The sequence below is a fragment of the Rhizobium sp. 25PS6 genome, from assembly GCF_032464655.1.
Classification (GTDB): Bacteria; Pseudomonadota; Alphaproteobacteria; order Rhizobiales; family Rhizobiaceae; genus Rhizobium; species Rhizobium laguerreae.
Map to the genome: position 1 here is coordinate 57,672 of NZ_JAWDIV010000007.1, position 56,531 is coordinate 114,202.

Annotated in this window: 53 protein-coding genes and 6 pseudogenes (2 of these 59 cut by a window edge); 22 read left to right on the plus strand and 37 right to left on the minus strand. The window is 61.1% G+C overall.

Annotated elements, in window-relative coordinates; genetic code table 11:
• The 7 genes from RWK44_RS11960 to RWK44_RS11990 form a co-directional block, all read right to left on the minus strand.
• A protein-coding gene (locus RWK44_RS11960; RefSeq protein WP_003549481.1) for a FadR/GntR family transcriptional regulator crosses the window boundary here: on the minus strand, positions 1 to 61 show its start. The gene continues 704 nt to the left of window position 1, outside the view; the window shows 61 of its 765 coding nt (coding positions 1-61); the start codon lies at positions 59 to 61; its stop codon lies off the left edge, out of view.
• A 24-nt stretch (positions 62 to 85) separates the two neighbouring features.
• On the minus strand, positions 86 to 1,150 hold the full coding sequence (locus RWK44_RS11965) for a four-carbon acid sugar kinase family protein (RefSeq protein ID WP_168282886.1): 1,065 nt from the start codon (positions 1,148 to 1,150) through the stop codon (positions 86 to 88).
• Entirely contained in the window at positions 1,147 to 2,139 is a 993-nt protein-coding gene (locus RWK44_RS11970; protein WP_316028836.1) for an ABC transporter ATP-binding protein, read from the minus strand. Before RWK44_RS11970 ends, RWK44_RS11965 begins: the two co-directional genes overlap by 4 nt.
• Positions 2,139 to 3,146, minus strand: a complete 1,008-nt coding sequence (locus RWK44_RS11975) for an ABC transporter ATP-binding protein (RefSeq protein ID WP_077979708.1) — start codon at positions 3,144 to 3,146, stop codon at positions 2,139 to 2,141. The genes RWK44_RS11970 and RWK44_RS11975 overlap by 1 nt, the downstream gene beginning before the upstream one ends.
• Positions 3,143 to 4,099, minus strand: a complete 957-nt coding sequence (locus RWK44_RS11980; protein WP_316028837.1) for an ABC transporter permease — start codon at positions 4,097 to 4,099, stop codon at positions 3,143 to 3,145. Before RWK44_RS11980 ends, RWK44_RS11975 begins: the two co-directional genes overlap by 4 nt.
• 2 nt (positions 4,100 to 4,101) lie before the next feature.
• Entirely contained in the window at positions 4,102 to 5,058 is a 957-nt protein-coding gene (locus tag RWK44_RS11985; protein WP_168336187.1) for an ABC transporter permease, read from the minus strand.
• 129 nt (positions 5,059 to 5,187) lie between these two features.
• Positions 5,188 to 6,822 carry an ABC transporter substrate-binding protein gene (locus RWK44_RS11990; protein WP_131665615.1) on the minus strand — a complete coding sequence of 545 codons (1,635 nt, stop codon included), beginning with the start codon at positions 6,820 to 6,822 and terminating at the stop codon, positions 5,188 to 5,190.
• A 326-nt stretch (positions 6,823 to 7,148) separates the two neighbouring features.
• On the opposite strand from RWK44_RS11990, the gene RWK44_RS11995 reads away from it, so the two are divergent.
• The 6 genes from RWK44_RS11995 to RWK44_RS12020 all read left to right on the plus strand — a co-directional run bounded on the left by RWK44_RS11995 (position 7,149) and on the right by RWK44_RS12020 (position 12,597).
• Positions 7,149 to 8,054, plus strand: a complete 906-nt coding sequence (locus tag RWK44_RS11995; protein ID WP_131665614.1) for a dihydrodipicolinate synthase family protein — start codon at positions 7,149 to 7,151, stop codon at positions 8,052 to 8,054.
• An 11-nt stretch (positions 8,055 to 8,065) separates the two neighbouring features.
• Positions 8,066 to 9,253: a sialidase family protein gene (locus RWK44_RS12000; RefSeq protein ID WP_316028838.1), complete on the plus strand. Its 1,188-nt coding sequence runs from the start codon at positions 8,066 to 8,068 to the stop codon at positions 9,251 to 9,253.
• A 359-nt stretch (positions 9,254 to 9,612) separates the two neighbouring features.
• Complete coding sequence (locus tag RWK44_RS12005; protein ID WP_077979713.1) at positions 9,613 to 10,746, plus strand: iron-containing alcohol dehydrogenase; 1,134 nt, start codon at positions 9,613 to 9,615, stop codon at positions 10,744 to 10,746.
• A gap of 30 nt (positions 10,747 to 10,776) precedes the next feature.
• Positions 10,777 to 11,763 carry a 4-hydroxythreonine-4-phosphate dehydrogenase PdxA gene (gene pdxA / locus RWK44_RS12010; RefSeq protein ID WP_131665611.1) on the plus strand — a complete coding sequence of 329 codons (987 nt, stop codon included), beginning with the start codon at positions 10,777 to 10,779 and terminating at the stop codon, positions 11,761 to 11,763.
• Between the two features lie 172 nt (positions 11,764 to 11,935).
• Positions 11,936 to 12,190, plus strand: a complete 255-nt coding sequence (locus RWK44_RS12015; protein WP_011649626.1) for a type II toxin-antitoxin system Phd/YefM family antitoxin — start codon at positions 11,936 to 11,938, stop codon at positions 12,188 to 12,190.
• Positions 12,190 to 12,597: a type II toxin-antitoxin system VapC family toxin gene (locus RWK44_RS12020; RefSeq protein WP_077979715.1), complete on the plus strand. Its 408-nt coding sequence runs from the start codon at positions 12,190 to 12,192 to the stop codon at positions 12,595 to 12,597. The genes RWK44_RS12015 and RWK44_RS12020 overlap by 1 nt, the downstream gene beginning before the upstream one ends.
• A gap of 115 nt (positions 12,598 to 12,712) precedes the next feature.
• Here the strand turns inward: RWK44_RS12020 and RWK44_RS12025 are convergent, their stop codons facing one another.
• From RWK44_RS12025 to RWK44_RS12055, 7 genes are all read right to left on the minus strand, one after another.
• Positions 12,713 to 13,195 carry an RES family NAD+ phosphorylase gene (locus RWK44_RS12025; RefSeq protein WP_168282866.1) on the minus strand — a complete coding sequence of 161 codons (483 nt, stop codon included), beginning with the start codon at positions 13,193 to 13,195 and terminating at the stop codon, positions 12,713 to 12,715.
• On the minus strand, positions 13,192 to 13,623 hold the full coding sequence (locus RWK44_RS12030; protein WP_077979717.1) for an antitoxin Xre-like helix-turn-helix domain-containing protein: 432 nt from the start codon (positions 13,621 to 13,623) through the stop codon (positions 13,192 to 13,194). The genes RWK44_RS12025 and RWK44_RS12030 overlap by 4 nt, the downstream gene beginning before the upstream one ends.
• A gap of 134 nt (positions 13,624 to 13,757) precedes the next feature.
• Positions 13,758 to 14,528: an ABC transporter permease gene (locus tag RWK44_RS12035; protein ID WP_077979718.1), complete on the minus strand. Its 771-nt coding sequence runs from the start codon at positions 14,526 to 14,528 to the stop codon at positions 13,758 to 13,760.
• Positions 14,525 to 15,313, minus strand: a complete 789-nt coding sequence (locus tag RWK44_RS12040) for an ABC transporter ATP-binding protein (protein WP_316028839.1) — start codon at positions 15,311 to 15,313, stop codon at positions 14,525 to 14,527. Before RWK44_RS12040 ends, RWK44_RS12035 begins: the two co-directional genes overlap by 4 nt.
• 8 nt (positions 15,314 to 15,321) lie before the next feature.
• Positions 15,322 to 16,368 (minus strand): ABC transporter substrate-binding protein, encoded by a 1,047-nt coding sequence (locus tag RWK44_RS12045; protein ID WP_077979854.1) that lies wholly within the window; start codon positions 16,366 to 16,368, stop codon positions 15,322 to 15,324.
• A gap of 52 nt (positions 16,369 to 16,420) precedes the next feature.
• Positions 16,421 to 16,858 carry a VOC family protein gene (locus RWK44_RS12050; protein ID WP_003549520.1) on the minus strand — a complete coding sequence of 146 codons (438 nt, stop codon included), beginning with the start codon at positions 16,856 to 16,858 and terminating at the stop codon, positions 16,421 to 16,423.
• A 107-nt stretch (positions 16,859 to 16,965) separates the two neighbouring features.
• A complete protein-coding gene (locus RWK44_RS12055) occupies positions 16,966 to 17,829 on the minus strand; it encodes a helix-turn-helix transcriptional regulator (protein WP_316028840.1) in 864 nt (287 codons plus the stop codon).
• Between the two features lie 417 nt (positions 17,830 to 18,246).
• Between RWK44_RS12055 and RWK44_RS12060 the strand changes: the two genes are divergently transcribed.
• The 4 genes and pseudogenes from RWK44_RS12060 (at position 18,247) to RWK44_RS12075 (ending at position 22,887) form a co-directional block, all read left to right on the plus strand.
• Positions 18,247 to 19,260: a sugar ABC transporter substrate-binding protein gene (locus RWK44_RS12060; protein ID WP_316028841.1), complete on the plus strand. Its 1,014-nt coding sequence runs from the start codon at positions 18,247 to 18,249 to the stop codon at positions 19,258 to 19,260.
• Between the two features lie 64 nt (positions 19,261 to 19,324).
• Positions 19,325 to 20,874: pseudogene (locus tag RWK44_RS12065) on the plus strand (sugar ABC transporter ATP-binding protein).
• Complete coding sequence (locus RWK44_RS12070; protein ID WP_131665605.1) at positions 20,864 to 21,883, plus strand: ABC transporter permease; 1,020 nt, start codon at positions 20,864 to 20,866, stop codon at positions 21,881 to 21,883. The pseudogene RWK44_RS12065 and the gene RWK44_RS12070 overlap by 11 nt, the downstream one beginning before the upstream one ends.
• Positions 21,884 to 21,885: 2 nt before the next feature.
• Positions 21,886 to 22,887: an ABC transporter permease gene (locus RWK44_RS12075; protein ID WP_131665604.1), complete on the plus strand. Its 1,002-nt coding sequence runs from the start codon at positions 21,886 to 21,888 to the stop codon at positions 22,885 to 22,887.
• Positions 22,888 to 22,915: 28 nt separating this feature from the next.
• Here RWK44_RS12075 and glpK read toward each other — a convergent pair whose 3' ends face one another.
• From glpK to RWK44_RS12125, 10 genes are all read right to left on the minus strand, one after another.
• The gene (glpK, locus tag RWK44_RS12080; protein WP_131665603.1) at positions 22,916 to 24,418 is read right to left on the minus strand and encodes a glycerol kinase GlpK; all 1,503 of its coding nucleotides are present in this window, start codon (positions 24,416 to 24,418) and stop codon (positions 22,916 to 22,918) included.
• A 153-nt stretch (positions 24,419 to 24,571) separates the two neighbouring features.
• Positions 24,572 to 26,293, minus strand: a complete 1,722-nt coding sequence (locus RWK44_RS12085; RefSeq protein WP_027667043.1) for an ABC transporter substrate-binding protein — start codon at positions 26,291 to 26,293, stop codon at positions 24,572 to 24,574.
• 77 nt (positions 26,294 to 26,370) lie between these two features.
• Positions 26,371 to 26,652 (minus strand): DUF2160 domain-containing protein, encoded by a 282-nt coding sequence (locus RWK44_RS12090; RefSeq protein ID WP_168271143.1) that lies wholly within the window; start codon positions 26,650 to 26,652, stop codon positions 26,371 to 26,373.
• A gap of 13 nt (positions 26,653 to 26,665) precedes the next feature.
• Entirely contained in the window at positions 26,666 to 27,487 is an 822-nt protein-coding gene (locus tag RWK44_RS12095) for a carbohydrate ABC transporter permease (RefSeq protein WP_131629873.1), read from the minus strand.
• Positions 27,488 to 27,503: 16 nt separating this feature from the next.
• Positions 27,504 to 28,367 (minus strand): carbohydrate ABC transporter permease, encoded by an 864-nt coding sequence (locus RWK44_RS12100; RefSeq protein ID WP_020047583.1) that lies wholly within the window; start codon positions 28,365 to 28,367, stop codon positions 27,504 to 27,506.
• A gap of 3 nt (positions 28,368 to 28,370) precedes the next feature.
• Positions 28,371 to 29,441: an ABC transporter ATP-binding protein gene (locus RWK44_RS12105; protein ID WP_017957586.1), complete on the minus strand. Its 1,071-nt coding sequence runs from the start codon at positions 29,439 to 29,441 to the stop codon at positions 28,371 to 28,373.
• Between the two features lie 9 nt (positions 29,442 to 29,450).
• Entirely contained in the window at positions 29,451 to 30,548 is a 1,098-nt protein-coding gene (locus tag RWK44_RS12110; protein ID WP_222061907.1) for an ABC transporter ATP-binding protein, read from the minus strand.
• 40 nt (positions 30,549 to 30,588) lie between these two features.
• Positions 30,589 to 32,103, minus strand: a complete 1,515-nt coding sequence (glpD, locus tag RWK44_RS12115; RefSeq protein WP_168282858.1) for a glycerol-3-phosphate dehydrogenase — start codon at positions 32,101 to 32,103, stop codon at positions 30,589 to 30,591.
• Positions 32,104 to 32,223: 120 nt separating this feature from the next.
• Positions 32,224 to 32,997 (minus strand): DeoR/GlpR family DNA-binding transcription regulator, encoded by a 774-nt coding sequence (locus tag RWK44_RS12120; RefSeq protein WP_168282856.1) that lies wholly within the window; start codon positions 32,995 to 32,997, stop codon positions 32,224 to 32,226.
• A gap of 97 nt (positions 32,998 to 33,094) precedes the next feature.
• Positions 33,095 to 34,012: a DMT family transporter gene (locus RWK44_RS12125; protein ID WP_168282854.1), complete on the minus strand. Its 918-nt coding sequence runs from the start codon at positions 34,010 to 34,012 to the stop codon at positions 33,095 to 33,097.
• A 72-nt stretch (positions 34,013 to 34,084) separates the two neighbouring features.
• Between RWK44_RS12125 and RWK44_RS12130 the strand changes: the two genes are divergently transcribed.
• A complete protein-coding gene (locus RWK44_RS12130; RefSeq protein WP_168282852.1) occupies positions 34,085 to 35,014 on the plus strand; it encodes a LysR family transcriptional regulator in 930 nt (309 codons plus the stop codon).
• Positions 35,015 to 35,051: 37 nt separating this feature from the next.
• Here the strand turns inward: RWK44_RS12130 and RWK44_RS12135 are convergent.
• Positions 35,052 to 35,542 (minus strand): annotated as a pseudogene (locus RWK44_RS12135) (GNAT family N-acetyltransferase).
• Between the two features lie 77 nt (positions 35,543 to 35,619).
• Entirely contained in the window at positions 35,620 to 36,141 is a 522-nt protein-coding gene (locus tag RWK44_RS12140; RefSeq protein ID WP_168282850.1) for a DUF992 domain-containing protein, read from the minus strand.
• A 590-nt stretch (positions 36,142 to 36,731) separates the two neighbouring features.
• On the opposite strand from RWK44_RS12140, the gene RWK44_RS12145 reads away from it, so the two are divergent.
• Both RWK44_RS12145 and RWK44_RS12150 read left to right on the plus strand, forming a co-directional pair.
• On the plus strand, positions 36,732 to 36,980 hold the full coding sequence (locus RWK44_RS12145; RefSeq protein ID WP_168282849.1) for a hypothetical protein: 249 nt from the start codon (positions 36,732 to 36,734) through the stop codon (positions 36,978 to 36,980).
• Positions 36,981 to 37,000: 20 nt separating this feature from the next.
• Positions 37,001 to 37,360 (plus strand): EF-hand domain-containing protein, encoded by a 360-nt coding sequence (locus RWK44_RS12150; protein WP_168263095.1) that lies wholly within the window; start codon positions 37,001 to 37,003, stop codon positions 37,358 to 37,360.
• Positions 37,361 to 37,441: 81 nt separating this feature from the next.
• Here the strand turns inward: RWK44_RS12150 and RWK44_RS12155 are convergent, their stop codons facing one another.
• From RWK44_RS12155 to abc-f, 3 genes are all read right to left on the minus strand, one after another.
• Entirely contained in the window at positions 37,442 to 37,606 is a 165-nt protein-coding gene (locus RWK44_RS12155) for a DUF1328 domain-containing protein (RefSeq protein ID WP_017969338.1), read from the minus strand.
• A gap of 99 nt (positions 37,607 to 37,705) precedes the next feature.
• The gene (locus RWK44_RS12160; RefSeq protein WP_026264630.1) at positions 37,706 to 38,296 is read right to left on the minus strand and encodes a hypothetical protein; all 591 of its coding nucleotides are present in this window, start codon (positions 38,294 to 38,296) and stop codon (positions 37,706 to 37,708) included.
• A gap of 257 nt (positions 38,297 to 38,553) precedes the next feature.
• Positions 38,554 to 40,176 (minus strand): ribosomal protection-like ABC-F family protein, encoded by a 1,623-nt coding sequence (gene abc-f, locus RWK44_RS12165; protein WP_168282847.1) that lies wholly within the window; start codon positions 40,174 to 40,176, stop codon positions 38,554 to 38,556.
• Positions 40,177 to 40,380: 204 nt separating this feature from the next.
• Between abc-f and RWK44_RS12170 the strand changes: the two genes are divergently transcribed.
• Positions 40,381 to 40,710 (plus strand): DUF6665 family protein, encoded by a 330-nt coding sequence (locus RWK44_RS12170; RefSeq protein ID WP_168282845.1) that lies wholly within the window; start codon positions 40,381 to 40,383, stop codon positions 40,708 to 40,710.
• 104 nt (positions 40,711 to 40,814) lie between these two features.
• Entirely contained in the window at positions 40,815 to 41,684 is an 870-nt protein-coding gene (locus RWK44_RS12175; protein WP_168282843.1) for an aldose 1-epimerase family protein, read from the plus strand.
• A gap of 47 nt (positions 41,685 to 41,731) precedes the next feature.
• On the opposite strand, the pseudogene RWK44_RS12180 reads toward RWK44_RS12175, so the two are convergent.
• From RWK44_RS12180 to RWK44_RS12190, 3 genes and pseudogenes are all read right to left on the minus strand, one after another.
• Positions 41,732 to 42,775, minus strand: a pseudogene (locus RWK44_RS12180) (MFS transporter); the annotation flags it as partial.
• Between the two features lie 137 nt (positions 42,776 to 42,912).
• Entirely contained in the window at positions 42,913 to 44,100 is a 1,188-nt protein-coding gene (gene uxuA, locus RWK44_RS12185) for a mannonate dehydratase (protein WP_020047598.1), read from the minus strand.
• A 44-nt stretch (positions 44,101 to 44,144) separates the two neighbouring features.
• Positions 44,145 to 44,867: a GntR family transcriptional regulator gene (locus RWK44_RS12190; RefSeq protein WP_168282841.1), complete on the minus strand. Its 723-nt coding sequence runs from the start codon at positions 44,865 to 44,867 to the stop codon at positions 44,145 to 44,147.
• A gap of 272 nt (positions 44,868 to 45,139) precedes the next feature.
• Here RWK44_RS12190 and RWK44_RS12195 point away from each other — a divergent pair, with 272 nt between their 5' ends.
• The 3 genes from RWK44_RS12195 (at position 45,140) to RWK44_RS12205 (ending at position 47,457) form a co-directional block, all read left to right on the plus strand.
• Positions 45,140 to 45,544: a DUF2934 domain-containing protein gene (locus RWK44_RS12195; RefSeq protein WP_168282839.1), complete on the plus strand. Its 405-nt coding sequence runs from the start codon at positions 45,140 to 45,142 to the stop codon at positions 45,542 to 45,544.
• A gap of 53 nt (positions 45,545 to 45,597) precedes the next feature.
• Positions 45,598 to 45,849, plus strand: coding sequence for a hypothetical protein (locus RWK44_RS12200; RefSeq protein ID WP_025398493.1), 252 nt, complete (start codon positions 45,598 to 45,600; stop codon positions 45,847 to 45,849).
• 333 nt (positions 45,850 to 46,182) lie between these two features.
• Positions 46,183 to 47,457 carry an O-antigen ligase family protein gene (locus RWK44_RS12205; RefSeq protein WP_077979741.1) on the plus strand — a complete coding sequence of 425 codons (1,275 nt, stop codon included), beginning with the start codon at positions 46,183 to 46,185 and terminating at the stop codon, positions 47,455 to 47,457.
• 28 nt (positions 47,458 to 47,485) lie between these two features.
• On the opposite strand, the gene RWK44_RS12210 is transcribed toward RWK44_RS12205, so the two are convergent.
• Entirely contained in the window at positions 47,486 to 49,501 is a 2,016-nt protein-coding gene (locus tag RWK44_RS12210) for a polysaccharide biosynthesis protein (RefSeq protein ID WP_077979742.1), read from the minus strand.
• 124 nt (positions 49,502 to 49,625) lie between these two features.
• On the minus strand, positions 49,626 to 50,192 hold the full coding sequence (locus tag RWK44_RS12215) for a sugar transferase (protein ID WP_131665650.1): 567 nt from the start codon (positions 50,190 to 50,192) through the stop codon (positions 49,626 to 49,628).
• A gap of 280 nt (positions 50,193 to 50,472) precedes the next feature.
• Between RWK44_RS12215 and RWK44_RS12220 the strand changes: the two are divergent.
• Both RWK44_RS12220 and RWK44_RS12225 read left to right on the plus strand, forming a co-directional pair.
• Positions 50,473 to 50,912 (plus strand): annotated as a pseudogene (locus RWK44_RS12220) (tyrosine-type recombinase/integrase); the annotation flags it as partial.
• 2 nt (positions 50,913 to 50,914) lie between these two features.
• Positions 50,915 to 51,439 (plus strand): annotated as a pseudogene (locus tag RWK44_RS12225) (IS630 family transposase); the annotation flags it as partial.
• 288 nt (positions 51,440 to 51,727) lie between these two features.
• On the opposite strand, the gene RWK44_RS12230 reads toward RWK44_RS12225, so the two are convergent.
• On the minus strand, positions 51,728 to 53,257 hold the full coding sequence (locus RWK44_RS12230; protein WP_168282834.1) for a SulP family inorganic anion transporter: 1,530 nt from the start codon (positions 53,255 to 53,257) through the stop codon (positions 51,728 to 51,730).
• Between the two features lie 4 nt (positions 53,258 to 53,261).
• Positions 53,262 to 53,966 carry a carbonic anhydrase gene (locus RWK44_RS12235; protein ID WP_131665590.1) on the minus strand — a complete coding sequence of 235 codons (705 nt, stop codon included), beginning with the start codon at positions 53,964 to 53,966 and terminating at the stop codon, positions 53,262 to 53,264.
• A gap of 171 nt (positions 53,967 to 54,137) precedes the next feature.
• On the opposite strand from RWK44_RS12235, the pseudogene RWK44_RS12240 reads away from it, so the two are divergent.
• Positions 54,138 to 54,536: pseudogene (locus RWK44_RS12240) on the plus strand (IS66 family transposase); the annotation flags it as partial.
• 244 nt (positions 54,537 to 54,780) lie between these two features.
• On the opposite strand, the gene RWK44_RS12245 reads toward RWK44_RS12240, so the two are convergent.
• Positions 54,781 to 56,199: a S8 family serine peptidase gene (locus RWK44_RS12245; protein ID WP_260692921.1), complete on the minus strand. Its 1,419-nt coding sequence runs from the start codon at positions 56,197 to 56,199 to the stop codon at positions 54,781 to 54,783.
• Between the two features lie 119 nt (positions 56,200 to 56,318).
• Here RWK44_RS12245 and RWK44_RS12250 point away from each other — a divergent pair, with 119 nt between their 5' ends.
• A protein-coding gene (locus RWK44_RS12250; protein ID WP_316028842.1) for an RNA polymerase sigma factor crosses the window boundary here: on the plus strand, positions 56,319 to 56,531 show its 5' end (the start). 330 nt of this gene lie beyond the right edge of the window; 213 of the gene's 543 nt are visible here — the first part of the coding sequence; the start codon lies at positions 56,319 to 56,321; the stop codon falls past the right edge of the window.

Here is a 56,531-nt window from a genome sequence, read left to right on the forward strand (position 1 = left end):
GTTCGGGCTTGCCCGGCGGGCCGGCTTCCGCGTTCAAAGATTCGCCATTCACTTCAGCCACGTCATTCTCCCCGGCGGTATCTTACTATGCCGCCCGATTCCAAAGGACTAGTCTTAGCAAACTATCGGGCTTGCCGAAGCCCCCGGACTTCACGGCGCACCGAAAATGCCGTCCATCGGCTGCCGTGACATCGAACCACGGCACGCCGGCCTCGATTTCGCCCTGCGGCGCCAGCACCCTGACCCCGAGCGCCTGGAAAACGGCAAGCGCCGTATCGCCGCCGCCGACCATCAGCATGCCAGGCCTGGTATCATCGATAACCGATCTGACGCCCGCCGCAAAACGGCGGGCGACCAGTGCTGCATCGGCTGTCATATCTCCGGTGCAGCGCAGCAGCGCCGGCAGCGCCATGCCCTCCCCGACTTCGACCTGCCCCATCGGCGCGTCCACCACCATGCGCAGGACACCCGAGGCTTCGAGCCGCTCCATCTGGGTAGCGGTAATCGGATCGCGCGAGCCAAAGGCAAACAGGATGCGCCGGGTCGCTGCAAATTCCGGCACCGGCTGCCGCCCCATTTCGCCGAGCTGGCGGGCAAGCGCGGCCCCGAGGCCCCTTGCGCCGACCGCAAGTGTCGTCAGCCAGTCATGCCCCTCTGCGATCTGGTCGAGATCGCCATCGTCCTCGGCATCGGCAATCACCACGCCGTCCGCGCTGATTTCGAACAGCTCAGCGATCGGCAGCGGCTGGTTGATGCCGCGGCCGACGACACACCCTCGGTAGGTCAACCGCTCCTGATCGGGAATGGCGGGCGCTACTAGGATGGTCTTCCGATCGAATGCCTTCGCCAGCGCTAGGCTCTCGGCCGCGACATTGCCCTTGAGCCGGGAATCGATCTTCTTCATGACGACCGCGGGCTTCTCGCCACGAAACACCGCCGCCGCCGACCGTACTCTTTCGGCGGCTTCGCGCTCATCCAGCGCGCGGGAGGCGGTGTTGATGACGACAACGTCACAGCCGGTGGCGATCGCATCCTCTGCGGCCTCGACATCGACGGCGATCGAAACCGAAAGGCCGGCTTCGACGAAGGGCGTGCCCGTATCGAGCGCGCCCGTCAGATCATCGGCGACAATAACGGCCTTCAGCGTCATGCGGTCTGTCCGGTGTTGACGGCGTGACAGGCGACGAGATGGCCGGGCTTCGCCTCCTTCCACGCGGGAATGACCTTGCTGCAGACATCCATGGCAATCGGGCAGCGCGTATGGAAACGGCAGCCCGACGGCGGGTTCAGCGGGCTCGGCACATCGCCCTGCAGGATCTGGCGCTGTCGGGTGCGCTCATGTTCGGGATCGATCTCCGGAACAGCCGACAGCAGCGCCCTGGTATAGGGATGCAGCGGATTGTCGAAGAGTTTCTCGCGAGTGGCAAGCTCTGCGAGCCGCCCGAGATACATGACGCCGACACGGGTGCTGATATGGCGCACGACCGCGAGATCATGGGCGATGAAGAGATAGGTCAGCCCGTATTTTTCCTGCAGATCAAGCAGCAGGTTGATGATCTGCGCCTGGATCGACACGTCGAGCGCCGAGATCGCCTCGTCGCAAACAATGAATTTCGGCTGGCAGGCGAGCGCCCGGGCAATAACGACGCGCTGGCGCTGGCCGCCGGAAAGCTCGTGCGGGTAACGCTGGGCAAACCGCGTCGGCAGGCCTACATCAGTCAAAAGCGTCGCGACCCTGTCCTTTAGCTCGGCCTTGGTGCAGAGCTTGTGGAAAAGGATCGGCTCGCCGATCGCCTCGCCCACCGTCATGCGCGGATTGAGTGTCGAATAGGGATCCTGGAAGACGATCTGCAGGTCGCGGCGAAAGGGCCGCATCTGCTTCTCGTCGAGCGCCGCGAGATCCTGGCCCTTGTAGACGACCTTGCCGCTGGTCGCCTTGTAGAGGTTGAGAATGGTGAAACCGGTCGTCGACTTGCCGCAGCCGGATTCGCCGACCAGGCTCAACGTCTCGCCTTCCATGATGTCGAGATTGACATTGTCGAGGGCATAGACGGTTGCTGAGCGTTCGCCGAAGGCGCCGAGCTTGACGTGGAAATGCTTGACCAGATTTTCGATCTTGAGCAGTGGTTGAGCGCCCATCACGCGGCCTCCTGCATTCTCTGGACGACGAAACAGGCGGCGCGGTGGTTGGCGCTGCCGCTCAACGGTTCGAGCTGCGGCACCTTCTCGTGACAGATGTTCTCGGCAAGCGGGCAGCGCGGCGCAAATGGGCAACCCTTCGGCCGGCGGCCAGGCTCCGGCGGCGTACCGCCGATCGAGCTCAGCCGGCTTGCCGGCGGGTCCGAGAGCTTCGGGATCGAAGACAGCAGGCCGCGCGTATAGGGATGGCTCGGGCGGGCATAGAGCTCGTCGACCGGCGCATCCTCGACCACCGTGCCGGCATAAAGCACGGCGACGCGATCGACGAGGCCGGCGATCAGCGCCAGATCATGGGTGATCCAGACGACCGACATGCCGAGCTTGGTCCTGAGATCCTTCACCAGATCGACGATCTGGGCCTGAATAGTGACGTCCAGCGCCGTTGTCGGCTCGTCGGCAATCAAAAGCTTCGGATTGCAGGCAAGGCCGATCGCGATCATCACGCGCTGGCGCATGCCGCCGGAAAGTTCGTGCGGATAGGCCTGCAGGCGCTCTTCCGGGCCGGGAATGCCGACAAGGCGCAGAAGCTCGACGGCACGGGCGCGGGCCGCCGACTTCTTCATTCCGCGGTGATAGATCAGCGGCTCGCAGATCTGGGCACCGACGCGCATCACCGGATTGAGCGAAGTCATCGGATCCTGGAAGACGAAGCCGATATCGCCGCCGCGCACCTTGCGCAGTTCTCTATTCGACATCGTCTGCAGGTCGCGGCCGTCGAATGTCGCCGATCCCTTGGTGACTTTAATCTTGTTCGGCAGGAGCCGCATCAGGCTGAGCATCGTCAGGCTCTTGCCGCAGCCGGATTCGCCAACCACACCAAGCGTCTCACCCTTGTTGACATGCAGATCGATGCCATCGACGACCACGGCCGGGCCGTTGCGGCCATCGATCTCGACGGTGAGGTTCCTGACATCGAGCAGGCGGTCGGTGCTTTTCGTATCCATCATTTGCTGCCCCGCGGATTGAGCGCGTCGTTGAGGCCGTCGCCAAGGAAGCTGAAGGCAACCGAGGCAAGGCCGAGCACGGCCGCCGGAGCGGCGAGAAGATGCGGATAATGCTGCCAGACACGCAGGCCATCCGAGATCATGTTGCCCCAGCTGGGCGTTGGCGGATTGACCCCGACGCCAAGGAAGCTGAAGGCGCTTTCCAACACCATCGCCGTACCGAGACCGGCGCTGACCGAGACGATGAGGGGGCCCAGCGCATTCGGAATGACATAACGCTTGATGATGATCCAGTTCGACAGGCCGAGCGCCTGGGCCGCGGTGATATAGGGCCGGCTGCGGATCGACAGCACCTGAGCGCGGACGAGACGGGCGTAAGGCGGCCAGGAGATCAGCGCCATAGAGCCGAAGACGAGGATGAAATCCACCCACATGGTTTCGCGGTAGAAGGGATTGAGGGTCGCAAGGTAACGCGCCTCCATCCATTTGCTGATCGGCGATTTCAGCGAGGCGTTGATGACGACGACGAGCAGCAGGTTGGGAACCGACATCGTCACGTCGGTCAGCCACATGATGGCGCGATCGAACGGATTGCCGAAGAAACCGGCAACGGCACCGAGCACGAGACCGATCAGCACGGCGAAGACGGTGACGATGACGGCGACGAGGAAAGCGGTACGCGTGCCGAAGACCACACGGCTGAAGACGTCGCGGCCGAGATCGTCGGTTCCGAAGAGGTGGCTCATCGACGGCAGGACGTTGCGGGCGTTGAGATCCTGGCTGAGATAATCATAGGGGGTAAGATAAGGCCCGAAGATCGCCGTGACGGCGAGGATCACGACGATGACGAGGCCGAAGATGGCAAGCCTGTTGCGCTTCAGCCGATACCAGGCGTCGCGCCACAGACTGACCGGCTCTTCGTCGGCTTCGATGGTGGAAAGAGGGATGGCGGACATGGTCAGCGGCTCCTTCTTGAATCATTGGCGCGCGGATCGAGCAGCGGATAGAGCACATCCACCAGGAGGTTCGACACCATCACCAGGAACGATCCGATCAGCGTGATCGCCAGAATGACGGGATAATCGGAATTGATCAGCGCCTGCACCGTCAACCGGCCGAGGCCCGGCAGGCCGAAGACGAGTTCGACGAAGATCGCGCCGTTGACGATGGTGATCATGATCAGGCCGAGCTGCGTGACGACGGGAGTCAGCACCGGCCGCAGGATATGGCGCAATGCCACGATGATCTCGGGCACGCCCTTGGCGCGGGCGGTGCGAACGAAATCCTCCGACAATACCTCGATGACGGCAGCACGCGTCTGACGCACGATCAACGCGATCGGCTGGAAGGAAAGGACGGTGAGCGGCAGCAGGATGCGGACATCAAAGATGCCGCCCCAGCCATAGGGCACGCTCGCACCCGGCAGCAGCACGATGAGGCCGACCATCAGCAGTGGACCGGCGACATAGGCCGGGATCGCCCAGAGGAAGAGTGCGGAGCCCAGAATGGCATAGTCGATGCGCGAATTCTGGTTGAGCGCGGCGATCATGCCGAGCGGGATCGCGATGACGGCGGTCAGGATGATGGAACAGAGGGCAAGCTGGAAGGAGACGGGTGCGGCAGCCGAGACCATCGCCCAGACGGAGCGGCCCGATGTCAGCGAATTGCCGAACTGGCCGTGCAGCAGGTTCCAGATGTAAAGGCCGAACTGGACGATGAAGGGTTTGTTGAGGCCGGCACTTTCGCGAATGGCTTCGATGCGCTGCGGATTATAGGCGACGTCGCCAGGCGCGCGCAGGAAGATCAGCTTGATCGGATCGCCGGCGCCATAGAAGGCCAGCGCGTAAACCGCCAGCATCACCACCAGAACGGACGGAATCCAGATGGCAAATCGGGTTAGCACGTAGCGCAGCAAGGCCACCTCCCACCTGTTGTTCGATGCGTTCCCGCTTTTAGCTGCGATCGCATCTCTTGTTCTTGAAACTTGCGCGAAGGCCTTGCGGCCTCCGCGCGGTTTATCGCCGACAGGGACGGTTTCCACCGATCAACCGATGGAAATGTTCCAGGGTTCTACGACCTGCCAGTCAAGGTTCTTTTCCAGGCCCTTGACGTCCTTGGTGGCCCAGCGCGACATCGCCTGAGAATACCATGGAATGAAGGCCCAATCCTCGCGGAACGCCTTCTGGGCTTCCTGGGCGAGAGTGATGCGCTGCGGATCATCTGCAGCCTTGGTCGTGGCTTCGGCAAGGGCACTGTCGACCTTGTCGTTCTTGTAGCCGCCGAGCTTGTTCTGCGCGTTCGACGAGGTCGAGGCGATGCAGCCCGCCAGATAGGAGACGGCATCCGGTACGCGAGTGCCGACGTCGTCGCGGAAGATCTGGACCGAATTCTGATCCGGACCCGCATAGGAATCCTGCTGCGGCTTCATGTCGACGGCTGTGATACCGAGATTCTGACGCCACTGCTCGGCGATGAACTGGGCGGCGGCCTGAATGGCCGGCGCCGAAATGCCGACGAACAGGATCTTCGGCAGGCGCTCCGGACCGCCGTAGGTCGATTCCGCAAGCAGCTTCTTGGCAGCCTCCGGATCATAGGGATAGGGCTCGAAGCCGGAATTCTCCGCACCCGGGACCGCATTGAGGATCTGGTCCGCCTTCTTATGCGGCCCGTCGGGATAGGAAGCCTTGAACAGGCCATCGCGATCGACGGCCATGATCAGTGCCTGACGAACCTTGGGATCGTCCATCGGCGCACGAGAGATGTTGAACCAGAAGTGCTGGCTGGTCGGGATCAGCGGGCCGGCGGAAAATTCCTGGCCGAGATCCTGGATGATGGTCGAGGTGATCAGCTCGGTATGGGCGTTGAACTCGCCCGACTTGATCAGCGATGTCGCCGTGACATTGTCCTCGATCGAGGTGATATCGATACGGGCAAGCTTCGGCTTCGGCCCGAAGAAGTTCTCATTCGGCTCGAAAGAGAGTTTGCCGGCGTCGATGTCGATGCTCGTGAGTTTAAAGGGACCGGAGAAGACCGGCTTGCTCTCTGGCTTGTACCAGTCGATGATCTCCTCGCCGTCGCTGCCGCGAGACTGCGATGCCTTGGTGATCGGCGCGATGTGGTTTGCCAGGCGCATGAAGAAGATCGGGTCTGCGGCAGCCAGCGTCACGACGACCGTTCCCTCGTCGGGTGTCGCGACACCGGTCAACTCGTTGCCGGAGCCAGCGGCGATTTCGGCGTAACCCTTGACCCTGCTCAGCACCTGGTCGGCGCGCTGGTTCTTAGTGTTCGGCATCGAGGAGACTTCCCACGATCCCTTGACATCCGCCGAGGTGATCTTGCTGCCGTCGGAAAAGACGGCCTTCGGGTCGATCTTGAAGGTCCAGACTGTGTTGTCGGCCGATTCCCAGTTGGTGAAGACGTAGGGCTTGATATTGCCTTGGCTATCGAAATACATCGGCGATGCCCACCAGATCGAATTCCAGCGGAACGTCCTGCCGCCGCCGCGCAGCGGCGACCAATCCTGGTCGAAGGCCGGATTTGCGACCTTCAGGACCTGGCCTTCATCGGCCATAACGATGCGGGCATTCATTCCGAATACGGTGAGGCCGACGCCGGCTGCAAGGCCGAGCTTCAGCGCGTTACGACGTGATATATTGGTTTTATCCGATTGATCAGACATGGCATTCCTCCCAGAGTGAATTCGGCAGCGCTCTCCCTGCACCTGCCAGGCGCAGCACAATCCGTTCCGTATCGTTCTCTCGTTATTGTAAATATGTCAACAAAAAATCGCAATTTTCATTCGAACAAAATTTTCCACTGAAAATATATAAGTTATAACAAATAGATAACTTTTTGCGGCGACATCACGGCATTTTGTCTTCTTGACAAAAGCGCGGCAATATAAAAGTTCTTTGCACTCCATCGCGACAGACGGATGTCAATTGCAATGCGCAGCGCCCCGGTCGAACACGGATCGGCAAGGCAGGACGCGCCGAGGAGGGCGGAATGAGCCATCATAGGATTACCGGCGTTTTCAGCGCCTCCGCAACGCCGCTGACGGCAGACAACAGGCCGGATTTCGCCCTTTTCACCGATCATTGCCGGCAGTTGCTGGCCGAGGGGTGCCATGGCGTGGCGCTGCTCGGCACCACAGGCGAGGCCAATTCCTTCTCCGGCGCCGAGCGCCGCGGCATTCTGGAAGCAGCACTGAAGGCCGGCATTCCCGCCGACAGGCTTTTGCCGGGCACCGGCGTCGTCGCCATTCCCGAGACTGTGGAATTGACCCGGCACGCGCTGTCGCTTGGCGTCACCAAGGTGGTGATGCTGCCACCCTTCTACTACAAAGGCGTCTCCGACGACGGTCTCTTCGCCGCCTATTCGCAGGTGCTGGAGAAGGTCGCCGACACGCGCTTGCAGGTCATCCTCTATCATATTCCGCAGGTCTCAGGCGTTCCGCTATCCATTCCGCTGATCGGGCGGCTGATTGCGGCCTTCCCGGAAACGGTCGTCGGCATCAAGGAATCTGCTGGAGATTTCAACAACATGCAGGCGATCATCGCCGCCTATCCCGGCTTCTCGGTGCTGGCGGGCGCCGATCCGCTGCTGCTGCCGTTGCTGAAGGCGGGCGGTGCTGGCTGCATCACCGCCACCTCCAATCTCGTGGCGAATTCGCTGCGCACCGTCTACGACCATGTCCATGACGAGGCGCGCGCCGCCGATGTCGAGGCGGCGCAAGCGCGCATCAACGCCTATCGCACGCTTTCCAATTCCTACGTCCAGATCCCGACCATCAAGGCGATGGTGGGGCTGAAGACCGGCAATCCCGCCTGGAAGCGCACGCGCGCGCCGTTGATGCCGCTCGGCGATGCCGACTATGCCGCACTCGCCGAAAGCTATGCCAAGCTGCCCTGAGGAGATCCGTCATGAGTTTTACCGGCCTGCCTCCGGAAGCCGTTCCGGCCCTGATGACCGGGGCCATCGCCCCTCACCCCGCCCTCGAGGGTCGTGCGGACGCCTATCTGCCCTCCCCTTGCATCCAGAACCATGCCGCAAATCTCGCTTTTCTGCCCGACGGCACGCTAACCTGCGTCTGGTTCGGCGGCACGATGGAGGGCATGGGTGATATCTCGATTTACATGTCGCGGCTGGCGCCGGGCTCCGAGCGCTGGTCCGTGCCGGAAAAGATGAGCGACGATCCAGAGAAATCCGAACAGAACCCGTTGATTTTCAACGCTCCGGACGGAAAAGTATGGCTGCTCTATACCTCGCAGACCTCGGGCAATCAGGACGGCTCGGTTGTCAAATGCCGGATTTCAGGCGATGGCGGCCAGACCTTCGGCCCGGTTCGTATCCTCTGCGACAGCCCCGGCACATTCGTTCGCCAGCAGATCGTCGTCAACGGCAAAGGCGACTGGCTACTTCCGGTGTTCCGCTGCGTCGGCCTGAATGGCCGGCGCTGGAGCGGCGATGCCGATACGGCTGCTGTGCTGATGTCGCGTGATGGCGGCGCCAGCTGGGAAATGCGCGATATTCCAGACAGCATCGGCGCGGTGCACATGAACATTCTGCCGCTCGGCGGCGACGAGATGATCGCCTTCTACCGCAACCGTTTCGCCGAAAACATCCTGTCCAGCCGATCATCCGACGGCGGCGAGACATGGAGTGCGCCCGAGCCCGCCGAATTGCCGAACAACAACTCCTCGATCCAGGCAACGATCCTGAATGATGGAGCAATCGCAATGGTTTACAACCATTCGAACGCCGGCATGTCGGACGCACGGCGCCAGTCTCTCTATGACGAAATCGAGGGTGGCGAGGCTGGAGAGACAGCCGTCGTTGCCGATACCAGCGCAAGTAAGGCCGTCTGGGGTGTTCCGCGTGCGCCGCTGAGCCTTGCGATATCAAGGGATGGCGGCAAGAGCTTTCCGCGTCGCATCGATCTCGATACCGGTGACGGCTTCTGTCTCAGCAACAATTCGAAGGAGTCGCTGAACCGCGAATTCTCCTATCCCTCGATCGTCCAGGGCGGCGACGGCACGCTCCATATCGCCTACACCTACTACCGGCGCGCCATCAAATATGTGCGCCTCGCCCCGCAATTCCTGCCGTAAACAAAGCGGCAGCCGGAAAATTGTCATCCTGCATCCGCTCGCATGCGAAAGCATGCAGGATGACAACGGCTGCGTGTTGACTGACGAACGATTTGACAACAGGGTCGGATAATTCACCGTCGCCACAAAGAGATGGCCAGCCGGTGTCTGACATGTAGTTTTCATCATGACGGATTTCATAACACACTGATATCTTTATCGATACGCGCAGGACAACGCCGCCTTGAAGCGCGCGACCGAGCGCATATCAGATGATAAAAAATTCCGCTCGCTGGAATGTCGGCTTGACATTGATCTTACAACTTTACATTAAAGAGGGCAACGATAGTGCCGCAAGATCTTGCAGGGAGGACCGGTTCATGGCCAGCTTGGATTCGCCGATCACGATAGTTCGGCCGCATCTGATCGAATTCGGGGTCGGTACGGCGGGAAAGCTCGGCCAATGGGCTGCCGAAAAGGGCTATCGGCGCACGCTCGTCATCTCCGATGCGTTCAACGCCTCGCGCATCGACGTGCTGGATCTCAAAGGCGAGGTATCCGTCTTTGCCGAAGTGACGCCCGAGCCGGATACGGCCAATCTCGAAAAGGTCCTGGCGGCGGCAAACGCCGCCGATGCCGAGCTGATCGTCGGCTTCGGCGGCGGCAGCGCCATGGATCTGGCAAAACTTGCCGCAGTGCTTGCCGGTTCCGCCCAGACGCTGCAGGAGGTCGTCGGTCCGAACAAGGTGCATGGGCCGCGCAAGGTGGCGCTCGCCCAGGTGCCGACGACATCGGGCACCGGCAGCGAGGCCGGCATCCGTGCGCTCGTCACCGATCCGGCGACGATGGCAAAGCTTGCCGTCGAAAGCCTGCATATGCTGGCCGATATCGCCGTCATCGATCCTGCTTTGACCTTCAGCGTCCCTGCCCGCACGACGGCCGCCACCGGCGTCGATGCCATGGCCCATTGCGTCGAGGCCTTCACCAACCGCAAGGCCCATCCGATGGTCGACATCTATGCGATCGAGGGAACGCGCCTGGTCGGCAAATATCTCGCCCGTGCGGTCAGGGACGGCAATGACGCCGAGGCGCGCGCCGGCCTCTCGCTCGCCTCGCTTTATGGCGGTTTATGCCTCGGCCCAGTCAACACAGCTGGCGGCCATGCGCTTGCCTATCCCCTCGGCACGCGCTGGCATGTCGCCCATGGCGCGGCCAATGCGCTGATTTTTCCGCATGTTCTCGCCTTCAATACGCCGTCCGCGCCTGAGAAAACCAGGGCGGTGATGAAAGCGCTTGGGCGCGAAACCTCCGGGAACATCACCTCCGTCTTCGATGCGGCTTACGCTTTCTGCGCCGAACTCGGTATCGAGATGAAGCTTTCCGGTCTCGGCGTGCCGGAAAGCGATCTCGACGCCATGGCCGAAGACGCCTTTGCCATTCGCCGTCTGCTCGATAACAATCCGCGCGATCTCACGCGCGCCGACATTCGCTCGATTTATGCGGCCGCTTTCTAGGCCAAAAAGTTTTCAGAAGGAATTCGATCGATGGACAGGAATGCGAAAGTCGCGGTAACGCTCGGCGATCCGGCCGGCGTCGGCCCCGAGGTGATCGTCAAGGCCTTGGCAGCCCTTCCAAGAGAAGAGCGCCGCGATTTCGTCATCGTCGGCAATGTCGAAGCGCTGGAGCGCGCCGACCGCGTCAGCGGCACCGGACTGCGGTTCGGGCCTGCCGATGCACCTGATGACGACAGGATCGCCGTCGACGAAGTCGCGCTCGGCGCGGCCCTCCCCGAAATCGGCAAGGTCAGCCCCGTCGCCGGCGATGCCTCGGTGCGCTATATCACCCGCGCTGTCGATCTCGCCATGTCTGGTCAAGCCGATGTCATCGTGACCGCGCCGATCAACAAGGAAGCGATGAACCTCGCCGGCCATCACCATGACGGCCATACCGGGCTGCTCGCGCATCTCACCGGCTCGAAGAGCTCCTTCATGCTGCTTGCCTCCGAGCGGCTGAACACCATCCACGTCTCCACCCATATCTCGCTTAAGGGCGCGATCGAGCGCGCCAAGACCGAGCGGGTGCTCGCAACCATCGAAGCCGGCCATAGGCACTTCCTGCGGCTCGGCCGCAAGGCGCGCATCGCCGTCGCCGGCCTCAATCCCCATTGCGGCGAAAACGGCCTGTTCGGCACCGAAGACATGGAATTCCTGGCGCCCGCCGTCGAGCAGGCGCAGGCAAAGGGCATCGACGTCGTCGGCCCGATCTCGGCCGATACGGTGTTTGCCCGCGCCTATAACGGCGCTTTCGATCTGGTCATCGCTCAGTATCACGACCAGGGCCATATCCCGATCAAGCTCGTCGCCTTCGACACGGCGGTCAACGTCTCGCTCGGCCTGCCGATCGACCGCGTCTCGGTCGACCACGGCACCGCCTTCGACATTGCCGGCACCGGCAAAGCCAACCACGTCAACATGCTCTCGGCCATCGCCTATGCCAGGCTGATGGCCCGCTCGCCGCGGCGAGAGGGGTGATCGCGGCTTTCCAGAAGGACCGACAGGCGCCGATCGCCGACACAACGATGTCGAGCTTCGTTATGACACCTAATAGCAGAACCGGACTCTGTCGTTCAGGAACGTCCCGCCGTTGACGCACGAGCATTCCGCGCGCGTACATAGCTAGACAGTCTAGCCAGGAGCGGATTCGATGGAATGGCAACTGCAGGACGCCAAAAACCAATTTTCGAAGGTCGTGCAGAAGGCCCGACAAGAAGGGCCGCAGGTGGTGACCGTACGTGGCGAGCGCACGGCCGTCGTTCTGTCCGCCCGCGACTACGACGCCTTGCGCGCCGGTAGGCCGACGCTCGTCGACGACCTGCTCGGTGGCCCCGCCTGGGACGATGAGTTCGCCGATGCGGTCGAAGCACGCAACAAGACTCCGAGCCGCGACGTTGCGTTCTGATGTATCTGGTCGACACCAACATCGTCTCGGAGGCGCGACGCGGCACGCCGCAGGCGGTCTCCTGGCTGCGCTCCGTCGATCCGCTCAGCATCCACCTGAGCGCGCTGACGCTTGGCGAGATCATGCGCGGCATTGCCCTCAAACAGAAGTCGGATCCGAAGACCGCGGCGCATCTCACCGAGTGGCTGCGCAAGCTGCGTTATGATCATGGCGACCGGATCCTGCCGGTGACCGACGAGATCGCCGTCGAATGGGGCCGCATCGCCGCCATCCCGCCGCGTGGCGATATCGACGGGCTGATCGCCGCAACCGCAATCGTCCATGATCTGATTGTCGTCACTCGCAATGTCGGCGATTTCGACGACACCGGTGCAGCGGTGATAAATCCATGGGAGACGGACGCGTGAGCAGTCGAGGCAGCCACCTCCTCGTTTAAAATGGCCTCCTGTGCAGTGTGACCAAGCCCCATCTGTCCGGCGTTTTGATCTGCTCTGCGGAAACGTTGATTGCACCGCCAACCCATCACATGCCGAACAAACGGCGATCCCAGAAAACCGGTTGGTGAAGGCTTGTCGTGATCGACGGGAATTCCGGGTGGGCCGGATTGATCAGCACGTTGCGGTCGACGCGGGCGACGACGCTTGGCACCAGCAGGATGGCGCTGCGCTTTTCCTGGCGCCACCGCTCGCCGAAAGCCTTGCTGACGTTTGCCGGCATGCTGTCCCAGCCGGGCAGCGCGGGCTCGGAGAAGACCTCGTAGCTTAGCCCCCGCGGTAGGGTGATCGTGACATAGTGCTGGTTGGGCGGCAGCCGCCCGCTGCCATGGACGAGCTTTTCGAGCAGCGCCGTCGAATAGTGCTCGCTCGTATAGATGATCGGGCTGCCCGAAGTGTTCCACCGCCCCGGCGCGATGGTCGAGCCGGTGGCGTCGAAGATCGGATAGGTTCCATGGGGATCTCCGATGCGGATGGATGTCAGCGTTCGGTCGAGATGCTGTGCGCTCACGCAGCACTGCCGTATTTCAGGCTTCCGAGGATATCGAGCACGAGCTCGCCACCGATCTCGCTCTGGATGACCACGTCGATCGGCCGCCTGTCCTCCAGCATTGCATGCGGGCGAAACAGGAAATCACGTGCCTCGGTCTCGGTCTGCCAGACATCGAGTGCCGATCCCCAGACACGCGCGAGGCGGGCGAGTTTTATGCCCTCGTCGGAAGAGAGCCGATGCTTGGATTTGCGCCGCTCATAGGTGGCCTTCGGAACGAGCCTATATTTGAACTGGGTATCATCAGGCGCCAGAAGCAGCGCCATGCGATCAAGCGCCTTGACCGGCAAGCCTTCCTCGATGCTGGAGAGCAGGCCAAAGGCGGAACGCGACGCCGGTTCCCTGGCGGGCAGTCCGAGAACGTCGGCGATGACTGCAAATCCCGTCATGGCAAAGCTCCTTTTCACTTGAGGTTATATTTAGCCTCAAGTGAGCAAATGTTCAAGAGTGCCATTCAGACAACGCGGGAGGCCTTGTCATATCCTGGAAGCGTCAGCGTTTCGGTGCCCGCACTGAACGGCTTTCAGTTTCGCCCCAGCTGCAGCCGACGGAAAATCCGCTCGATCTGGGCAACAGCGGCAAAAAAGACGATGCCGGAGAAAGAGGCGAGCACGACGGCGGCAAAGAGCCTTTCCGCCTGATAGTTGAATGTCGACTGGATGATGACGGCCCCGAGCCCCTGGTTCGAACCGATCCACTCCCCGACGATCGCGCCGATCACACAGGTGGTTGCAGAAATGCGCAGCGACGCAAAAAGCAAGGGGGCAGATCGTGGCGCGCGCAGGCGCCAGAACGTCTCCCACCCGCTCGCCGAAAGCACATGCATCAGGTCAAGCTCGCTCGTCGTCGCCAGATTGAGGCCCCGGGCCGTATTCACCAGGGTTGGGAAGAAGCAGATGAGAGCGGCGATGATGACCTTTGGCAGCATACCGAGGCCGAAGATGAGGATGATGATCGGCGCAAGCGCCAGCACGGGGATGGTGTTGAAGAGCAGGACAACGGGAAAATAGGCGGCCTGGAACCGCGGATTATAGACAAAGGCAATTGCCATGATCACGGCGAGACTGTTGCCCAGGAGGAAGCCGAGGCCCGCCTCACCCCATGTCGGGATCGCATTCGACAGAAGGAAGCGCCATTCCGTTCCGAGCGTACGCAGGATCGCCAGCGGTGTTGGAACGATATAGCTGGGAATACCGAGCGCCGGCACCAGCCATTGCCAGGCGAGAAGCAGCGAGAGGGCGCCGATAACAGGAAGGCCGATTGCCTCGGTGAGGGATAGCCGACGATGCGTCATGCAGCCGAACTCCCCTGCTGCAGCAATTGGCGCAGATGGGCTGCGGTCTCCTGGACATCGAGGCTCTCGCGCCGACAGAGGCCACGCTCGTCCTTCAGCGGTGCAAGGTCGATCAGCGCCTGGACGCGGCCCGGATTGGCCGCCAGGACCAGCACGCGTCCGCCGAGATAGATCGCCTCGATGACGCTGTGGGTCACGAAAAGGATGGTCGTACCGGTCCGGCGCCAGACGTCCAAAAGCTCGTCGTTCAGTCGTTCGCGCGTGATCTCGTCGAGCGCACCGAAGGGCTCGTCCATGAGCAGGATATCCGGCTCGCATTGAAGCGCGCGCGCTATGGCGACGCGTTGGCGCTGGCCCCCTGACAGTTGGTGCGGGTACCGATCGGCCAGATGCGACAGGCCGACCAGTTCAATCCAATGGTCGGGCCGCGGATCGACCGATCGCGAGACGCTGTTCTTCCCCACCTGCAGCGGCAGCGCGACATTCTCCCTCACGGTCCGCCAGGGCAACAGCGTCGCGTCCTGAAAGACGAAGCCGACCTCGCGGCGCCGGCGCGCCTCCGACGCTGTTCTGCCGAGCACCGCCAGCTGCCCGTCAAGCGGCGGGAGAAGATCCGCCACCGCCCGCAGCAAGGTCGACTTGCCGCAGCCGGAAGGGCCGAGAATGGTCAAAAACTCGCCCCTGCCGACGCTGAGGTCGACGCCGGACAGAATGCGGGTCGTCTCGCCGGCGCCGGCATAACCGACAGCCAGATCCTTGGTTTCGATGGCCGCTGCTTCAGGCAAATCCGCTCTCACGCAATCTTCGGACGGTCGTCCGCCGTCATGTCGAGGATCCTGGTCGTATAGCAGTCCTCCAGCTTCGGCGCGCCGCTCTTGAACTGACCGATCTTGTCGTAGACGGAAATCTGCTCGGCAAGCGCGGCCGGATCGAAGCTGCCCCAACCATCCTTGCCGGTCGCTGCGTCGAAGCTCAGCGACAGGATGCGCGGCACCGTCTTCAGCTCTACGGCAAGGTCGAGCTGCGGATAGGCTTCCACCGTCAGTTTGACCGCCTCTTCAGGATGTTCATGCGTCCAGGCCCAGCCCTTGGCGACGGCACGCAGCACCTTTGCCAGTGTCTCGGCATGGCCGCTCACGGCATCGTCGGTGGCAAAATAGACATTGGCGTAGGAGGGCAGGCCCGTGTCCTTCATCATCAGATCGATGCGGTCGGGACCGATGATGGAAAGCGCCTGCGTGTTGGTGATCCACCCGGTGACTGCATCGACCTGGCCGGTCATCAGCGGCGTCATGTCGAAGCCGATATTGGTGATGGTCAGGCTCGATGGATCGATATCGTTCTTCAGCAGGATGGCATCGAGCACATAACGGGCTGTCGGCTGGATGCCGATGCGCTTGCCGACCATATCCTTGACGGTGCGGATCGGCGCCTTCGGCAGCGAATAGAAGGCGAAAGGCGCCATGCGGAAACCGCAGGCGAAGATCCTGATCGGCACGCCGGATGAACGGGCTAGAAGAAGCTGTGCCGAATCCGAGAACTGTCCGAGCTGCGCATCACCCGTGATCACGGGCGGCACCGTCGCCGAATTGGGACCGCCTGGGGAAAACTCGACGTCGAGACCCTCGGCCTGGAACAGTCCCCGCTTGACTGCGACGATATCGCCGATCTGTCCGTTGCTCATCAGCCAGTCATATTTGATGACGACCTTGGATGCGGCGGCTTTCGAGTGACGCGGCACGAACACGCTGATCCCTGCCGTCGCTGCAGCAAGGGCAAAGGCTCCGCCCTTCAGGACGGTACGCCTGCCGACCACGATTTGTTTGTCATCCCCGCTCATTTGCTTGCCTTTCCCCTTGTTGGATTGTTGGACGACCGGCCGATTGCGCTCGCTATTGCGGATCGATGTCACCGATCGGGCCGCCTGCGGACCACGCATAGATTTCCCAGAGATTGTCGTCAGGATCGGCGAAATAGACGCATCGCGCGTTCCAGACATAATCCTGCGGCGGCGCGTGGAAGAGCACGCCCGCAGCTTTCAGCTCCGCATAGGCAGCATCGACCTGCTCTGGCGAGGCGAGCTCGATGGCCGCGCAGGCCTTGTGCGCACCTGGAGGGGCACGGCGGCTTGAGACACCGGTATTCTCGGCAATATGCTCGATCTCCCACAGCGCCAATGTCACGCCCGCCCCTTTGAAATCGGCAAAGCCGGGAGCCCGGCGGCGAGGTTTGAAGCCAAGACGCTCGACATAGAAAGCCGATGCTTTGTCGATATCCTCGACCAGGAAGCAAATGTCGGTAATCGGATTGGTTTGGGCAAAAGCGGTCATATGGGCCTCCTGATGGGAAAAGCCTCGCAGACCGCAGCCTCAAGAGATTTCAAATTCGTGCGGTTGTCTTTCGCAAAGCTGCTGATCTGTCATCGGCAAGAGCCGGCTCAAAGACGGACCGAACGCTGGTATTCTTTCGGCGTCGCCCCGATCAGACGACGAAAGACGCTGGAGAAATGCGCCTGGCTGGAAAAGCCCGTGGCATAAGCGATGTTTGCAAGCGTCTCCTTGCCATCGGCGAGGTAAAGCCGTGCTCGTTCGATCCTGCGTTCGAGAACGAAGCGATGCGGCGCCATGCCGGCCGCCCGTTTGAATTCCCGGCTGAAGTGAAAGGGGCTCATATGGGCCACGCCGGCCAGCTCCTCGACACCCAGATCGGATTTGCCAAGCAGGTTCTCGATGTAATCGATCACACGCCGGAGATTGTCCGATGTCAGCGGACGGTCGCCGGCTTCAGGTTTGGCGCCCAGCAGTTTTACGACGCAGCAGGCGAGCGCCATCCCCAGATGCTGCATCAAAAGCAGGTCGGCGCGCCCGCTCTTCTCGGCGGCAAATGCGAGGGAGAGTGCGACCTGCAGCGTTGTCGGATCAGTCGTCGCGCTGAGCGCGTCACTATCCCAATGTTCGGGATCGAAGCGAGAGCCGCCGATGCCGCTGTAAAGCGCAGGTGACTGGAAGATCGAGATATAATCCGCCGCATCGCCATCGACTTCAAGGACGGTGGCGGCCGGTTGAAATCCCAGGGTGAACGGCGGCCTCTCAACTTTGCGGAATGCCCCGCTTCCAAGCCGATAGGCATATTTGCCGTGCGCCGTGCGGTTGATCGAAATTCTATGAAGGGAGCCCCTCGAAACCATTTGCCCCGCGGCGCTACGATAGGTCTCGACGATCATGTCGCGTTGAACAAAGGCCTTGTAGCCTCCGAGGGATGGCCGGCTTATTGAGAAAATCTGCGGGTCGATGTCGGGCATTGTTTCATTCTCCCTAGCAGGAGAGAGGCAAGTTGCGCGCCAAGTGGAGCGAAGCTTCGCGCTAGATATCAACGTCGCAGCATAAAACCCGACGGTGCCCAGAAAATCGTCATTTTACGCCTGCTGTCGCGCCACACGGCACCGCGGCCTAGCAGAGTTCGCCTTCGGCAAATTTGGTCGCATGCGCAAGAATTATGCAGTGCATGTTCTTCTTGATCGGTGGCCGTAGACCATCTGACCGCTCTGAAGACCGCCGAGGCATCCGAAATCATTCCCGGTTGGAGGAAACCGCGGCCAGGGATGAGCTTTCGCTCCATCCACTCTTTTCCCCGGAGATGGTTCTTTTGGAAATTCGTTCCTATCCACCGGCATTAATCCATTTAATCTATAGACATAATTAATTGGAGAGAAATTGCGATGAGTATCGAAAAGTCCGAGAACGGTCTCGGAAGACGAGATCTGCTGAAACTGTCTGCCGCAGCCGGGGTCGCCGTCGCCGGTGCTTCGCTCATCGGGCAGAAGCCGGCTTTTGCCGCCGGCGAAGAACTGTCGCTGAAAGGCAAGCGCATCGCCATCAGCGCAACCGGCACCGATCACTTCTTCGACCTGCAGGCCTATAATGCCCAGATCGAGGAGGTAAAGCGCCTCGGTGGCGAGCCGATCGCCGTCGATGCCGGACGCAATGATGGCAAGCTGGTCTCGCAGCTGCAGACGCTGATTGCCCAGAAGCCGGATGCGATCGTTCAAATCCTCGGTACGCTCAGTGTCATCGATCCCTGGCTGAAGAAGGCGCGCGATGCCGGAATCCCGGTTCTGACCGTCGACGTCGGTTCGACCAATTCGATCAACAACACCACCTCCGATAACTGGGGCATCGGCAAGGATCTGGCGCTGCAGCTCGTCTCCGATATCGGCGGCGAAGGCAATATCGTCGTTTTCAACGGCTTCTACGGCGTAACCCCCTGCGCGATCCGCTACGACCAGTTGGTCAATGTCGTCAAATATTTCCCGAAGGTGAAAATCCTCCAGCCGGAACTGCGCGACGTCATCCCGAACACCGTGCAGGACGCCTTCACGCAGATCACGGCCATCCTCAACAAATATCCCGAAAAGGGTTCGATCAAGGCGATCTGGTCGGCCTGGGACATTCCGCAGCTTGGTGCGACCCAGGCTTTGGCTGCCGCCGGACGCACGGAGATCCGCACCTACGGTGTCGATGGCAGCCCGGAAGTGCTGCAACTCATCGCCGATCCGAATTCGCCGGCCGACGCCGATGTCGCCCAGCAGCCGGCGGAAATTGGCCGCACCGCCATCCGCAACGTCGCCAAGCTGCTCGCCGGCCAGACCCTGCCGCGCGAGACCTATGTTCCGGCCCTGCTCGCCAACAAGACCAATGTCGGCGAAGTCACCAAGAAGCTCGGCATCGGCTGACACCGAACACGAGCGATCCTGCCATGCCGGATCGCTCGGAATCTGCCCACCCGGAGAGATCGACATGACGGCCATTTCGTTGAAGCAGCCGGTGACGGCACGCGACGACATCATTCGCTTTGAAGGCATCGTCAAGCATTTCGACGGCGCGCAGGCGCTTACCGGTGCGTCGCTGATCGTCAGGCGCGGCACCATCCACGGTCTCGTCGGCCAGAACGGCGCCGGCAAATCGACGCTGATCAAGCTGCTGGCCGGTCTTCATCAGCCCGATGGCGGCCGGATCGAGATCGAAGGGCAAACATTCGACAGACTGACGCCGCATCTAGCCGAAGAGCTCGGTATCCACTTCATTCACCAGGATCGGCTGCTGGTGCCGACCTTCACTGTCGGCGAAGCCCTGTTCCTTGGCCGGGAACCGCGGATATCGGGCACGCCGTTCCTCGATCGCCGACTGATGCAGCGCCGGGCATCTGACATTCTCAACGACTATTTCGGTATCCGGTTGCCGAACGCCGCCTTGATCGGCGAATTGTCGACGGCCGAAAAGCAGATCGTGCAAATCACCCGCGCCCTCCTCAATCAGCCGAAGGTGCTCGTCTTCGACGAGCCGACGACCGCATTGGTGCGCCGCGAGGCCGATATCCTTTTCCGGCTGATCCGCCGTCTGCGCGACGAGGGCGTCACCATCGTCTATATCTCGCATTACCTGAACGAAATCGAAGAGCTCTGCGACCACGTCACCGTGCTGCGCAACGGGCTCGACGTGGCCTCCCTGCCGATCGGGGAGACTTCCGCCGGTGCGATTGCCCGGCTGATGGTCGAGCGCGACATCAAAGAATGTTTCCGAAGCCGCAAGTGACGCCCGGCGAAGACATCCTCAAGGTCGAGCAGCTGTCGGCGCCGGGGAAATATAGCGACATCAGTTTCACGCTTCGCCGCGGCGAGGTGCTCGGCCTTACCGGCCTGCTCGGCTCCGGCGCAAAGGAGCTGGTCCGCGCGCTCTTCGGTCTGGAGACCCCGGCTTCCGGCCATATCGAGATCAACGGCAAGGCTGCCCGTTTCACCAATCCCACCCAGGCGGCCGGCCGCGAAATCGCCCTAGTGCCGGAAGATCGACGTCGCCATGGCGTCGCGCTCGACCTCAGCGTCGCGGAAAATATCAGCCTTTCGAGCCTTGGCCGCTTCACACGTTTCGGCTTTCTCGATCGCAGGCGCGAACAGAGAGAAGTCGACGCTCTGATTTCGCGGCTGCAGGTGAAGACCAATGGGCGAGATGCTCTGCTGCGTACGCTTTCGGGCGGCAACCAGCAGAAGGTGGCCATCGCCAAGTGGCTGAGCCGCCGTTCCGAGGTCTATCTGCTCGACGAGCCGACGGTCGGCGTTGATATCGGCTCCAAGGTCGAGATCTACACGCTGATCGGCGAACTCGCGTCGCGCGGCGCCGGCGTCATCGTGCTGTCTTCGGATCTGCCCGAACTGATCGGCATCACCGATCGCATCCTGGTGCTCTTCCGCGGCCGCGTGGCGCGGGAATTCATCTCGTCGGAGACCACGGCAGATGCGGTGCTGGCTCAATCGACCGGATCATCCGAGGGACAACGCCATGTCGGCTGAAGTGGAATTCGCGCCTTCCGGTTTTTCCGCTGCCGAACTGCCTCCCCGGCCGGCCGGCAATATTGCAGCTGCGGCATTGCGCTTCGGATCGCTGATCGCATTTGCCGCCATCCTGATCATTTTTTCGCTGACCGCACCCTATTTCCTCAGCATCGGCAATATCGGCAACGTGCTCGGCCAATCGGCCATCTCAGGTGTGCTTGCCATCGGTCTGACGATCGTGCTGATCGCCGGCGGCTCCAATGTCGTCACCGGCGGGATCGACCTGTCGCTCGCGGCCAATATGGGCCTGAGCGCCGCCGTCTACGCGAGCCTGACACAGTTCGGCTACGGCGATGCGACGGCGGTTGCCGCTGCGATCCTCACCGGCGCGTTGATCGGCACGGTCAATGCCGTTGCCGTCGTCTATGCCGGCATCGTGCCGCTGCTGGCCACGCTGGCCGTCATGAACGTCGTCGCCGGCCTGGAATTGGTGCTGACCGGCAATACCGTCCTGCCGGCTTCGACGCCATTCCTGTCGGCGCTCTCGGCCTCGGACGCTTTCGGCATCCCGGTTCTCGCCTATGTGCTCCTCGCCTTCACGGCCATCACCACGGCGATCGTGCAATATACGCCGCTCGGCCTGCGTCTCTATGCCGTCGGTGAATTTCCGGATGCAGCGCGTGCCGCGGGTCTGCCGCTTCGACGGCTACTCGCCGGCGCCTTCGTCGCCAGCGGCGTCTCCGGCGGCATCGCCGGCATCCTGTGGGTTTCCTATCTGAGCGGCAGCACGACCGGCGCCGGCGAGATGCTGTTGCCGGTCGTCGTGACGGCCCTACTCGGCTCGGTCTTTTCGCGCCGGCTGGTTGCAACGGTCACCGGGACGCTGCTTTCGGCCCTTTTGGTCGGCTTCCTGGTTAACGGTTTCCAGCTGCTGAACATTTCGAGCACGCTGGTCAGCGGCGTCCAGGGTGTGCTCATTCTCATCGTCGTTTCCGCGACCACGCTGCTGCGCCGGCAGGAGGCCTGACCATGTCGCTCCAGACCCCTCCCCTCGCCACCATAGGCTTGCCGCGTCTGATCGCCGGCGGCCTGGTGCGCTATGGGCTGATCCTCGCCCTGATTGCGGTGTTTGCCGCCTTTTCCGCGGCAACGCCGACGTTCCTGACGCCCGCGAACTTGCAGAGCATCCTGGTCAACAATTTCACGCTGCTTGCCATCGTCTCCATCGCCATGACCTTCGCCGTCGCGTCGGGCGGCATCGATCTTTCGGTGGGAACGGCAATGGATTTTGCCAGCTTCGCCTTCGTTTCGCTCGTCCTCGCCGGACAGCCGGTGGCAGTCGCCGCACTCGCGGGACTGGCCGCCGGAGCGTTCGTCGGGGCCTTCAACGCGCTCTTGATTTCAGGGATCGGCGTGTCGCCGTTCCTCGCCACGCTCGGCACGCTGTTCATCGGCCGCAGCGTGCAGCAGCTGCTGACCAATGGCGGCAATCCGGTCTATCTGCCGCCGAACGGCGTGCCGGAAGCCTTCCGTTTCCTCGGCCATGGGACGATTGCCGGCTTTCCGGTACCGCTTGCCGCTGCCATCGTCGTCATCGCGGCGGCTGCCGTTGTCTTTGCCCGCACGCGCTTCGGCCGCGTCATCCTGTCGATCGGCATCCAGCCGGGCGTCGTGCGCTATTCCGGCATCGCCGCGCCGGCCCATGTCGCGGTGACTTTCATGCTGGTCGGGTTGATCGCGGCAATCGCCGGACTGATCCTGACCGCAACCGTCACCACCTACATCCCCTCCTCGGGCAATGCCTTCCTGCTGAATGCGATCGGCGCGACCTTCATCGGCACGACGCTCAGCCCGCTCGGACGGCCGAATGTGGGCGGGACCGTTCTCGGCGCGCTGCTGCTCAGCATCGTCGCCAATGGGCTGCTGCTGACCGATCTGAACTTCTATTGGCAGCAGGTCGGCACGGGAACGCTGATCTTCGCCGTGCTCGCCCTCAGCTTCATCAACAGAAAGGCCGCCGGCGCCGCTTAAGAGAAGTTGCGTCTCCTCGGAAGCGGTTCTATCCCGCCGAGGCGTCCGAAATCATTCTGGATACGGCATTCTTCCAGCCGATGATCTTGCCCTGCCGCTCGGTCTCATCCATCGAAGGGCTGAAGCGGCGGTCGCAGGCCCAGGCTTTCGCAAAATCCCGCTTGCCGGGCCAGATGCCGGCTTTCGAGCCGGCAAGCCAGGCTGCGCCGAGCGCCGTCGTCTCGCGGATCGCCGAGCGGTCGACAGGGTTTCCGGTCATGTCGGCTAGGCACTGCATCGTCCAATCCGAATCCGCCATGCCGCCATCAACGCGCAGCACCGTTTCCAGCTGGTTGGCGCCCCAGTCCTTCTTCATCGCCACCAGCAGGTCGAGCGTCTGGTAGGCGACGGATTCAAGCACGGCGCGGGCAAATTCCGCCGGCCCGCTGTTTCGCGTCAGACCGAAGATCGCGCCGCGCGCGGCCGGATCCCAGTAAGGGGCGCCGAGGCCGGTGAAGGCCGGAACGATATAGACCTGCTGCCCGGGATCGGCCTTGGCCGCAAGCACTCCTGCCTCGGATGCCTGACCGATGATGCCGAGGCCGTCGCGCAGCCATTGCACGGCAGCACCGGCGATGAAGATCGAACCTTCGAGCGCATAGGTCGTCTCGCCGTCGAGCCGGCAGGCGATCGTCGTCAGCATCCGGTTGGAAGAGGAAACACGATCCCGGCCGGTGTTCAACAGGGCAAAGCAGCCGGTGCCATAGGTGGATTTCATCATGCCGGGCTCGAAGCAGGCATTGCCCATCGCCGCAGCCTGCTGGTCGCCGGCGACACCGAGGATCGGAAGCTCCGCGCCGAACAGCGTCTTGTCGACGCGGCCGAAATCATCGGCACATTCCCTGACGTCAGGAAGCATGGCGGCCGGAATGCGGAGAATGCCGAGAAGCTCCTCGTCCCAGGCACCGTCATCGATATTGTAGAGCAGCGTTCTCGACGCATTGGTCGCATCGGTGGCATGCAGGCGTCCATGAGTCAGATTGTAGATCAGCCAGCTGTCGATCGTGCCGAAGCAGACATCGCCGGCCTCGGCCTTCTCACGCAGGCCGTCGACATTGTCGAGCAGCCAGCGCAGCTTCGTCCCGGAGAAATAGGGGTCGAGCAGCAGCCCCGTCTTGGCGCTGAACAGCCTCTCGTAGCCGTCTGCCTTCAGGCTCTCGCACATTTCTGCGGTGCGCCTGTCCTGCCAGACGATCGCGCGGTGAAGCGGCTTTCCTGACCCGCGATCCCAGACGACCGCCGTCTCACGCTGGTTGGTGATGCCGATCGCGGTGATATCGGCCGCATCAAGTCCAGCATCGGCGATCGCCTTGCGCACCGTATCGACAACGGATCGCCAGATTTCGGCGGCGTCGTGCTCGACCCATCCGGGCTGCGGATAATATTGGGTGATCTCCGCCTGCGCCGAGCCGGCCATTTTCATGTCGCCATCGAAGATGATGGCGCGCGACGATGTCGTGCCCTGGTCGATTGAAAGAATATAGCCGCTCATATCCGTCTCCGGCTCGCACGAAACCGCTCCGCCTGCAGAAGACAGCAGGACGCGGACGTTTCATGAGAGAAAGATTGTGGGTGCCACCGGCTTGTTGCCGGTGGCAGGAAGTGATGGCCGGAAGCCTCGTCGCCTCCGGCCTGGTCCGCCTTACTACTTCTGCCAGCTCTTGACGAGTTCGTCGTAGTTGACAGTGACCGGCTTGTCCTTCTCGTTCTCGATCTTCAGCTGCGGGGCAAGGTTGCCGTTCTTCACCGCATCCGCGTTCCAATAGGCGAGATCATGCTCCTCGGCGAGCTTCGGGCCGATGTCACCCTGGACCTTGGCGCGTTCCAGTCGTTGCAGCACCTTTTCCTGTTCGGCGCAGAGCGAGTCCATCGCCCCCTGCGCCGTCTTGGCGCCGGAAGAGGCATCACCAATCGCCTGCCACCAAAGCTGAGCGAGCTTCGGATAGTCAGGAACGTTCGTACCGGTCGGCGACCACTGCAGGCGGGCCGGCGAACGATAGAACTCGATCAGACCGCCGAGTTTCGGCGCACGATCGGTGAAGGATTTGTGATCCAGCGTCGACTGGCGAATGAAGGTCAAGCCCATGTGGCTCTTCTTCACGTCGACGGTCTTCGAGGTGACGAACTGGGCATAGAGCCAGGCCGCCTTGGCGCGGTCGTCAGGCGTAGACTTCATCAGCGTCCACGAACCGGCATCCTGATAGCCGAGCTTCATGCCGTCCTTCCAGTAGACACCATGCGGGCTCGGTGCGAAACGCCATTTCGGCGTGCCGTCCGCATTGACGACCGGCAGGCCTTCCTTGACGAAATCGGCTGTGAAGGCCGTGTAGGTGAACATCTGCTGGGCGACTTCGCCCTGCGATGGGACCGGGCCGGACTCGGAGAAGGTCATGCCCTGGGCGGCAGCCGGTGCATAGGCCTTCATCCAGTCCAGATATTTCTGGATGGAATAGACCGCAGCAGGGCCGTTGGTATCGCCGCCGCGCGCGACGCACGAGCCGACCGGACGGGAGTTCTCGTCGACCTTGATGCCCCATTCATCGACCGGCTTGCCGTTCGGGATGCCCTTGTCGCCGTTGCCGGCCATAGACAGCCAGGCATCGGTGAAGCGCCATCCGAGCGATGGGTCCTTCTTGCCGTAGTCCATATGACCGAAGACCTTCTTGCCGTCGATCTCGCGGCCGGTGAAGAACTCGGCAATATCCTCATAGGCCGACCAGTTGACCGGCACGCCGAGATCGTAGCCGTACTTCGCCTTGAAGTCCGCCTTGTTCTTCTCGTCGTTGAACCAGTCGTAACGGAACCAATAGAGGTTCGCGAACTGCTGGTCAGGCAGCTGGTAGAGCTTGCCGTCAGGCGCCGTGGTGAAGGACTTGCCGATGAAGTCGTCGATGTCGAGGCCGGGATTGGTGACATCCTTGCCTTCGTTGGCCATCCAGTCGGTCAGCGAGCGGGCCTGCTGATAGCGCCAATGGGTGCCGATCAGGTCGCTATCGTTGATATAGGCGTCATAGATGTTTTCGCCCGATTGCATCTGCGTCTGCAGCTTCTCGACCACGTCGCCTTCGCCGATGAGGTCGTGCGTGATTTTGATGCCGGTGATCGCCGTGAAGGCGGGCGCCAGCACCTTCGATTCGTATTCATGGGTCGTGATAGTTTCGGACACGACCTTGATGTCCAGGCCGGCGAAAGGCTTTGCAGCATCAACGAACCACTGCATTTCCTTTTCCTGGTCGGCGCGCGGAAGCGCCGAGAGATCACCGACTTCCTTGTCGAGGAACGTCTTGGCCTCGTCCATGCCGGCATAAGCCGATGCTGTCATTGCCAGCAGCAAGCCTGCTGTCGTCGTCAATAAGTGCCTTCGCATAATATCCTCCCAGGGTTTGCGATTGCAGTCACGTCTCAGGCGGCCGGTACCCCCGGCCATCTGTCTTCTCCTTGCCGTCACACGTAGCGGAAGACGCCGATGGCGTAGACCACGGAGATGGCGAGAGCCCACCACAGGTTAGGCCCACCGAGCCCAAGCCATGCAAGATGAATGAACGCTGCTCCCAGCAGCGAAATGAAGAGCCGGTCGCCGCGGGTCGTCTCGAAACGCAGCACGCCCGTGCGCGGCGAGCCGCCCGGCGAAAAATATTCCCAGACACTCATGGCGATCAGAAGCGCCAGGATCGTCAGGAAGAACAGCGTCGTCGGCAGCGTCCAGGCCATCCAGGAAAAATTCATGACCGTCTCCTCCTCAAACGCGCCCGAGCGCGAAGCCCTTGGCGATGTAGTTGCGGACGAAATAGATGACGAGTGCGCCCGGAATGATGGTGAGCACGCCGGCCGCTGCCAGCACGCCCCAGTCCATGCCCGAGGCGGAGACCGTTCGCGTCATGATCGCCGAGATCGGCTTTGCCGCCGTCGTCGTCAGCGTGCGGGCCAGCAGCAGCTCGACCCACGAAAACATGAAGCAGAAGAAGCCCGCGACACCGACGCCGCTGGCGATCAGCGGAATGAAGATCTTGATGAAGAAACGCGGGAAGGAATAACCGTCGATATAGGCGGTCTCGTCGATCTCCTTCGGCACACCGGACATGAAGCCTTCGAGGATCCAGACGGCGAGCGGCACGTTGAACAGGCAGTGTGCAAGGGCCACGGCGATGTGCGTGTCGATCAGGCCGAAGGCCGAATAGAGCTGGAAGAACGGCAGCGCGAAGACCGCCGGCGGCGCCATGCGGTTGGTCAGCAGCCAGAAGAACAGGTGCTTGTCGCCGAGGAAACGGTAGCGCGAGAAGGCGTAGGCTGCCGGCAGCGCCGCAGCAACCGAGATCACCGTGTTCATCACCACATAGATGATCGAGTTGATATAGCCATTATACCAGGACGGATCGGTAAAGATGACCGTGTAGTTGCGCAGCGTCGGGTTCGTCGGCCAGAGCGAGAAGGCGCCGGTGATCTCGGAATTCTCTTTGAAGCTCATATTGACGAGCCAGTAGATCGGCAGGATCAGGAAGATGATGTAGATCGTCGGAACGAGCCAGGAGAGGCTGCCTGCAGGTTTGTATTTGTTGGTCATATTCTCGCCCTCCCTTTTAGCTCGCGTCGCTGCTGGTCATCACGGTGTAGAATACCCATGAGAGCAGCAGGATGATGAGGAAGTAGATGATCGACATCGCCGCCGCCGGGCCAAGGTCGAATTGGCCGACGGCCATCTTCACGAGGTCGATGGAGAGGAAGGTCGTCGAATTGCCGGGCCCGCCGCCGGTGACCACGAAAGGCTCGGTATAGATCATGAAGCTGTCCATGAAGCGCAGGAGCACGGCAATCAGCAGTACCCGCTTCATCTTCGGCAGCTGGATGTAGCGGAAGACGGACCAGCGCGAGGCGCCGTCGATCTTGGCGGCCTGGTAATAGGCGTCCGGGATCGACACCAGGCCCGCATAGCAAAGCAGCACGACGAGGCTTGTCCAGTGCCAGACATCCATGACGATAACCGTCACCCAGGCATCGATGGGATCGCGGACATAATTATAGTCGAGGCCGATGGCTTCGAGCGTGTGGCCGAGCAAGCCGATATCGACGCGTCCGAAGACCTGCCAGATGGTGCCGACGACGTTCCACGGAATGAGCAGCGGCAGCGCCATCAGCACCAGGCAGACGGGAACGCCCGGTCCTGATTTCGGCATGTTGAGCGCGATGAAGATGCCAAGCGGAATCTCCAGCGCCAGGATGATGAAGGAGAACAGCAGATTTCGCTGGAGCGATTCCCAGAAGCGGTCGGAATGCAGGGTCTGGACGAACCAGTCGGTACCGGCCCAGAAGAACTCGTTGTTGCCGAACGTATCCTGCACTGAATAATTGACGACGGTCATCAGCGGGATGACGGCCGAAAACGCCACGAGCAGCAGCACCGGCAGGACCAGAAACCAGGCTTTGTTATTCCACGTCTTCTGCATGGTTCAGGCCTCCCTGCCGACACGCCAACTGTCGGCGTAGATGCTGATGGCGGACGGATCAAAGGTGACGCGGGCGTCCGCGGGAATGTCGGCGTCTTCAGTCACGACGATGGCGATCGGCTGGCCGGCAAAGCGGGCGCGCACGATCTTCTGCCGACCGATATCCTCGACCTTGCTGATCGTGACCTGCATGCCCTCCCGTCCGAGGCGAATGAATTCGGGACGGATTCCGAGTTCGGTTTTGGCCGTGCCTGACGTCTTCGGCGCGTAATCCAGCGTCAGGGTCTCGTCTCCGACCTTAACAGCGCTGCCCTCGATCCTGGCCGGCATGAAATTCATGCCCGGCGAACCGATGAAATATCCGACGAAGGTATGGCTCGGCCGCTCGAAGAGCTCGGCCGGCGTGCCGATCTGGACGATCTGGCCGTCATACATGACGACGACCTTCTCGGCGAAAGTCAGCGCCTCGGTCTGGTCGTGGGTGACATAGACCATGGTGAAGCCGAACTGCTTGTGCAGCCGCTTCAGCTGCGAGCGCAGCACCCATTTCATATGCGGGTCGATAACGGTCAGCGGCTCATCGAACAGGATGGCGTTGACGTCGTTGCGCACCAGTCCGCGGCCGAGCGAGATCTTCTGCTTCTGGTCAGCGGTCAGGCCCTGCGCCTTGCGCCTGGCCCAGCCGGCGAGATCGATCATTTCGAGGATATCGCGGACACGCCGGTCGACATCCGCCTCGGCCACACCGCGGTTGCGCAGGGGAAAGGCGAGATTGTCGTAAACGGTCATCGTGTCGTAGATGACGGGGAACTGGAAGACCTGGGCGATGTTGCGGCTCTGCGTCGAAAGGTTCGTGACATCGTTGCCGTCGAAGAGGATGCGGCCGTGCGAGGGCTGTAGCAGCCCGGAGATGATGTTGAGCAGCGTGGTCTTGCCGCAGCCGGAAGGGCCGAGCAGCGCATAGGCGCCGCCATCGTTCCATTCGTGGTCGACTTCCTTCAGCGAATAATCCTTGTCGGACTTCGGATTGGCGCCGTAGGCGTGGCGGATATGGTCGAGGGTGATGCGTGCCATTGTGCTCTCCTACGCCTTTCCAGCTGCTGCAGTAGCGCGGCCGGCCGCAGCGATGGCGCGGCCGTCGCTGCCGAAGGCCATCAGGTGGCGAGTGTCGAGAAAGGCCTCAACTTCCATGTCGGGATCGATGTCGTGAATGCCGTGCGCCAGCATCACCCAGCGCACACCGTCATATTCCAGGTGAACGAAGCTCTCCGAGCCGGTGATTTCGGAAACCAGCGTACGCGCCTGCAGGCGGGCCGCGTCGCCGGTCTGCGGCGCAAGGCCGAGATGATGCGGGTGAAAGGCGATGGTGGCGGGACCATCCGGCACGACGGCCAGATGCGAGGGAACCGAGATCGTCACCCCGCTCGGACGCGTGAACACATTGCCGGATTTCGTGACGTCGAGGGTGTTCAGCGGCGGATCGGCGAAAATGCCGGCGGTGGCGAGATCGACGGGTCGGCGATAGACCTCGATCGTCGGCCCGAACTGGGTCACCCGGCCCTGGTTCAGCGTTGCCGTATTGCCGCCAAGCAGGAGCGCCTCGGAAGGCTCGGTCGTCGCATAGACGAAGATCGCGCCGGATTGGGCAAAGATCTTCGGCAGTTCCTCGCGCAGTTCCTCGCGCAGCTTGTAATCGAGATTGGCGAGCGGCTCGTCCATCAGCACGAGGCTGGCATTCTTGACGAGTGCGCGCGCAAGCGCCGTGCGCTGCTGCTGGCCGCCGGACAGATTGAGCGGGGTGCGGTCGAGATAGGGCGTCAGCTTCAGCAGCTCGGCCGCCTTGCGCACCTCACGGTCGATCGTCGCGGCATCCTTGCCCGATATGCGCATCGGCGAGGCGATGTTGTCGTAGACGGTCAGCGCCGGATAGTTGATGAACTGTTGGTAGACCATAGCGACGTTGCGCTTCTGCACCGGCATGCCGGTGACGTCAGTGCCGTCGAAATGGATGGAGCCGCCGGTCGGCCGGTCGAGCCCCGCCATCAGCCGCATCAGCGAGGTCTTACCCGCGAGCGTCGGCCCGAGCAGGACGTTCAGCGTGCCCCGCTCGAGAACCAGGTCGGTCGGATAGATATGATAGTCCGCGCCCACCATCTTGGCGGCGTTTCGCAGTTCCAGCATTCCGATTCCCGTGCCTCCACGCATCGGGACCACATGGCTCCTACCCGGCCATCGCCGGCATGGCAGCCATGTACTCCTCCAGTGACTGGGCCTGCTCCCTCGAAAGGCGCAGACCATCCTTTGTTCTCCTCCACAGCACGTCTTCGGCGTGCCGGGCCCATTCCTGCTCGACGAGATAGGTGACCTCTGCCTCGTAGAGATCGCCGCCGAACAGCCGTCCGAGATCGTCGATGCCGCGGGCATCGCCAAGTAACAGCTCTGCCTTTGTACCGTAGCGGCGCACCAGCCGGCGGGCATGCCGATCGGCGAGGAACGAATAACGCCGCTTGAGCTTGTCAACCTGCGCCTCGTAACCCCGGACAGGGAAATCGCCGCCCGGCAGATGGCTTTTGGCCGTCCACGGGGCGCCTTTGGCGCCGATCGCAGCACCGATCTTCTCCAGCGCATGTTCGGAAAGCCGGCGATAGGTGGTGAGCTTGCCGCCGAAAACGTTGAGCAACGGCGCAGCGTCACCCTCGCCTTCCAGCTTCAGCACATAGTCGCGCGTCGCTTCCTGCGCCTTCGAGGCGCCATCGTCATAAAGCGGCCTGACCGCCGAATAGGTCCAGACGATATCCTCCGGCCTCACCGGCTCCTTGAAATATTCCGACGCTGCGTTGCAAAGGTAGGCGGTCTCCTCCTCCGAAATCCGGACGTCCTTGGGATCAGCGGTGTAGTCGCGATCCGTGGTGCCGATCAGGGTGAAGTCACCCTCATAGGGAATGGCGAAGATGATGCGGTTGTCGGGATTCTGGAAGAAATAGGCTCTCACATCGTCGAATTTCTTCTTCACGACGATATGGCTACCCTGGACGAGGCGGACATGATGGGCTTCGTTCTGGCCAAAGGCGGAACGAATGACATGGTCGACCCAGGGACCGGCAGCATTGACCAGCATGCGGGCCTGATGGCTGTCATTGCGACCGGAGACGGTATCGGTGGTCTCGATCTGCCACAGCCCATTCTCGCGCCTTGCCGACACCACTTTGGTGCGCGGCATGATCTGCGCGCCTTTGTCGGCCGCGTCTCGGGCGTTCAGCACCACCATGCGGGCATCGTCGACCCAACCATCGGAATATTCAAAGGCCTTGGAAAACAGCGCTTTCAGCGGCTTTCCGGCCGGATCGCGGCGCATGTCGAGCACCGATGTCGGCGGCAACAGCTTGCGGCCGCCAAGATGGTCGTAGAGGAAGAGGCCGAGCCGGATCAGCCAGGCCGGGCGGATGCCACCCTTGTGGTAGGGCAGCACGAAGCGCAGCGGCCAAATGATGTGCGGGGCCATCGCCCAGAGGATCTCGCGCTCCATCAGCGATTCACGCACCAGCCGGAACTCGTAATGCTCGAGGTAACGCAGGCCGCCATGGATCAGCTTGGTGGCGCCCGACGAGGTACCCGAGGCGAAATCGTTCATCTCCGCCAGCGCCACCGAATAACCGCGCCCGACGGCATCGCGCGCAATGCCGCAGCCGTTAATGCCGCCACCGATGACGAATATGTCGTGAATATTTCGGCCCAATTCCCCCTCCGAGCCCGCAGTCAATTTCGCATCGCACAAAACTTGCGCAATTGCGAAAGTAACATCAGTTAAAACGAAAGGAATACGAATGTCAAACGAATGTTTGTGAGGGTCCGTTGTCTAGCGAGATCTGCCGTTCGTTTCGATCAGTTTCACATTGTTTTCGAGGCAGAGATTGCGGATCGACGGCACAGGACAGCGATCGGTGATGAAGGTATGAACCTGGGAAAGCTGACCGATCCTGACCGGTGCCGTGCGTTCGAACTTCGTCGAATCAGCAACGAGAATGACATGCCGGGCATTGGCGATGATGGCCTGGGCGACCTTCACTTCGCGAAAATCATAGTCAAGAAGCGCGCCGTCGATATCGATCGCCGACGCGCCGATCACGGCGTAGTCGACCTTGAACTGGCGGATGAAATCGACGGCCGCCTCGCCGACGATCCCGCCGTCCGAACCGCGCACGACCCCGCCTGCGATCACCACCTCGATCGCCGGCAGCAGACGTAACCTATTGGCAACATTTATATTGTTGGTGATCACCATCAGCTCGTGATGGTTGGCGAGCGCCTCGCCCACCGCCTCGGTCGTGGTTCCGATATTGATGAATAGCGAGGCCCCGCTCGGAATCAGCTCGACCGCGGCAATGCCGATCGCCTGCTTCTCGGAAGCGGCGATCTGACGGCGCGCTTCGTATTTGACATTCTCGGTCCCGCTCGGGAATGTGGCGCCGCCATGGATGCGCGTCAGCACCTGCGCATCGCAGAGATCGTTGAGGTCCTTGCGGATCGTCTGTGGCGTCACCGAAAAGCGGGAGGCGAGCTCCTCGACCAGAACCCTGCCGCTCGATTTCGCAATCGCCACGATTTCAATTTGCCGGTCGGTCAAGAACATGAGCGTGCGCCTTTCGATCTGCTTTCGTTTTAAAGAAAGCGAACCGCAGCGCAATGCCTATCTGTTACCGGGCCGCCTTCCCGGCCCGAATTCGACGCTACCGCTTCCGCATCACGTTGACGACGAGCACGCCGAGGATTGCCATGACTCCGCCGACCGCGCCGAGCGCCGTCGGTGTTTCGCCCAGCCAGACGAACCCGATCAGCGTGGCGACGGGGGGAACGCCGTAGAGGAAATTCGAGGCGCGGGCGGCCGTCAGCCGCTTCAGGGCGATTGCCCAGGTGAGATAGCCGATCGCGGTCGGGAAGATAACGAGATAGGCAACGCCCCAGTTCACCTCCGCCGGTGCGGCGGCCAGCGCCTCGATCGTCGCCGGAACGGCCGGAAACAGCGGCACGGAACCGATGAGCAGAATCCAGGCAGTGACGGCAAGCGCCGGCAACCGCCCGAGCAGCGGCTTCTGCAGCACGCTGGCGACTGCCGAGCAGAGCGCTGCGCCAAGGATGAGGACGGCATTCGGATCGAGCCTGAAGCCGCTGTCGGAGGCGACCGCGATCAGCGCCACGCCGCCGAAGGAAACTGCCGTGCCCACCCAGCCCCAGCGGCCGAAGCGCTCGCCGAGCGCGAATGTGGCAATAAGGGCAGTGAAGACGGGCATGGTGTTGATGATGAAGCTTGCCGGTCCCGCCGCAACGGTCTGCTCGCCAGTGTTCAGCAGAACCGCATAGGCGGCGATGAAGAGCACCGCGGCAACGGAGAGGCGGAAAAAATCGCGTTTTTCCGGCATCGGCCGATAGATGACGAGATAGACGAGGGCGATGACGCCGGCTGCCACATAACGCGCCGTCGCCAGTTCGATCGGCGTCAGCGGTCCGAGACAGATGCGGATCACCACGAAGGAGGAAGCCCAGGAGAGGATGGTGACGACGATCGCCGCAAAGGCGACCAGATCGAACCCGCCTTGCTGTTTCGTCGAAACCGGTACGCTTGCCACCATGCTCATTTTTGCCTCCATATGTTCCTGCGACAGTGATTAGGCCTTCGATGCGTGCTTGAAAAGCATCGCAATCGATGATCAAATGTGCGCATGGTTCACAGCTCGCCAGTGCTTCCGCCGCTCGATACGATCGAGACCTTTGCCCGCGCCGCCCGGCTCGGATCGTTTTCGGCTGCCGCCGAGGAAAGCGGCATCACCCACGGCGCGGTGTCGCGGCAGGTCTCGCGGCTGGAGCGCTGGATGGGCGTTCGCCTGTTTGCGCGCGAAGCCCGAGGCGTGCGCCTGACGCCGGAAGGCATGCGGTTTTTCGCGCGGGCGGAAGAAGCACTTACGCTGCTCGGCAATAGCGGCGAACGCTGGCTGCCTCGCCGCAACAAGGCGGTGGTACGCCTTTCGGTGACGCCCTCTGTCGCCTCTCTATGGCTGTTTCAACGCCTGCCGAAGCTCGAAGGAAACGAGCTGCATGTCGAGCTGACGCTCGAACACCGGCTGGCGGATTTCGGCGAAGGCGCGGATCTTGCCATTCGCTGCGGCAAGGGACCATGGGCCGGCGTGCGCGCCCTGCCGCTCTGGCAGGAGAAATCATTTCCGATCGCCGCCCCGGCGCTGGCGGAGCGGCTCGGGCAGCGCTCCGATGCCTTGGCGCTGCTCGATCTGCCGATCCTGCACGATTCGAATATTGAAGGCTGGCGGCGCTGGCTCTCTCGTGAGGGCGTCGACTATATACCACGCGGCCATGATCGGCGCTTCGAGGACTATAATCTGGTGATCGATGCCTGCGCGCAGGGCCTCGGGATCGCGCTCGCGCGGCCGCCGCTGTCGGATGCCGCGTTGGCCACCGGGCGCGTCGTCGCGGTGTCGGAGCGGACGCTCGATTATCATGTGGCCTTTCACCTGATTAGACCGGACGAGGCCCTTAGAAGTCCTGCCATCGAATTCGCCAGCCGCTTCCTGCGTGAGGCCGGCCATGACGAGGCGACGATCGCTACTTTTATCGCACCCGGCCGAGCGAAAGCGTAGGCGGAAAGCTGGCGGCGGCTCCGGCGATCGCCGGTCGCTACTCCGCCGAAAACTTCAGGCGCATTTCTTTCGCCAGTTCGAAACCAGTGGCGTGATAGACGGGTTCGCCGGCATCGGAGGCATGAATGACAGCAGTCGTGCAGCCGATCGATTCAGATAGTCGACAGCCTTGTTGGTTAACGCAAGTGCGATGCCGACGCCGGCGGAAGGCGTCGTCAACATAGACGGACCAGATGTAACCGTGCAGCCGCTGTTCCGGCCGGATGATCTCCGGAAACGGCGATTGGTGCAGCTGGCAGGATGCGGAACCGGCAATGTCACCGTCGACGATGGCGAGGAACGAGGTCAGGCGGCGCTCTTCGCGACCGCTTCTGATGAAGACAATATCCGCGCCCCGGCATCAGGCCTGTAGTGTTCCGGTGGTGTGCCGTAGCTGTCCCAGATCTTTAGATAGTGCCCGACCAGGATCTCGTCCTCGCCAGGCGTTGCCATTCGAATATCCATCATGTCGTGATCCGGCCTGGGCATGCGAGGGTGCGAAATCGCGCCCCAGACGAGATGACATCCCCTGCCGCGACGCGGCAGGGGATGTCAAAAAGGCCATATCAATTGGCTGGTGTGAGCGTCATCGAGGCGCTGCCGGCCGCAACGTTGAGGCCGAGCTGACCGGTCAGGCTGACCGTCTGCAGATGGATCGAACCGGAAGTGCCACCAACCAGGAGATTGGCGCCGACACCGGCGCCGAGCGTCGCTTCGGCGGTGGCGCCGACGTAGAGGCCGGCGAGCGATCCGCGGTGATAGCCGGCCGTCGGCGCGAACACGGCCCAGATCAGGCGGCTGCGCGTGGTGAAGCCAAGGTCGATGCCGAGCTTTCTCATTTCACCCGTATAACGATCCGAAAGTTCGTTGCCGACGGTCGACTGGAAGATGCAGTCGGCCTCTTTGGAGGAACCGAGCACGTAACCCGTGCCGCCGCCGATATCGCAGGTGAGGTAACCGATCTTCACGCCATTGCGCAGGTCCGGCTCTTCATATGTCCTGTTGCCGAGGTCGGCGGCATTGACCGCCCCAGCGCCGACAAACGTCAACGATACCGCGGCAAACGCCGTCGCAAGAATTTTGTTCATAAGTCTCTCCTTCTCAAATCGTGACGGGAGCATACCCGGCTACTCGCCACCAGATTCGGCAACAGATAACGGACGGAACCGCAAAACGATCCCGAACCGGCATCATTTACGCATCGCATGTCAAAGCGCCTGGGAGGGCGCAAGCGACAAACACGCTTACGGTTCAGCTCCCATTGGGACATTTCGAAGGCACCTTTTCGCGTCATCCGGTTATTTCACGATCTTGTCAGGGATGGTTGCCGGAAAGGCACGATCTTGATCGCCGTCAACTCTCGACGAGCGGTATCATGCACATCGCAGGCGCCCCTATTTGGATAGGCGATCAATGATCGCGCAGGTTGCCATGCCGTATAGATAGCTGTACTATTTGAAAATACTCTCCATGCAGTACTGCAACTGGAGAGGAAACGGCATGATTGCTTGGCATTGCCGCAGAATTTCCGCTTGTTTTCCGGAATTCTGCTTCTGTTCGAACAGAAACTAAGTCTGAATTTGAGAAATATCAGTAGGCGATATTTTCGCGGGGGCCGGACAATCGTACGCCTGCCGATCTATATTGGAGATAACGGGTAATTTATCGGGAGGGAAAGATGCGCATACACAGGACAAACATCATACTGGCGGGATGCCTTGCCATCTCCGCCTGCCAGTCCGGCCCGACGTCGCAGGCCGTCGCAGATCGTAATTCAGAATTCGGCTGCATCGCTGGAACCGTCGGCGGCGCGATTGTCGGTGGCTTGATCGGCAGCACGATCGGCGCCGGAACCGGGCAGGTGCTTGCTGTCGGCGCCGGCATCGGCGGCGGCGGTTACGTCGGCAACCGTCTGGCTTGCCGCTAATTGGGGAGGGATATCAAGCGATGAAGACCTTGGCTTTGGTGACCACATTCATACTGTGCCAATGCGTTGGGGCAGCGGCGCAACAACAGCAACAGCCCGGATCGATGTATCAGGGCCACATGGATCGGCTTGACGCAAATACCAGCAAGACCGTCGACCGATCGGAATACGAGACCTTCATGGGCACGGCTTTCGGAAGTCTCGACAAGAACAAGGACGGCAGCCTGCAGTCCGACGAGACGGTGCAGATCCTGACGGTCGAGCAATTCACTTTGACCGACGCGAACCACAACGGCCGGATCAGCCGAAGCGAATTCATGCAGCGGGTGATGGCGGATTTCGCGACAGCCGACCACGACCGGGACGGAAACCTTCAGTGACAGAGACGTCAAACCGAATGTGGCAATAAAGAAAAACCCGGCGGATGTTTCGCCGGGTTTTTATACTTTAATCTGTTCGCGTTATACTTTTCGCATCAGTTGCATGACGAGCGATACGACGAACAGCACCAGGAAAATGAAGAACAGAACCTGGGCAATGGAAGCTGAAGCCCCTGCGATGCCGCCAAATCCGAGGACGCCGGCAATCAAGGCCACGACGAGAAACACCAGAGCGTAATAAAGCATCGCAATCTCCTTGTACGTTGCTGCGGAGATAACGGAGGCAGCCCCATTTGGTTCCCATCTGCCTAATGGCCGGGGCCTGCAACGTCGCAGCAGTTCCATTCAGCCGACGTGAAAGACGCCGCTATACATCCGGTCGCCTTCATTCGGCTCGGGAGGTTCGGCCGCGTCGAGATAGGCCTTGAGCGGCCCGGTCAGCACGAACCAGATGCTGGCTCCCAGCATGAAACAGGCTCCCACCGGATCGTCGATGCGGGCGATGAACGGAAGGCAGGCCGATGCGAAGAGGACGATGATCCGCACCGACCACTCTGCCTCACGTTTGGCGATGGCGCGTGCTCTCAGCGACTTGTACTCCCGGGCGCCGTAACTGCCTTGCCCTGCCTTCACAGCCGAAAGCAGCTTTCGCGCGGACGGCAGCGCCAGCATGACCAGCGCGGCAACACTGAGCGTGAAAGTCTCGCCGGCCATGACCTGCCCGCTCGCGATCAGGAGAAAGGAGAGCACAACGAGATTCCACGTCGGCTCCAGCAGCTCCGGCGGTTGCCGCGTGCGGAGATGCCAACTCCGCAGCAAACCCGCCGCGCCGTGCAGTAGCGGCTGATCGATATAACGATTGATCCAGTCCATGCCGATGCGCCCGTCCCCGATTGCATGAAGAGGCCTCCGAACACCACGGAATTTGGTCATCATCGTGGCGACAACCGTCGAATCCGTCCGCAACCGATCGAACCGCGTGTCGCAACCCCTAAAATTTGGAGCCGATTTCAGACGCGCGGCAGCCGTCTAGCGCAATTCCCGCGCGACTTCCCGAACATGGCCCGATGGATCCGCAAAGGCCGCGGTGCGTTTTCTCCTCCGTTGCCCCGAGCGGCCAATCGATGTCGCTAGCCGGCTCTTCACCGGTCGTTTCGACACTGATGGTTTCGACATGCCGGGCAAAATAATCGTCAGCTTCGCAGGCCGGGCGCCTCCTGACCGGTGCGCGCCACATATTCGGTATAGCCGCCGCCATATTGATGGATGCCGTCGGGCGTCAGCTCCAGCACCCGGTTGGAGAGTGCCGCCAGGAAATGCCGGTCGTGCGAGACGAACAGCATGGTGCCCTCATATTGCGACAGCGCCTTGATCAGCATTTCCTTGGTGTCGAGGTCGAGGTGGTTCGTCGGCTCGTCGAGCACGAGCAGGTTCGGCGGGTCGAACAGCATCATTGCCATGACCAGCCGCGCCTTCTCACCGCCTGACAGCACCCGACACCGCTTTTCGATATCGTCGCCGGAGAAGCCGAAACATCCGGCTAGCGCACGCAAAGGCCCCTGCCCTGCCTGGGGAAAACGGTGTTCCAACGATTGGAAGACGGTGTGCTCGCCATCGAGAATATCCATGGCGTGCTGGGCGAAATAGCCCATCTTGACACTGGCGCCGAGAGCGACGCTGCCTTCGTCAGGCTCGGCAGTGCCCGTCACCAGTTTCAGCAGCGTCGATTTGCCGGCGCCGTTGATGCCCATGATGCACCAGCGTTCCCGGCGCCGCACCATGAAATCCAGCCCTTCATAAATGCTTCGACTGCCGTATTTCTTGTGGACGCCCTTCAGGCTGACCACGTCCTCGCCAGAGCGCGGTGCAGGCTGGAAATCGAAGGCGACCGACTGGCGGCGCTTAGGCGGCTCTACCCGGTCGATCTTCTCCAGCTTCTTGACGCGGCTCTGCACCTGCGAGGCATGCGAGGCGCGCGCCTTGAACCGCTCGATGAACTTGATTTCCTTGGCGAGCATCGCCTGCTGGCGCTCGAACTGGGCCTGCTGCTGTTTCTCGTTCTGCGCCCGCTGCTGCTCGTAGAATTCGTAGTCGCCGGAATAGGCCGTCAGCATGCCGCCGTCGATCTCGATGATCTTGGTGACGATGCGGTTCATGAACTCGCGGTCGTGCGAGGTCATCAGCAGCGCGCCCTCATAACCCTTCAGGAACTCTTCCAGCCAGATCAGGCTTTCCAGATCCAGATGGTTGCTCGGCTCGTCGAGCAGCATGACATCGGGGCGCATCAGCAGAATGCGGGCAAGCGCCACGCGCATCTTCCAGCCGCCCGACAGCGCGCCGACATCGCCGTCCATGATCTCCTGGCTGAAGCTCAGGCCCGCGAGCACTTCGCGGGCGCGTCCCTCGAGCGCGTAACCGTCCAGCTCCTCGTAGCGCGCCTGCACCTCGCCATAGCGCTCTATGATGTTGTCCATGTCGTCGGCCTGCTCGGGATCGGCCATGGCGGCTTCGAGCTCGCGCAACTCCGCAGCAACGATGCTGACCGGCCCGGCGCCGTTCATCACCTCGGCGACGGCGCTGTGGCCGGCCATCTCGCCGACGTCCTGGTTGAAATAGCCGATGGTGACGCCCTTCTCGCAGGAGACCTGCCCCTCGTCGGGCTGCTCCTCGCCGTTGATCATCCGGAAAACGGTCGTCTTGCCGGCGCCGTTCGGGCCGACGAGACCGATCTTCTCGCCTCTGTTGAGCGCTGCGGAAGCCTCGATGAAGAGGATGCGGTGGCTGAGCTGCTTGCTGATATTTTCGATACGGATCATGATTTACGCGGCGCCTGGAGAAGGAGATTTTGGCGCGCTTATGCCATGCGGGGAAATCGCAGGATAGCCCTGTTTCCCACCCTCTCGATCAAGAATATGATGCCGAAAAGCCTGAGCGGTTTTCGAACCACATCATGCTCACCTTCTTTAATTTGCAACAGGATTGGATAATATCGCGGCTCACGCCAACGGAGACCTGTGCCAATGAGCGTTCGTCCGCCGCAATCCTTCAGACAATCCGAGCAGGATAGAAACGGCTTCAACGTCCTCGAATACGAGTTGATGTCGGAACGCGCGGATTCGCTCGGACGTCACGGGCTAAAGGTGGAGGCAGCCCTTGCCGCCCTGAAGGCCTGGGCTCCCGATCGCCAGAGCGCCGAAGAACGCGAGAGACTTGTCAACGAAGCCTCCGACGCCGTCTGGGCGTTTTTCATCCAACGCGAGATCTGCGGCTTGCGGAACAACCGCGACGCCATTCAGCGCTACGGCATCCCGAACGAGGTGATCGCGAGATTGGGCGCGATGCGAAAATGACGCGGCGTCGGCTGGCACATCAGCCGTCGAGCCTCTCTATTGGGTGGAAATCCCCGGTGCGGAACGGTATGGCTTGGTGCCGCACCAATGCGAAAGGAAACGCGATGCCAATCTCCATCCGGATCGGGAATGAGGATCTCACAGTCGATGTCTCCTCTCTCGGCGCCGAGATGCAGGCGCTGAGGTCAAGCGACGGACGCTCGTGGTTATGGACCGGCGACGCAGCCTTCTGGACCGGGCGGTCGCCGATCCTGTTTCCGATCGTCGGCAAGGCGCCGGATGACAAGATCGCGATCGACGGCATGGTCTATCCGATGGCCCAGCATGGCTTTGCCCGCCGCAGCGAATTCGTGCTTGCGGCCTCCACTGAGACGATGTGCCGGTTCGAACTGGCCGCCTCGGATGCGACCCGGGCGGTCTATCCGTTCGAATTTCAGCTGGCCGTGGTGCATGCGGTCGAGGGCCGCGCGTTGACCGTCACGGCCGAGGTTACCAATCGCGACCATAAGCCGATGCCCTTCGGTCTCGGCTTCCATTCGGCCTTCGCCTGGCCATTGCCAGGTGCTTCCAGGCGCGACCATATCGTGACGCTCGACAATAAAGGCGAGCCGGCGCTTGTGCGGCTGGAAGGCGGTCTCATCAACCCCGCGACCCTACCCTCGCCGTTCGATGCCGGCCGGCTGGTGCTCGATCACGCCATGTTCGAGCAGGATGCGATGATTTTCCCTGATGGTGCGGGCGAAAGCTTGAGTTACGGCGCCGAAGGCGGGCCGACCATGCAGTTCCATTTCGAAAACCTGCCCAACCTTGCGCTGTGGACCAAGCCGGGTGCGCCCTTCCTCTGCATCGAGCCGTGGCATGGAACGGCTGCGGAAGCTGGAGGGTCGAGCGAGCTGTCGGCGAGGCCGTCGACCACGATCCTGGCGCCGGGTGCGGTGGCGAGCTTCGCCTTCACGGTCAAAATTCCGGAATAGGGACAGACAGAAAGCGCTCGCCGGGAAGCCGGGCGAGCGCCGATGTCTCAGTGAGCGCCGGCGCCACCGCCGGCCCGCGGTTTTTGGGTAAGCAGCAGGGCGACGGCTGCAATGGCGAGAACCACGCCGATGACGGCGAATGTATCGGCAAAACCGAGGATGAGGGCCTGGCGTTTGACGACCTGGCCAAGCGCCACGACGGCCTTCTGGGCTGCGACGGTATGGTCGGAGACCCCATGTTGGACGAAATAGGCTGTCAATTGGTCGAGACGGGTGCGGACTTCATCGCGGCCGAGCGTTACCGACTGGCCGATGATGTTCGAGTGGAACTGCTCGCGTTTGGTCAGCACCGTGCCGAGCGTTGCCGTGCCGACAGCGCCGCCGAGATTGCGCAGCATGTTGGTCAGGCCCGAGGCGGCGGCCGCATCTGAAGGCGCAATGCCGGCGGTGGTGATGGCGGTGATCGGCGTCAGCACGAGAGCCTGGCCGATGGCCCGGACGATATTCGGGATCCAGAACTGGTCACCTGCCGTGTCGGCGGACAACGTGATGTTCATGAAGCAGCTGATCGCGAAGATCGAGATGCCGAGGAAGCCGATATACCGCGCATCGAAGCGTTTCATCATCATCGGCACGAGAGGGATCAAAAGCAGCTGTGGCAGGCCGGTCCAGGCCAGCACGTTGCCGATCTGCTCGGCATTGTATCGCTGCACCTGGCCGAGATATTGCGGCAGGATGTAGACCGTGCCGAAGAGGGAGACGCCGACCAGCACGTTGACGGCAACGCCGATGCCGAAATTGCGCTGCCTGAGCAGGCTGAGCTTGACCAGCGGCTTCTTCACCGTGAGCTCGATCCAAATGAAGGCGACGAGGAAGGCAAAGGCAACGATACTGAGCTTGACGATGAAGGGCGAGGAGAACCAGTCCTCCTTATTGCCTTCCTCGAGCACCGTCTGCAGTGCCGACAGGCCAATGGCCATGGTGAATATCCCCGCCCAGTCGCCTTCCCTCAAAAGGCCGAGCTGCATCGGCTGCTTGTCGAGCGTCAGGGCAAGGGCGACCGCCATGATGGCGCTCGGGACGGCATTGAGCGCAAGCGGAAGGGCAATATTGAGCGGTGTGCCGTGAAGCCCCCCTCATCGCCTCGCTATCGCTCCGGCACTTCTCCCCGCTGGGGAGAAGAGACAAGTGGCAACGTCTCGCCCCCTCCTCGGCCAGAGACAACACCTCAGTTTGGCGGAGCGCCCAGCGCATGCAGGATGCCGCGCAGTTCGGCGAGGCCGCGCATGCGGCCGATCGCCGGGTAGCCTGGTGTGACGACCTTGTCGAGGTCGTCGAGCATGCGATGGCCATGGTCCGATCGGAACACGATGGTGTCTTCGGGACTGCGGTGGCGGTCTTCGGCGACCAGTTCGCTGAGAACGGCGACCATGTCGACGTCGCCTTCCAGATGCGCGCTTTCATGGAATGTCCGGCCGTCACCCTCGCGCGTCGTGGCGCGCAGATGGGCGAAGTGGATGCGCGAAGCAAAACGCCGGGCGATCGCCGGCAGGTCGTTTTCGGCGCGCACGCCGAGGCTGCCGGTGCAATAACACATGCCGTTCGCCGCCGACGGCACCGCATCGAAGAGAGCGGCATAGTCGTCCGCCGTCGAGGCGATGCGCGGCAGACCGAACAGCGAACGCGGCGGATCATCGGGATGCAGCGTCAGCTTGACGCCGCGGGCTTCGGCAGCAGGCGTCACCGCCTCCAGGAATTCAATCAGATGCCGGCGCAGTCTTGCGGCATCGATGCCACTATAGGCGACGAGCTTTTCGCGGAAAGCCGGAATGGTCAGAGGTTCGGTGGTGGACCCCGGCAGAGCCGAAGTGATGATGCGGGTGATGTCGGCGATCTCGTCGTCCGTCATCGCTTCGAAGACAATACGCGCCCGTTCACGGTCTTCGCTGGAATAGTGCTGCGCCGCATCCGGCCGTTCCAGAATGAAGAGATCGAAGGCTGCAAAACGCTCGTGGTCGAAGCGCATGGCAGTGGCGCCGGTCGGCGTCACGAAATCGAGTTCGGTGCGGGTCCAGTCCACCACCGGCATGAAATTATAGCAGACGATCGGAATACCACAGGCGGCGACCGCTTCGAGACTGGCGATCCACGCCTCGATTTCGGCCTTCGCCTCCCCGCCCTTGCGCTTGACGGCATCGGGGATCGGGATGCTCTCGACCACCGACCAGACGAGCGGCGAGCGGTCGCCGGGTGTCGTCTCGATCAGAGCCTGCCGTTCGCGCACTTCCTTCTCCGTCCAGGCCCTCCCGATCGGCACCTGATGCAATGAAGAGACGATATTCGTCGCGCCCGTCTGGCGGACATCATCTAGCGTCACCGGCGCTTCCGGTCCGAACCATCTCCAACCCTGTCGCATCCTTCTTCCTTCCCTCTCGCTTTTCGTTTCGTGTTGGTCTGCCGTCAGCAGAAATAATCGGGGTAACGCGCGCGCAACTCGTCGACATCGGGAATGACGGCACTCAGATGATGGGTCATCGCGCTGCGTGCAACCGCCGCATCATGGGCGGCGAGCGCATCGCGGATGATCATGTGTTCCTGCACGACATTATCCGTGCGCCCAAGCGCCGGCAAAGTCAGGCGCCGAGCCCGGTCGATCTGCACCTTAACCGTTTTCAGGATTGCCCAGATGCCGGGATAACCTGAGATCTGCGCGATCGCCTCATGAAAGGCCTCGTCCTCCTCATGGAAGCTCGAGGCGTTGCCGGTCGCGGCATGGGCCTGCTGGCGGGCTATGATGGCATCGAGACGGGCGATATCGGTGGCCGTCGCGGTCAGAGCCGCAGCCTCGACGGTCGCGCCTTCGAGCGCCTTGCGCACGACGACCGCCTCAGGGATCGCCGAGACCGGCACCCGCGACACGACGGTGCCCGACTGCGGGTAGATATCGACCAGTCCGCCTTCGGAAAGCCGGAGAAGCGCCTCGCGCACCGGCGTGCGGCTGACGCCGAAATCATCGGCGATCCGTTTTTCCTGCAGCAGCATGCCGGGCGGCATCCGCAGCGACACGATGTCGGCATAGAGGCGATCGTAGATGGCGCCGGCCGTGGTGATACGGCGCAGCCTGCCCCCGGGCTCCCGCGACGTCGGGACGACCAAAACTTCGGTTTCTGATGCTTGCCGCATGGATATACCGGGACGCTGAAACTCCGTGGCATACTAGTATATCAGCTTTATCGCCGTGCCAAGAGACGCTGCTCAAGGTTCGACGCTTCGCGAAGCAAGTCGACCCGCGGGCCACGGGCTCGAGGCAAAAACATGGAACGGCAATTACAGCGCGCAAGCGCGGGTGAACGGCATAGACCTCGCGGAAATGAAAAGCCGATCTCTACCGCCGAGGCACTCTTTGTTTGGAACTTAGATCGGCCAAGTTGGTTGAGATCCGCAAGGAGATCCCCATGAAAAAGCCAGCACCACGCAAGACAAACGAAAATACGACTGACGGCGGCCGGCCGAAAACTCCACCCGCCGCGGACGCTTGCGGACGGAAGATGGTTCGGCAAGCCGCAAACCAAATCGACAGGCCGAGCGGCGGGTCGCCGGCAGCCACTCGCGAGGAGGAGATCCGAGGAAGGGCATATTCCCTGTGGGAGAAAGAAGGGAGGCCGGAAGGCAAGCACGGGCATCACTGGACCCTGGCCGAACATGAACTCGATGCGCAGCAGGGCGAAGCCGACAATCCTCCAAACCTCGCAGCATTGCGAGAGGCCTCGCGCGAACATACGGATGCCTTCCTCGTCAAGACCGATCTCGATGACGCCGATCAACGCGAAGCCTCCCCCGGCACACGCGAGCAGGATTGAACTTCCGCCTCGCGCCAATCTCAGACCTCTTGCCATTCAGAAAGGTGCCCGACATGACCGACAAACAGAACTTGAACGCCGGATTCACCGGAACGCCCGCTGAGCAGCCGGAGGGATTGACCAAGGTCGCGAAGTCGGCAGCCAAAGAGATGAAACGTGAGGCTTATGCCGTCGCCTTGGGTGCCAGAGAGCACCCGCATACCGCAAGCGCATTGCTGCTCACCACCGGCATTGTCGCATTCGGGCTTGGCTATCTCCTTGGTCGATCGTCGGCGGAAGGTTCGACACGCCCATATTGGCGATAGCGGCAGCCGCGTCACTTCAACGAGGCGCATGCATCGGTTCTTCGACTAGCCATGCCGATCCCGATGGCGCCGCCTTCTCTTTTCTCGGAGCGCCCCGTCGGGCTGCTTGCTACACCGTCACATCAAGCTCGCACCTCAGACGTGTTTTCTGTTCAAGCTGGCCTTACCGTCGCACGCACTTGCCACCCATCATCGAACAGAACTACGTCTGTCCGGATGCCTGTTGCCGGAATACCACGTCGAATGAAGCCATAGATTGCACCGTTATCACAGCTTGACAGCTGTGATGACGATCCTTAGCGAGGCAGCATCGACACGGTCAGGACCGGCAAAGTGAATTATTTTAGACAACTCAAGATGGCAGTGCTTTATCCGGGGGACGAGGCCGGAAGCGCACTCGACCGAAACAACCGCATTGCCGTCTTTCTCTTTGCAATCCTTCCAGGGCTTTCGCCGAACTTTAACTCCTTCATCCTCCTCGCGTCGATGGTGTGGGGCGTCTACTGTCTGGCGACGGGCAGCCTCGCCTTGAACCTGTCGAAATCCGACCGGCTCGTTGCCATTTTCATGTCGATCTATCCGCTGGTGATGATCGCCAGCATTTTCATCAATCCGCCTTACTCCGAAGTACCGGACTGGATATTCCGGCTCCTGCCTTTCTTTTCCATCTGGCTGATATTGCCGCGAATGCGCCAATCTCCCGATGGCCGTCTCGTGCCGCTCTTTATCCTCGGCGCAGGCATCGGCATGATTGTCACCTTTCTTTTCAGTCTCCTGCAGATCATGTTTCTGATGGAGAGAGCAGAGGCTGGAACGTCCAACGCTGCACTCCTCGGCGTGATAGGTATTCTGTTCGGCGGCATTGCGCTTCTCAACATTCAATCTCCCAGAAGCGTGGAGCAAAGAATTGCGATATTGGGATATGCCGCGGGTCTAGGCTGCGTTCTGCTTTCCGGAACGCGCTCGGCCTGGCTGGTCATTCCCATCCATATCGTCATCTTTCTCTGGTATTTTCGCAAACACAGCTTCCATCTGAGTTTGCGCAGCCTGGCTATTACCAGCTCTCTGCTGTTGGTGGGACTTCTCACCCTGGGCAGCGGCCAGATCCTCCATCGCATCCAGGCGCTTCAGGAAAATCTGACGTCGCTCGAACGCACCGACGGCGAGATCACGTCGCTGAGTGCCCGGTTCGCCTTGTACAAAGGCGCACTATCAGCAATCAGTAAGGACCCGTTGACAGGTTATGGCCCGCAGAACCGAATGAGTTCGGTTTTGGCAGAGCTTCCCGATAATATAAGGCCGCAGTTGCCTTACTCGCATGTCCATAACGGCTTTCTGACCGCGGGAATCGACGCCGGCGTTTTCGGCATTGCAGCGCTTTCGCTGATGCTGCTGACGCCCGTGATCGGCGCGTGGAGAAAAGAACCGGGACCGGGCCGGGATTTAGCGATTGCGCTCGCTCTTCTGCTCGTCAGCAGCTACGTCATAACAGGCAGCTTTGGCATCATGTTCAATCAGAAAGCTTTGGATCCGATCTTCGCCTACATGGTCGCCCTTATTTGTGCGGATCGGGGCAGCACGTGTTTTGCGCCCGTCGTTCGGAACTGACGTCGGGCACGCCTTGAGCCTGCAGACCCTACAGCGTGCTTTGAATTGTCTGAGGCAGCCGTATTGGCTCGGCGCCGGTGAAAGCCAGATCAGAAACCTCACCCGTTGAGGAATAGCCGGAAACAAGCTCCGCCAATGTCGCACGTGCAGCGATCATATCGTTCCGGTCCAATGCCGCGTTGAGCGTGTTGAGCCTTCGCGACAGCTCCGGCCAGGACAGGAAATCCTCGCGCGCCTTCATAATCCGAGGATGTTCGGTTGTTTCAGGGTTGTCCCCGATCAACAGTTCTTCAAAGAGCTTCTCGCCGGGCCGAAGACCGGTAACGGACAGCTCGATATCGCCTTCGGGGTTGTCTTCGTCGCGGACGGCCAGCCCGGAAAGCTCCACCATCTTGCGGGCGAGATCTGCGATGCGAACCGGCTCTCCCATGTCGAGCAGGAAGACATCTCCGCCCTCGGCCATCGCGCCGGCCTGTATGACGAGTTGAGAAGCCTCCGAAATGGTCATGAAATAGCGGGTTATATCAGGATGTGTCAGTGTCACCGGGCCGCCCTCCTTGATCTGCTGCCGGAAAAGCGGCACGACGGATCCGGAGGAGCCGAGGACGTTTCCGAAACGGACCATGGAGAAATTCGTTCGCATTTTGTCGATAGCCGATTCCGCCGCAAGCGCCTGCAGAACCATTTCCGCCAGCCTCTTGCTGGCGCCCATCACATTTGTCGGACGCACGGCTTTGTCTGTGCTGATCAGCACGAAATTCGAGACGCCGCATTTATTCGCCGCGCGTGCCGCGACCAGCGTACCCATCACATTGTTCTTGATGCCTTCCACGGCATTGTGTTCGACAAGGGGAACATGCTTGTAAGCGGCTGCATGATAGAGCGTCTGAGGTCGCCAGCTCTGCATGACATGTTCCATGCGATCCTGATCGCGGACGGAACACAGAATCGGAACGATCTGCATATTTTCATGTTTGTACAGTTCGGCCAGCTTCTGCAATTCGGCATGAATATTATAAAGCGCAAACTCGTTCTGATCGATGAGGATCAGGCTGGAAGGCCCGGTGCGCAGAATCTGACGACATAGCTCGCCGCCGATCGAGCCGCCAGCGCCGGTGACCATCACCACCTTGTTGCGCATCGATTTGTCGAGTAGCTCCTGGCGCGGCGCGACCGCTTCTCTTCCCAGCAGATCTTCGATTTCCAGCTCGCGGATGTCGGAGACGGCGATGCGTCCCTGAGCCAGGGCAGTGAGATCCGGCAACGTGCGAACATTGACCCTGGCTTTACGGATGTGCTCCAGGATTTCGTTGCGACGCTGCCGCGATGCGGAGGGAAGAGCAAGAAGCACGTTGTGCACGCCGAGAGATTCGGCAAGTACCGGAAGATCCGAGGGGTCGTAGATCGGCAAACCACCCATGACGCCGCCCTTGAGACGCGGATCATCATCCAGATAGCCGACGACATTGAGTTCGGCACTGTTGATCAAGGCACCGGCCAGTTGCCGCCCGGCCGTCCCTGCCCCATAGATCAGCACCTTGGCGAGCATATTCTTGTGAAGGATGCGCTGGTAGGCATCCCCGAGCCAGTAGCGGATACTCAACCTCGACAGCCCGATCGCAATCAACAGAAGGAAGGGCTGGAGGATGCCGACGGTTCTCGGAACACCGGGGACGCTGAGTGCTGTAAATATCGTCATGAAGGCGACGCCGTAGATCGCAATCGCCTTCAGAACAGTAATGAAAGCAGCCATATTGGCATAACGGAAGATCGCCCGATACATACCCATGACGATAAAGATGGGAAGGGCCATGCACAGTGAAACGAAGACCGGCAGCCACTGCACACCTGTCAGCACCGTCCATTCGTTCAGTCGGAAACAATAAGCCAGCCAGATCGTCAGAACACAAAAGCTGGAATCCAGCAGCAAGGCCAGAGCGCGTTTGGCAACCCGCGGCATCGCCAGCAGAGGGGCGACGAGCGCTTGCATCGGCATTAAGAACCATCCTGAGCGCGGCGTCTCAGTGGGGGTATTTTCGGGCATTGCTTACCAGCGTCTCGCGGATCAATCAGACAACCACCTTCTTGTCATTTTCTGCAACGAGCGCAACTGAAATAATCGGAAAGTAAGGTCTCCCGCACTGCTTTATCTATCAGAAGTAGGTAGCTTAATGCCTTATTCCCTTACGGCGAATGACCTTCTCGGCCGTCATAAACAGGATGCTTATGTCGAAGCCGAACGAGCGGCGTTCGAGATATTCGACATCGAATTTTACCTTCTCCGGAATCGGCAATTCGTCCCGGCCATTGATCTGCGCCCATCCCGTCAGTCCGGGCAGGAGCCTGTCGACACCATGGGCCGTCCGCAACTCTATCAGATCATGCTGATTGTAGAGTGCCGGGCGCGGGCCGACGAAACTCATCTTCCCTTCGAGAATGCACCAGAGTTGCGGCAGTTCGTCGAGGCTGGATTTGCGGAGAAACGAGCCGATGGGTGTCAGAAACCGATCCGGACTTTCGAGCAGATGCGTGGCAACTGTCGGTGTGTCGACGCGCATGCTGCGAAATTTGGGCATCAGGAAGATCTGATTGAAACGGCCGACACGTTTTGACCAATAGAGGATCGGTCCCGGAGAGGTCAGGCGAACACAAAGAGCGACGACAAGGATTGGAACAAGCAGGATCGCCACCGCAATCAAAGCCAAGACAAAATCCACCGCCCGTTTCAAACCCATGCTCCGCAGCTCTTCCGCCCTATCGTCCGGCCATCCGCCATTCGCGCTATCGCGTTGCCGTATCGTCAAAAAGCGTTTCGCGTCAACTGCAGGGATGTAGTGTTTTTTCCATGGATCGGCTTGGTCGATCATCCCTGCAAGGCAGTAATTGGAGCAGATCTGGTGGCACGGCGGATTGAACGAAGCCGCTTGCGCGGCATTTGGAGCTCGGGATTTGCATGATGCGCTTCTGATTTGAAGGATTGGGTTGTTTGCCCAACTTTCAGAACAGGAGATGACGATGACAGAGATAAGCCCGCTGCGCCGGCGCATGATCGATGACATGACGATCCGCAATCTTTCGCCAGCGACGCAACGATCGTATTTGCATGCGGTGACGAAGTTCTCGCGCTATTTCGGGCGATCGCCAGACCGTCTTGGACTGGAAGACGTGGCGCGTTTCAGGTGCATCTGGTCTCATCGGGCCTATCATGGCCGGCCTTGAACCAGACAGTTTGTGCCCCGCGGTTCTTCTTTGGCATCACGCTTGGTCATGGCGAGATACCGGAGCGCATTGCCTATGCCCGGACACCCGCCAAGCTTCCGACGATCCTAAACGGCGACGAGATCGTGCGGTTTCTGGAAGTGGTTCCGAGCCTGAGGACCCGCACCGCACTGACGACAGCTTATGCGGCGGGGCTGCGCGCCTCGGAAGCTGTCCATCTCAAGGTTCGCGACATTGCCTCGATCCAAGACAGCTGGTCTTCATCGATGAAACCTGGATCAAGACCAACATTGCGCCGCTTCGAGGCTGGGGGTCGAAGGGCAAACGCCTGCGCAGCTTCGCCCCGCACGGACATTGGCGCACCCTGACTTTCCTCGGCGCGTTGCGCTGCGATCGGCCTACCGCACCCTGTGTCTTCGATGGACCGATCAACGGTGAGTGCTTTCGCGCCTATGTCGAGCAGCAACTCCTACCGGTGCTCAAACCCGGCGACATCGTCGTGATGGATAATCTCGGCTCCCACAAGTCGGTCGCCATCCGTCAGATGATCCGCAACGCTGGTGCTCGGCTCTGGTACTTGCCGCCATACTCCCCGACCTCAATCCGATCGAACAGGCTTTCGCCAAAATCAAGCACTGGATGCGCCTGGCTCAGAAGCGAACCATCCACCTGGCGCCACATCGGACACCTCGTCACAACCATCGAGCCCAGCGAATGCAGCAACTACTTCGCCAATACAGGATACGCTTCCGTCAAAACCTGAAACGCTCTAAAGGCCCTAGCGCTTGCGAATGCGGTCATGGACACGGTACCTGCGGCCGAACTCGGAAATGCGCTGGCGGCAGGAAAAATGCGTCAGGAGGAACTGAACCGACAGCTCGCAGAGGTTGTCTAGCACCGAACAAATCGGATGCCGCTGTCTGGTATCCGCAGAAGAATGTACAGCGCCGGTTGCAACCATCCAGTTACCCTCCGACCATTCGTCCGGCTGACGACGTCTGCATTTAGGGATGAGCGGCGGGAGAGCAGTGGAGCTGCCCTCCTCGCAGGTTCAGGCGGCTTCGGCTGAGAATCGGTCGAACAGCGGCTTGAGGCGGGGATGACGGGCGGCCCGGGGCGGGTGGATCTCGACGATTCGGCCAGATTTCGTCTCGCGCCGCAGCCATTCGCTAATCGTCTCAGCGCTGGTGTGATCCATGTAAAACAGGTGTTTGCCGATGATATTGACTTTGCGGCCGTCGGGTAGCCCTTCGAATGTGCTGAGTAGCGCCGGCACGTCTTTGCAGGTGACCGCTCCGCGCAAACGGACATGAATTTCGTCGTCGATCTCAGCATGCCTGATCACAAGCTTTCGGCGCAGATAGGGGAGAATTTCCAGAATCGACAACGCAAGACCGAGCGCCACGCCGACCAGCAAATCCTGCAGGACGACCATGGCCACCGTCACTGCCCAGATTCCGACCGGTACGAGACCATGGTGCTCGAACAAGTGACGCACATGGTGGAGACTGATCAGCCTCCAGCCAGTGACGAGCAGGACGGCGGCAAGCGCCGTCAACGGCACCATTCCCAACACGCCCGGTAAAAGCACCACCAACGCCAGGATCCAAACGCCATGTAATATTGCCGAGGTGCGCGTGCGAGCTCCAGCCTGAATATTGGCCGATGATCGAACAATGACACCCGTGATCGGCAATGCCCCGAGCAATCCACAAAGGCCGTTACCGACGCCTTGGGCGAATAGTTCCTTGTTGAAGCGGGTACGTTCTCCATCGTGCATTCGGTCGACGGCGGCCGCGGAAAGAAGCGTTTCGGCGCTTGCAATGACGGCAATCATCAACGTCATTAAAATAATGCCCGGCTGCACAAGCTGGGCGAAATTCCCCGCCGTCGGAAAGGATATGCTGTCAACTAGAGAGGCGGGCACGTCCACGCGGGCGATCGGGAGTTCAAGCGTGGTTGTCAAGATCGTAGCGGCAGCAACACCGACAAGAGCTCCCGGGACCAGCGACAGTGATTTCGGGCGGAATTTCTCCCAACACACCATCGCAAGGAGAGCGATAAGGCCGACCAACAGTGCGACGGCCTCGTTGGTGACATTGGTGCCCGTTAACCGTCTGACGCTCTCGTCGATGGCGGTGACGTTCTCTATGCCACCTGCTGCGGGCTTGGCACCCATGAGAACATGGATCTGTCCCAGGATGATCAAAATGCCGATGCCGGCCAGCATCCCATGAACCACCGCCGGAGAAATCGCTCTGAACCAGGAGCCGATTCTCAGGAAACCCGCCACGATCTGCAGAAGTCCGACAACGAGCAGCACAGGACCGAGCATGGCAATGCCATGCTGTTCGACGAAGCCGAAGACGATCACGGCAAGACCGGCGGCAGGCCCGGAGACCTGAAGAGGTGAGCCAGCGAGAAGGCCGACGGCCAAGCCGCCGACAATACCGGAGATCAGGCCCATGGCTGCGGGCACTCCGGAGGCGATCGCAATTCCCAGGCAAAGTGGAATGGCGACAAGAAAAACGACCACAGAAGAAGCGAGGTCGCGCGACAAGGTAGAGCCGTTGTTTATCATGGCACTATTCTCCGGCGAGCGCAGCCGCGACGCGCGGCATGACATGCGGGCGATCACGCCCCGTAACAGCGACTGGCAGCGGCTCATTCTCCCTCACCTCGGTAAATGCTGCCAATGCTCCGTCATAGACCTGGACCTCACCGGTCTCGATGTCGAAGAACCAGCCGTGGAGTGTGATTTCGTTGGTTGCGAGCTTTGCCGCCACTGATGGATGGGTCTTCAGGTGGTCAATCTGTACGACAACATTTTCCATCGCTACTGCACGCACACGCTCAGTGTCGGAAAGGTCGTCGGGATAGGCCTGGCATACGACCGAATAGGCGGCGTGGCTGTGGCGCAGCCAGGCTGCGACATTGGGCATCGGCTCAAGCATTTCCGGATGGCACAGCCCTTTCATCGCTCCGCAATCAGAGTGACCGCAGACGACAATGTCACTGACGCCGAGCGCCAGAATGGCGTATTCGATCGCGGAAGAGACCCCACCATTGAGGGTCGAGAAGGGGGGAACGATATTGCCTGCATTGCGGCAGACGAAGAGATCGCCGGGGCCGGACTGCGTTATCGTTTCCGGCATCACGCGGCTGTCGGCGCAAGATATCATCAGGGCATGGGGCTGCTGACCTTCGCGAGCGAGTTTGCGGTAAAGCGCCGAATGGGTCGGGAATACGGCGCCGCGAAAACTGGAGATACCTTTCAGGAGATCACCCATATTCGGATCCTCTTTCTGGCCGGACGTCGGAGCGGGAAATCTCTCATCCGGCGGGTTGCAGAAGCGATCTGTTCGCACGCGCACAATAAGGGGTGGCGAGAACCCGATAAAAGAGGCTCTCCGGATTTTGCATCGCAACATTTTTTGAACGAGAAGTGATCCGGCTGATTATCCTATCGGCGAAGACCTGACCCTCGTGCCGCCCAGGGCCTTCAGGCCAGGTTCGATCGGATTTTTTCCATCCGCACCGGTTATGACGATCTCGACAATCTGCTGTTTCGGCTGAGACGCCGCAAGGCCGAACGGTTGCGGGTTCTGGAGCGGCCTGAAACCCCGCTCCATACCAATGCGTCGGAAAGAGATCTGCGCGGATTTGTCATCAAGCGAAAGATCTCCGGCGGCACGGTCAGTCGCAACGGTCGGCAGGCGCGCGACAGCATGCTCGGCCTGATGAAGACCTGCCAAAAGCTCGGCCTGTCGTTCTGGCACTACCTCGACGATCGGCTGGGGATCGGTGACGAGGATCATCTTATTGCGCCCCTCGCCTCCCTGGTTGCTGCACGCGCCTGAACGCCCTCGACCCTTGCGCACGAGCACCCTGCTCTGCGTCAGACATGCTGATTGTGTCGGCACGGCCACCACATCAGCCCCGCTTACCGCGGGGGCTCTTCCGTCTCTGGAAATTTTCGCGGCCCTAACCTCCTGATCCGAAAGCGGGAAGCTGCCAACCAGAAACTATTTCGGCCTTTATTTCCGTTACACTCTGTTAACCATAATTGTTCGTATCAAAAGACCGTGAAGCGGGCAACCGGCGTTATAACGCCGATGGCTTAGTGTCGCTGCTGCTTTCACAAAGCCTGCTTGCGTTTAGAAGCCCCCAACCGAACACCGGGTCTTTCCCTGGCTTCCCAATGTCGTCGGTAAATTGCCTTATCTTTGCCTCCAGACTTTCAAGCGACATATCAGGATCGCCAGCGATCAGCACCGAGACCGCCGCCGTGATGAAGGGCGCAGCGAAGGATGTGCCGGTTTTTTGTCGGGCGCCGGAGATGGACGCCGCAGTCCAGACCCCCACGCCAGGAGCGGCAATGTCAATATAATCGCCACGCACGGCTCGGCGATAAGGGTTGCGCCCCCTGTCAACTGCCGTCACGGCAATCACGTCGTCATAGGCCGCAGGGTAAACAGGCTTTGCGTTCGGGCCATCATTGCCGGCGGCGGCCACCAGGATCATCCCGCTTTCGGTCGCCGCTTTCACGGATTTTTCGAGCACCGCGTTCGCCGGGCCGGTCAAGCTCAGGTTGACGACCTTGACGTCGCGCTGAACGAGCATATCCAGCGCTCGCACGAGGTCGTAAATGTTGGCGATATCCGCAGATTTTCCGGGTCGCTGAAAGGCATCGACGGCGATGAGTTCCGCCCCAGGCAGGAGGCCGGGGACGCGGCTGTCCGATGCACCGATCAAAAGGGCAGCAACGGCAGTACCATGCTGCGCGCCCGATTTTGTCGCCTCCCCTTCGCTGAGGCGAATGACCTCCAACCGCGTATTCGTCAGGGTCATATGATCGATATTGATCGCCGTGTCGATGAGACCGATGCGGGGCGGCTTGGCGCATCGGCTGACCTCACCGGTCGGCCACCCGACGATCTCGCGGACGAGTGCGCACCCCTCCCCCGAGCAGCCTGCCTTGTTCTCCGATTGCGGCTGGTAGAAATGGTTGAGATCGACCACGGCCGTCGCACTGCGGGCCACGACGGCAGCGCGCGCCGAATCGAGCGTCATGCCCGCCGGCACGATGAGCCTCACCATTTCGCCGCCGATGAGCGAAACCTGGATGCGATCATCAACGGCAAAGCCCTCCTGGGTCAATCCGGCAATCGCCTCTTCTTCAAGACCAATCGCGACGAGCTCGTTAGGCGCCTGTTCCGGCGTTGGGGCTGGGCGGCGCATGGGTATACGACGCTCGCGGGATGGCCAGCGAAAGAGCGAGCGTAGATCATGGAAGCCGCCTCCGCCCCGATGGTATGCGGGATTGTCGCGGTCTCCACCGCGGCCGTTATCGTCGCCACCACCACTGCCGCCGTCATCGTCATCTCCATCATCGTCATCGGCAAGCGCAGCGGGAATGGTGAACCCGGCGTCACCCGACGGCAGGGGCAGAACAGTAAGTACCCCGCCGATAGTTGCAGCAGCGAGGAGGCGCAATGACTTAATCTTGACGGTAAGCAGCATGGTCGGTCTCCTGCGGCAGTTTCCGATTGGCTTCTCAGATCGAGAAGCCACTTTCGATCAAACTATCCCGAGAATACGTTTGACTCGACAGCTTATTCCCTCGCGTGCGAAAAAGCGGAATGACCAACGACACGCAGACAGTACCCGAACGGCTGGTTGCCTTCCTGCCGAACCTCAGGCGTTTTGCGATCTCGCTGTGCCGTTCCCGGGAATTGGCAGACGACCTTGTGCAGATGGCCTGTGAGCGCGCTATCCTGGCAGCCGACAGCTTTGTACCCGGCAGCCGGTTCGATGCCTGGATGTTCCGCATTCTGCGCAATTTGTGGATCGAC

Coding starts and splice junctions, on each gene's coding strand:
- RWK44_RS11965 (WP_168282886.1), bottom strand. CDS start 1,150: ATGACGCTGAAGGCCGTTATTGTCGCCGATGATCTGACGGGCGCGCTC.
- RWK44_RS11970 (WP_316028836.1), bottom strand. CDS start 2,139: ATGGGCGCTCAACCACTGCTCAAGATCGAAAATCTGGTCAAGCATTTC.
- RWK44_RS11975 (WP_077979708.1), bottom strand. CDS start 3,146: ATGATGGATACGAAAAGCACCGACCGCCTGCTCGATGTCAGGAACCTC.
- RWK44_RS11980 (WP_316028837.1), bottom strand. CDS start 4,099: ATGTCCGCCATCCCTCTTTCCACCATCGAAGCCGACGAAGAGCCGGTC.
- RWK44_RS11990 (WP_131665615.1), bottom strand. CDS start 6,822: ATGTCTGATCAATCGGATAAAACCAATATATCACGTCGTAACGCGCTG.
- RWK44_RS11995 (WP_131665614.1), top strand. CDS start 7,149: ATGAGCCATCATAGGATTACCGGCGTTTTCAGCGCCTCCGCAACGCCG.
- RWK44_RS12000 (WP_316028838.1), top strand. CDS start 8,066: ATGAGTTTTACCGGCCTGCCTCCGGAAGCCGTTCCGGCCCTGATGACC.
- RWK44_RS12005 (WP_077979713.1), top strand. CDS start 9,613: ATGGCCAGCTTGGATTCGCCGATCACGATAGTTCGGCCGCATCTGATC.
- pdxA (WP_131665611.1), top strand. CDS start 10,777: ATGGACAGGAATGCGAAAGTCGCGGTAACGCTCGGCGATCCGGCCGGC.
- RWK44_RS12015 (WP_011649626.1), top strand. CDS start 11,936: ATGGAATGGCAACTGCAGGACGCCAAAAACCAATTTTCGAAGGTCGTG.
- RWK44_RS12020 (WP_077979715.1), top strand. CDS start 12,190: ATGTATCTGGTCGACACCAACATCGTCTCGGAGGCGCGACGCGGCACG.
- RWK44_RS12030 (WP_077979717.1), bottom strand. CDS start 13,623: ATGACGGGATTTGCAGTCATCGCCGACGTTCTCGGACTGCCCGCCAGG.
- RWK44_RS12035 (WP_077979718.1), bottom strand. CDS start 14,528: ATGACGCATCGTCGGCTATCCCTCACCGAGGCAATCGGCCTTCCTGTT.
- RWK44_RS12045 (WP_077979854.1), bottom strand. CDS start 16,368: ATGAGCGGGGATGACAAACAAATCGTGGTCGGCAGGCGTACCGTCCTG.
- RWK44_RS12050 (WP_003549520.1), bottom strand. CDS start 16,858: ATGACCGCTTTTGCCCAAACCAATCCGATTACCGACATTTGCTTCCTG.
- RWK44_RS12055 (WP_316028840.1), bottom strand. CDS start 17,829: ATGCCCGACATCGACCCGCAGATTTTCTCAATAAGCCGGCCATCCCTC.
- RWK44_RS12060 (WP_316028841.1), top strand. CDS start 18,247: ATGAGTATCGAAAAGTCCGAGAACGGTCTCGGAAGACGAGATCTGCTG.
- RWK44_RS12070 (WP_131665605.1), top strand. CDS start 20,864: ATGTCGGCTGAAGTGGAATTCGCGCCTTCCGGTTTTTCCGCTGCCGAA.
- RWK44_RS12075 (WP_131665604.1), top strand. CDS start 21,886: ATGTCGCTCCAGACCCCTCCCCTCGCCACCATAGGCTTGCCGCGTCTG.
- glpK (WP_131665603.1), bottom strand. CDS start 24,418: ATGAGCGGCTATATTCTTTCAATCGACCAGGGCACGACATCGTCGCGC.
- RWK44_RS12085 (WP_027667043.1), bottom strand. CDS start 26,293: ATGCGAAGGCACTTATTGACGACGACAGCAGGCTTGCTGCTGGCAATG.
- RWK44_RS12090 (WP_168271143.1), bottom strand. CDS start 26,652: ATGAATTTTTCCTGGATGGCCTGGACGCTGCCGACGACGCTGTTCTTC.
- RWK44_RS12095 (WP_131629873.1), bottom strand. CDS start 27,487: ATGACCAACAAATACAAACCTGCAGGCAGCCTCTCCTGGCTCGTTCCG.
- RWK44_RS12100 (WP_020047583.1), bottom strand. CDS start 28,367: ATGCAGAAGACGTGGAATAACAAAGCCTGGTTTCTGGTCCTGCCGGTG.
- RWK44_RS12105 (WP_017957586.1), bottom strand. CDS start 29,441: ATGGCACGCATCACCCTCGACCATATCCGCCACGCCTACGGCGCCAAT.
- RWK44_RS12110 (WP_222061907.1), bottom strand. CDS start 30,548: ATGCTGGAACTGCGAAACGCCGCCAAGATGGTGGGCGCGGACTATCAT.
- RWK44_RS12120 (WP_168282856.1), bottom strand. CDS start 32,997: ATGTTCTTGACCGACCGGCAAATTGAAATCGTGGCGATTGCGAAATCG.
- RWK44_RS12125 (WP_168282854.1), bottom strand. CDS start 34,012: ATGGAGGCAAAAATGAGCATGGTGGCAAGCGTACCGGTTTCGACGAAA.
- RWK44_RS12130 (WP_168282852.1), top strand. CDS start 34,085: ATGGTTCACAGCTCGCCAGTGCTTCCGCCGCTCGATACGATCGAGACC.
- RWK44_RS12140 (WP_168282850.1), bottom strand. CDS start 36,141: ATGAACAAAATTCTTGCGACGGCGTTTGCCGCGGTATCGTTGACGTTT.
- RWK44_RS12145 (WP_168282849.1), top strand. CDS start 36,732: ATGCGCATACACAGGACAAACATCATACTGGCGGGATGCCTTGCCATC.
- RWK44_RS12150 (WP_168263095.1), top strand. CDS start 37,001: ATGAAGACCTTGGCTTTGGTGACCACATTCATACTGTGCCAATGCGTT.
- RWK44_RS12155 (WP_017969338.1), bottom strand. CDS start 37,606: ATGCTTTATTACGCTCTGGTGTTTCTCGTCGTGGCCTTGATTGCCGGC.
- RWK44_RS12160 (WP_026264630.1), bottom strand. CDS start 38,296: ATGATGACCAAATTCCGTGGTGTTCGGAGGCCTCTTCATGCAATCGGG.
- abc-f (WP_168282847.1), bottom strand. CDS start 40,176: ATGATCCGTATCGAAAATATCAGCAAGCAGCTCAGCCACCGCATCCTC.
- RWK44_RS12170 (WP_168282845.1), top strand. CDS start 40,381: ATGAGCGTTCGTCCGCCGCAATCCTTCAGACAATCCGAGCAGGATAGA.
- RWK44_RS12175 (WP_168282843.1), top strand. CDS start 40,815: ATGCCAATCTCCATCCGGATCGGGAATGAGGATCTCACAGTCGATGTC.
- uxuA (WP_020047598.1), bottom strand. CDS start 44,100: ATGCGACAGGGTTGGAGATGGTTCGGACCGGAAGCGCCGGTGACGCTA.
- RWK44_RS12190 (WP_168282841.1), bottom strand. CDS start 44,867: ATGCGGCAAGCATCAGAAACCGAAGTTTTGGTCGTCCCGACGTCGCGG.
- RWK44_RS12195 (WP_168282839.1), top strand. CDS start 45,140: ATGAAAAAGCCAGCACCACGCAAGACAAACGAAAATACGACTGACGGC.
- RWK44_RS12200 (WP_025398493.1), top strand. CDS start 45,598: ATGACCGACAAACAGAACTTGAACGCCGGATTCACCGGAACGCCCGCT.
- RWK44_RS12210 (WP_077979742.1), bottom strand. CDS start 49,501: ATGCCCGAAAATACCCCCACTGAGACGCCGCGCTCAGGATGGTTCTTA.
- RWK44_RS12215 (WP_131665650.1), bottom strand. CDS start 50,192: ATGGGTTTGAAACGGGCGGTGGATTTTGTCTTGGCTTTGATTGCGGTG.
- RWK44_RS12230 (WP_168282834.1), bottom strand. CDS start 53,257: ATGATAAACAACGGCTCTACCTTGTCGCGCGACCTCGCTTCTTCTGTG.
- RWK44_RS12235 (WP_131665590.1), bottom strand. CDS start 53,966: ATGGGTGATCTCCTGAAAGGTATCTCCAGTTTTCGCGGCGCCGTATTC.
- RWK44_RS12245 (WP_260692921.1), bottom strand. CDS start 56,199: ATGCTGCTTACCGTCAAGATTAAGTCATTGCGCCTCCTCGCTGCTGCA.